This window comes from Pseudomonas sp. 57B-090624 (genome assembly GCF_003234055.1).
Classification (GTDB): Bacteria; Pseudomonadota; Gammaproteobacteria; order Pseudomonadales; family Pseudomonadaceae; genus Metapseudomonas; species Metapseudomonas tohonis.
Genome location: NZ_QKRU01000050.1, coordinates 1 through 54,439, shown reverse-complemented (window position 1 = coordinate 54,439; position 54,439 = coordinate 1). Strand labels below are relative to the sequence as shown.

The following is a 54,439-nucleotide window of genomic DNA, read 5'->3' as shown; positions in this document are numbered from 1 at the left end:
GGCGGTGATGGCGCGGCGCTCGGCCAGGGACGGGTCGGCGAAGGCGCTGGTGCCGGCCAGCAGGCAGGCGGCGAGGAGGGAAACGGAAAAGAGGCGTTTGGCAGCCATGAAAGTAACTCCTGGGATCTGGACTCCAGCCACGACGGCGACTGGCAGGCGCGCGGCCAAGGCATCCCTGCCACGCGCGCGAACAGCCTAAACCGGCCGGTCAGGGAATTCCGCCGACCGCCGCAAGTTTCAGCCAGCCCGCCGGGGCAGCAGCGCCAGGTTGGCCGGCGCGCTGCGCTGGGCCAGGTAACGGGTGCAGCTCACCCGCAGGAAGGAGGCGAAGTTCACCACCTCGCCGCGGTAGTCCATGACCTCCTCGTAGAGCTTGGTGATCAGCTGATTGGTGGTCATGCCGTCCACCTCGGCGATCTCCCGCAGGATGTCCCAGAACTGGTTCTCCAGGCGCAGCGTGGTCACCACGCCGCGGATGCGCAGTGAGCGCGAGCGGGACTCGTAGAGGATCGGGTCGGCCTTTACATAGAGTTCGCACATGGGGCGGGTTCCTTTCTCGGGTGTGCCCTGAAAACCTGCAGGGGTGGATTCATTTGAACTTGGTAAACCACATCCTTGGGACGTCGTCATGAGCCATCGGCTCTGCCTATGACGACTCGACAGGATGAACCCGTGCCGTAGGGTGTGCCGTGCGCACCTCCGCTCGGTGCTTCCGGCGAGCTCCAGGTGCGCGCAGCACACCCTACGTCCGGAGTGAGCGACCGCTGCATGCTCCGCAGTCTTATGGTTCCCACGCTCAAAGAGCCAAAAGCAAAGCCAGGTTCCAAGAGCGTGGATGTTCACTCACCAAGCGGTGCTCAGCGGCGCCATTGTGCATCGAACGCCCACATGGCACCGCACCTTACGGGATGGCACTTCGTAGGATGGTGTAGAGCGAAGCGAACCCCATCAAACGGCGCCACAGGCGGCCCCGGGAATCCACTGATCCCCGGAACGCAGGCTCGCCCTTACAGGGTGATGCGGGTGCCCAGCACTTCGAGGAACTTCGCCAGCCAGGCCGGATGCGCCGGCCAGGCGGGGGCGGTGACCAGGTTGCCGTCGACGTGGGCCTGGTCCACGGGGATGTCCACGTACTCGCCACCGGCCAGGGTCACTTCCGGGCCGCAGGCCGGGTAGGCGCTGCAGGCGCGGCCCTTGAGCACGCCGGCGGCCGCCAGCAGCTGGGCGCCGTGGCAGACGGCGGCGATGGGTTTGCCCGCAGCGTCGAAGGCCTTCACCAGTTCGATGACCCGGGCGTTCAGGCGCAGGTACTCGGGGGCGCGGCCGCCGGGGACCAGCAGGGCGTCGTAGTCCTCGGCACGGACCTTGTCGAAGTCGAAGTTCAGCGCGAAGTTGTGGCCCGGCTTCTCGCTGTAGGTCTGGTCGCCTTCGAAGTCGTGAATGGCCGTGCGCACGCTCTGGCCGGCGCGCTTGTCCGGGCACACCGCATGCACGGTGTGACCGACCATCGACAGGGCCTGGAAGGGCACCATGGTTTCGTAGTCTTCGGCGTAGTCGCCGACCAGCATCAGGATCTTCTTCGCCGCCATGGCGGGTTCCTCCGTGTGGGGCCTTCGAGGATTCAAAGGGTAGACGAAGTATCCGCCCGCCCTCCCCGCGCCGGGTAACAGGCGGCTACTACAAGTCGTCCAGCGGCTCGCCGGCGGAACCGAAGCGCTGCAGCGCGTGCACTTCGCGGGTGGCGGCGATCTCGCTGGCGCCCAGCTCGGCGCCCACCAGTTGCAGCGGGCCGTCGCCCTGGGGCGGCAGCTCGGCATTCTGCGGCGGCGGGTTCAGCTCGTCGTAGCGCAGGTAGTAAGTGGCGCCGGCAGCGGCGTCGAGGGCGAAGCTGGTGATCTCGGTGAAGTCCAGCGGGCCGCCGGCGAAGAAGGTCCAGTAGCTGCCCAGCAGCGGGCGGCGCATCTCCAGGCGGTAGCTGGCGGTCTCGAACTCCAGGGGCAGGTAGCCGTTGCTCGGCAACGCGCCGATCAGCTCGCCATTGATGAACAGGCCCGGCGCCTCCAGCTCCTGGTCGGCCCAGTCGCTGCGCGGACGATAGAGGTAGACCAGGGCATGGTCGGCATCGCTTGGCGTGCGCGCGACGAAAGCCGGCCCGTCGGTGGCGCCGAAGAAGGCCCCGGGCGTGGAGCAGCCGGAAAGCAGCAGGGCGAGGAGCGACAGGGCGGGCAGCGGACGGCGCATGGGCGCATCTCTTGTTGTGGTCGTGCGCGGGAGATTAGCCGGCGCGGGCCCGGCCGACACCCGACAAAGGTTCGGCTAGCGGCGGCGGTCCAGCAGGTTGACGGCGAGGCGGTCGAGCCAGCCCCAGAGCCGCTGGTAGAAGCGCTTGATCAACGGTCGCGCATGCCAGGCCTCGAGGGTGATCTCGCGGCTGTCGTCGAAGTCGCGGCTCAGGCTGGCGGCCACCTCGGCGGTGAAGTGCCGGTCCAGCGCCTCCAGGTTGGCTTCCAGGTTGAAGCGCAGGTTCCAGTGGTCGAAGTTGCAGGAGCCGATGCTCACCCAGTCGTCCACCAGCACCATCTTCAGGTGCAAAAAGCGCGGCTGGTACTCGAAGATGCGCAGCCCGGCGCGCAACAGGCGCGGGTAATAGCGCTGGCCGGCGAAGCGCACCGGCGGGTGGTCGGTGTTGCGGCTGGTCAGCAGCAGGCGCACGTCGACACCCCGTCGCGCGGCCTTGAGCAGTGCGCGGCGAACCTTCCAGCTGGGCAGGAAATACGGCGTGGCCAGCCAAATGCGGGTCTTGGCGTTGCGGATGCTGCGCACCAGCGACTGCACGATGTCCCAGTGCTGGCGGGCGTCGGCGTAGGCCACCCGGCCCATGCCGATGCCGGCGGACGGCAGCGGCGGCAGGCGCTCCAGGCCCGGGGCCTCGTCGGGGCGCCAGGGCCGGCGATGCAGGTTGGCCAGCCACTGGTAGTCGAAGATCAGCTTCCAGTGCACCACCAGCGGCCCCTCGATGGCGACCATCGCCTCGTGCCAGCGGCTCTCGGGCTGCTCGGGCTCCCAGAACTCGTCGGTGGAGCCGGTGCCGCCCACGTAGGCGACGCGGTCGTCCACCACCAGCACCTTGCGGTGGTCGCGGTAGAAGTTGCGCACCCCGCGCCGCCAGCGCACCGGGTTGTAGAACTGCAGCTGCACGCCGGCCAGGACCATGCGCTGGCGCAGGGCGCTGCCGAGCTTCTTGCTGCCGAAGCCGTCGAACAGGCAACGCACCTTCACCCCGCGTTGCGCCGCCAGGCACAGCGCCTCGACCAGCGCCTCGCTGCAGCGCCCGTCTTCCACCAGGTAGAGCTCCAGGGATACGTGGTGCTCGGCCCGGGCGATGTCGGTGAGCATCGCGGGGAAGAAGCTCGGCCCGTCGATCAGCAGCTCGAAGCGGTTGCCGGACTTCCAGGGGAAGATGTGGCCCATCAGCGCGCGGTGAAGATCAGCACGGCACCCACCGGCACCGAGAGGCTGATGGAGGACAGCCCGGCCATCTCGCGCAGCATCCCGAGGGACTCGGTGAGGCCGAAGTCCTCCACCTGCAGCACCAGGGGCGCCAGGGTCACCACCTGGAATCGGCGGTCGTCCAGGCGCGTGGCCAGCAGCTCGGCCATGTACTCGTGCTCGCGGCCGTGCAGCTTCACCTTCAGCGGCAGGCGCAGCTCCAGCTGGGCACCGGGGGCCAGGTCGGTGATGGGGCGCAGGTCGAGCTGGGCGAAGACCTCGGCCTCGGGGTTGCGCTCGATCTCGAAGAACAGGTCGCGCAGGCGCTGGTCCCGCAGCGGGATGCCGGTGCTCACCGATTCCAGTTCGACGCGCAGGTGCGCCTTGCCGCTGTCGGCGATGGTGCCGTGCAGGGTGAGGAAGCGGTGGACCTCGGAGAGGTTGCCGCCCTTGGTGGAGATGAAGGAGAGGCGCGAGGACTCGTTGTCCAGGTACCAGTCGGCCTGCACCGGCAGCGCAAGGGCGCCGAGCAGGGCGGGAATGAGGGGGAATAGCTTGGCCATGCGGGCTCCTGTCGCACAATCGCGCCACCTTAAACCGGCAGTCGGTGCGCCTGCAAACCACAGGCACGGGGCGGCGAACGCTCATGGGGTCGGCGCCCGCCCCGCGAGGAGGGAGGCGGCCGGGAGGGTCCCGGCCAGCCGATCAGAAGCTATAGACGTAGTTCAGGTAAAGGCGTTCCGCATTGTGGGTGATGATGCCGGCAGGCCCCCGCGAGGGGGTGAAGCGGGTCACCCCGTCGGCGCGCCCCTTGGTGTGGAACTCGTTGTGCAGCCAGGCCAGGCTCAGGCCGTCGAGCAGGCCGGCGAAGCGGTATTGCAGCACGCCCTGGAATTCCCGACGGGAGAAGCCGTCATAGCCGGCGGCATGGTCGGAGAAGGCGTAGTGGCCGTCCAGGCGCAACCCCGGCAGGCCCAGCGCCGCGAAATCGGTGCCGGCCACCAGCTTGAACATCGCCTCGTCCTCGGCACCGAACAGGTAGAACAGCTTGGCGCTGCTGTTCCAGGTGCCGTGGTCCTGGCTGAAGAAGAAGCGGTCGAAGTCATCGCCCCGCACCTGGTTCCAGGTCATGCCCAGGTAGTGATGCGGCCAGCGCATGCGCGCGGAGAGGTCCAGGTAGCGCGCCCGGTGCGACGAGGTGGCGTCGTAGAGGCCCGGCACACCGCCGTAGTCGAACAGCCGCCCGGCATCCTGCTGGGCACCGAGGGTGGCGTAGAGATCGAGCAAGCGCGCCCCGCCCAGCGCGAGGCTGCGCTCGAGCTTCGCCGAGCCGACCCGCAGGTAGTCCTCCGACTCGCCGTATTCCAGCTTCAGCGTGCCGACGCCGGGCAGTTCCAGGCCCAGGGCGAACAGGTGCAAAGCGTCGATCTTCCGACCGCGGAAGTTGGTCAGGTCGTCCGCCCAGCCCGACTCGTTGCGCGCGCTGAAGCCCTCGATGCGGCTGTAGCGCAGCTCCAGGCCGGGACGGCGGAAATCCACGTCCGCCCCCAGGGTGGAGGGCGGCAGGACGCGGCTGAAGGGGTCGTCGTAGTACTGGGCGTAGCGCCGGCTCTTCTTGCCCAGCCCCAGTTGCAGCTCGCCCGGCTCGCCGGCCAGGCGCGCGCGCAGGTAGACCTCCACCGGCTTGGCGATGCCATGGGGGGATCGCACCGAATGGCCCGCTTCCAGGTTGCTGATGCTGGTGGCGTCGCGGCCCACGCGCAGGTCGTCGGCCAGCCCGTAGGCGTAGTCGAACCCCAGCACCTCGCGGTACCAGCCGGAGTTGAAGCCGAGCAGCGTGGCCTGCACCCATTCGTCCCGCACGGGGCCGACCTCGCCGCCGTTGCTCTCCTTCCAGTAGTACTGGCTGTAACGCACGGCGAGCTTGCTGTCTTCGAGGAAGGTGCCGCCCTGGCACAGGCCGGCGAGCGTGAGGCAGGCGAGACCCGCCAGGCCCTTTTCGAGCATGTTCATCTCATGTCCTTCTTGTTGTTCTGGATGAGGTGGATGCCGTCCGGACGGGCAGGCTCCATTGTCGATCCGGGACCGGGAAGGGCAATCGAATTGGGTTCCGCCCCACGGAACGGGGCGGAGGGGGCCTCAGCCGAGGCTGTGCTGCAGGTCGTCGACAGTGCCGGCGAGGTCGTCCAGGTGCCGCCGGCTGACACGCTCGACGCTGTCCTGATCCCTCGGCCAGTGCAGGGCCACACTGCCCACCAGGCGGCCCTGGCGGTGCACCGGCAGGGCCACCGCGCGGATCAGGAAAGGCAGGCGCACCGAGTATTCCCAGGAGCCTTCGATGCGCTCGCCGAAACCCTGGTCATGCGTCTGCCGATGGGCGAGCCGCAGCGTCTCGTCCGGCAGCGCGTGGCGCCTGGCGAGGCGTTGCAGCTCCTCGTCACCGAGGGTGGCAAGGCAGGCGCGCCCCATGGCGGAATCGGCGAGGCTGGCCTTCAGCCCCACCACCAGGCGATTGGTGGGGTAGCGCCGACGCAACACCTCGGGCACCGCGCTCTCCACCACGTGCAGGTCGTCCCCGTCGAAGAACGACAGGTCGGCCACCAGGCCGGTGCGCTCGGCCAATGCCCTGAGCAGGGGCGAGGCCCGTTCCACCAGGTGACGGGCGAAGCGCTGGTCCGGGTCGCCGAACAGGCGCTGGGCGCTGAGCCGGTAACGCCGATCGCACAGCCCCCGGTAGAGCCAGCCTTGGTCCAGCAGCGTATGCAGCAGCCGCGAGACGGTGGCCTTGGGCAGGCCGGTCAGGTAGTGCAGCTCCTCCAGCCCCAGCGAATCGTGTTCCCCCAGCAACTCGACGATGGCCAGGGCACGCTCCACCGAGCGCACGGTGCCGCTTTCTTCTCTGCTGCGCATTTGCGCCTCCCCCTCGCCAACCGAGGTCACGCCCGACTCCTGCACGCAACGGGCCCGCCTCGGCGGGCCCCGCTCTGGCCCCACCCTGCAGCGCCGGTGGGCAGCACTGCAACCCTCGGGCCCGCCGATCGCGGGCGCGGGGTCGCCACCCGCAGCCTGCGCAACGCGCGCGGCCAGGGCACGCTCGCAACGGCTCATTCGACCAGTCTCCGTGTGGCGTGGGCCAGCAGCCGGCGACGCTCGCGACGCTCCAGCGCGGCCGGGGCCCCTTCGCGCAGGTTCCAGGCCGCGACCAGCCCGATGCCGGCGGCGAACAGGACGTAATAGGACGGGGCGACCGGGTCGTCGGCCACCTGCGTCAGCCAGGTGACGATGAAGGGCGCGAAGCCGCCGAAGAGCATCACCCCCAGGTTGTTCGACAGCGCCAGGCCGGTGGAGCGCACCTCGGTGGGAAACTGCTCCGCGCCGGCGGTGGGGCCCGGACCGTAGAGGGTGCCGATGGCGGCGCACAGCAGCAGTTGCATCACCAGCAGGCGCTCCAGGCTGGGCGCCGCTGCCACCCAGGCGAACAGCGGGTAGACCAGCACGAAGAAGGCGAAGGTCCCCGCCAGCAGCACCGGCCGCCGGCCGTAGCGATCGGAGAGTGCGCCGGCGATGGGGATCACCAGGGTCATCAGCGCCACCGCCGCCATCTGCACCATGAACACCTGGTCCAGCGGCAGGCCGAGCTGCCTGTGGGCGAAGGTCGGCATGTTCACCAGCACCACGTAGAAGGCCACGGTGCCGCTGATGGTATTGCCCAGGGTCACCAGCACGGCGCGCCGGTTGTCCCGCAGCATCCGCCCCAGGCTGAGGTTATCCACAGCCTGGCGGGCGCGGCTTTCGAGGAAGGCCTCGGTCTCCTCCATGTTGCGGCGCATCCACAACCCCAACGGGCCGATCAGCAGGCCGACGACGAAGGGCAGGCGCCAACCCCAGCTGTCCAGCGCCTCGGGCGGGAGCGTGTGGGTCACCAGCGCGCCCATGCCGGAGCCGGCGAACACCGCCAGGCACTGGCCGAACAACTGCCAGGAGCCATAGAGGCCACGGCGGTGGGCCGGCGCGCATTCCACCAGGAAGGCCGTGGCGCTGGCGTACTCGCCGCCGGTGGCGAAGCCCTGGATCATCCGCGCGACCACGATCAGCAGCGGCGCACCCAGGCCGATGGCGGCGTAATCCGGGGCGAAGGCGATCAGGGCGATGGAGAAGGTCATCAGCAGGATGATCAGCTGCATCGCCGCCTTGCGTCCCTTGCGGTCGGCGTAGAGGCCCAGCAGCACGCCGCCGACCGGGCGCATGAAGAAGCCGACGCCGAAGGTGGCCAGGGCCATCAGCAGCGAGGCGTATTCGTTGTCGGAAGGGAAGAACAACCTGGCGATGATGCTCGCCAGGAAGCCGTAGACGATGAAGTCGTACCACTCCAGGGCGTTGCCGATGACGGCAGCGGTCACCTGGCGGCCGCGCGAGGCGCCGCGGGTTGGCGTGTGCATGGTGAGCCTCCGGGGGCTTAGGCGTGGGCGGCGGTCGCGCGGCTGGGCAGGTCGCTGCGGGCGGCCTGCAGCCAGGCCTCCGCCAGGGCGGCCCAATAGGCCGCGCCGCGCACGAGGATGTCGTCGTTGAAGTCGTAACCGGGGTTGTGGACCATCGGCCCCTCGCCGTTGCCGATCATCAGGTAGCTGCCGGGGCAGCGCTGCAGCATCCAGCCGAAGTCTTCACTGCCCATCAGCGTTTGCGCCTCCTGCACCGCGCCCTCCCCCAGCAGCCCGGTGGCCACGTCACGGGCGAAGGCGGTCTCGGCCACATGGTTGACCGTCACCGGGTAGGCCGGGCGGTGCTCGATGGCCACGCGGCAACCGTGGCTCGCGGCATGCCCACGGATGATGGCCGTGACCCGCTGCAGCTGCAGTTCACGCACCTGCGGGTCCAGTGCCCGCAGGCTCAGGCGCAGCAAGGCGGTCTGCGGGACGACGTTGGCCGCCTCCCCCGCCTGCAGCGCGCCCACGGTGACCACGGCGGCACGTTGCGCATCGATGTTGCGCGCCACCACCGTCTGCAACGCCATGACGATATCGGCGGCGGCCACCAGCGGGTCGATGCACAGGTGCGGCATGGAGCCGTGGCCGCCGACGCCTTCCAGGGTCACCTCCAGCAGGTCCTGCGAGGCCATCACCGGCCCGGCGCGGAAGGCCATGCGCCCCGCCTCCAGCCCCGGCATGTTGTGCATGGCGAACAGCGCATCGCAGGGGAAGCGTTCCAGCAGGCCGTCGGCGAGCATCGCCTCGGCGCCGCCCTGCCCTTCCTCGGCGGGCTGGAAGATCAGGTTGAGGGTGCCGTCGAAGCGCCCGGCCTCGGCCAGGTAGCGTGCGGCCCCCAGCAGCATCGCGGTGTGGCCGTCATGGCCGCAGGCGTGCATGCAGCCGGCGTGGCGGCTGCTGTGGGCGACCCCGGTGGCTTCGCTGATGGGCAGCGCATCCATGTCGGCGCGCAGCCCCAGCCGCCGCGAGCCATCGCCACGGCGCAGCACGCCGACCACGCCGGTGCGGCCGATGCCCCGGTGCACCTGGTAGCCCCAGCCCTCCAGGGCACGGGCCACCAGAGCGGCGGTGCGGGTTTCCTCGAAGCCCAGTTCGGGATGGGCGTGGATGTCCTGGCGCAGGCGGCGCAACGCGTCGTCGATGCCATCGAGCCAGGCAGGGATATGCGCGTAACGGGTCATTGTTGTTGTTCTCCTCGTCATGGCCGCCCGGGAAGGCGGCCCGGCGCCAGTCAAGCGCCACGGGGCGAGGAGGACAATCGAAGACGGTTCCACAGGGTGGAACAGGGCACTGCCGCCTGGCCGCACACAGCCGCTGCCCGCTATAAGAAATGCCTCGGTCCGTCTTCAGAGGAGATTCGCCATGGAACGATTCACCGGTGGTTGCCTGTGCGGCGCGGTGCGCGTCGTCGCCTCCGGGCGCCCGTATCGGGTCGGCCTGTGCCACTGCCTGGACTGCCGCAAGCACCACGGCGCGCTGTTCCACGCCTCGGCGATCTTCCCCGTGGATGCGGTGGCGATCGAGGGCGAGGTGGGGGAGTACGCCGGGCGCTGCTTCTGCCCCCGCTGCGGCTCCTCGGTATTCGGACGCAGCGGCGACGAGATCGAGGTGAACCTCGGCGCCCTGGACGCCCCCGACCAGTTGCAACCGACCTACGAGCTGTGGACGGTGCGCCGCGAAGCCTGGCTACCGCCCTTCCCCCTCGCCCGGCACTACGAGCGCGACCGCGACGAAAGCAGCCGTTTCGAGGCGTGAAGCCAATGACACGGCCTGCGTGAGCGATCGTTACCTGAGAGGGCCTGCTCAGGAGCGTGCTTGCCAGGTCTCTCACGCCCCTGCCGCCTACGCATTGATGGGTTTCGCTTCGCTCTACCCATCCTACGAAATGGGCATGTCGCCGTCAGGGCAGGCTGTCCGCCTGCGGTAGCAGCTGGCAGCCCTGGCGCGGGCCGAGCCAGGCGGCGGTGGAGGTGGCGCCGAGGCCACGGGAGGTCACGCGCTTGGCGGCGGCATCATCGAGGAATGCGCTGGTGGGCACGTACTGCTTCACGTAGCCCACGCAATAGTCCGACGGGTTGTCCATGACGTAACGGCAGGAGCAGTACTCCTTGGCGGTGTAGGCGCTGATGATGCCGGGGAAGGCCCGGATGTGGACGCGGTTCTGCCAGGCGAGGCCGGCCAGCACCAGGAGCAGCAGGGCCAGGACGGCGAGGATCGGGTGGCGGCGGATCATGGCTGCACCTCCTGGGCGAAGGCGGCCTGGGCCAGTTTGAGGAACGTGTTGTGCTGGTAGCTGCCGTCGCGGTCATCGGCGTAGCGGACGATCACCAGTTTCTGCGCCGGCAGCACGTAGAGCGCCTGGCCCCAGTGGCCGAGGGCGGCGAAGGTGTCTTCGGGCGCGTCCGGCCAGGGCTTGGCGCTGCCGGCCACCACCGCGTTGAGCCACCAGTGCCCGCCGGGCACTGCATCGTCGGGGTGCTTGGGGTCGGTGCGGAATTCAGCGAAGGGCTTGCGGTTGAACGCCACCCATTCCCTGGGCAGCAGCTGGCGCTCGCCCCAGCGCCCGTCGCGCTGCATCAGCAGGCCGACGCGGGCGAGGTCACGGGCGCTCATGTAGGCGTAGGAGGAGCCGACGAAGGTGCCGGCGGCGTCGGTTTCCCACACCGCCGAGCGGATGCCCAGCGGGTCGAACAGCGCAGTCCAGGGGTAGTCCTTGTAGGCATCCCCGACCATGCCCCTGAGCGCGGCGGAGAGCACGTTGCTGTCGCCACTGGAGTAGCGGAAGCGCTTGCCGGGCACGGCATCCAGCGGGTGCGCGGCGGCGAAGGCGGCCATGTCGCCACGGCCACGGGTGTAGAGCATGGCCACCACCGAGGACTTCAGCGGCGCGTATTCGTAGTCTTCCTGCCAGGCGAGGCCCGAGGCCCAGTGCAGCAGGTGGTTCATCTGCACCGCAGCATGGCCGGCGAAGGCCGGGTAGTGGCGGGCGACCGGGTCGTCGAGCGTGAAGCGGCCTTCGCCATAGGCTACGCCCAGGGTGGCGGCGAGCAGGCTCTTGCTTACCGACCAGGTGAGGTGTGGCGTCTCGGCGCGGGTGGGGCCGGCATAGCGTTCGTAGATGAGTTCGCCATCGCGGATCACCACCACGGCATCGGTGCGCACGCCCTTGCGCTGGGCATCGTCACGGGCGGGGAAGGCATAGGCCTCGAAGGCGTCGAGGGCGGCGCCGGAGGGCCTGGCACCCTGTGCCCAGTCGGCACCGGGCCAGGTCTCGGCGTGGGCGAGCGTGGCGGCGCAGAAGCCGAGGGCCAGGCTCAGGGTTCGCAGCAGCGGGACGGGCATTGGTCAGCCTCTTGTTGTCAGCGGAGGCGGAACCGTAGCACGGGGAATATGACGCTAAAAAGCGCCGAACGTGCCGCTTGCGGGGACATTCGGCGCGAAAGGTCAGTGCTCAGCGGGGCAGCCGGTAATCGTCCGGGCCCATCAGGTCGAGGCCGCATTGCAGGTTCTCGATCCAGTAGAGGAAGGCACTGATCATCTCCTTGCCGACGAAGGGGCGGCCGTGCTGCGGCACGATCATCTCCACGTCCATCTCGCGGACCATGGCGGCCCACAGGCGACAGGCCTTGTTGCCGGCCATGTAGCGACGGTGGAAGCCCTCCATCTCCGGCACATGGTTGACGAAATCACGCACCGGGTTGGCGTCGTCGACCATGGATGCGCCCATGTCGCCGGAGAAGAGGATCTTGCTGATCGGGTCGTAGATCTGGAAGTTGCCCACCGAGTGCAGGAAGTGCGCCGGCACCGCCTTGAGGTTGCAACGCCCCAGCGGGATCGACTGGCCACGGTCGGGCAGCGCGATGATGCGGTCGTAGGTGGAGATGCCGTGGCTGATGGCCAGGTAGTTGGCCGTCAGGTGCGGCAGGAAGCGCGCCCAGAGCTTGGAGCAGATGACCTTGGCGCGGGTGTGCAGCAGCCACTTGTCCAGCGACGCGATGATGTCCGGGTCCTGGTGGGAGGCGAAGATGTAGGTCAGCTCCTGCAGCGGGATGTGCTTGGACAGCTCCAGCGACAGAGGGGTGTAGGTCAGGTCGCCGCCCGGGTCGAGCAGCAGGTATTGCTCATGATCGGTGATCAGGAACTGGTTGGACTGCACGCCATCACCACTGACCAGGTCGTCGAACATCAGGCATTGGTGGGCGCCGTTGTCGAACAGCACTATGGGTTCACGCCGCATGGAAACCTCGAATTGGTTGCGGCGGCCAGAATCGTGGTTGTGGATTTTTCCCGTACTGACCTGAATCAAGCGAACCCGGCGTCAAGGGCGAAAACGTCGCAGGGACGCGCGCCGTGTCGCGATGGGTGGGGGTGGATCGGGGCGCAGGGTGGAGGACGCTCTTTTCCTCCACCAGGCGAGGCCCGGCCGGGCCCCCGATGATGGGTTTCGCGTAGCGCTACCCATCCTACGAACCCGGCCCAACCTACGGAGCTCTGCAGTTCAGACCAGGCCGAGGCTGGCGCGGGCTTTTTCCAGGCGTTTGGCGCGGGGGCCGACGGCGAGGCTGAGCACGCCCTGGTCGCGCTGCCAGAGGCCGGCCCACTCCTGCGGGCCTTCGGCCAGCGCGGCTTCCAGCTCGGGGCGCAGGCCGTCGAACTGGGCGAACAGGCCGGCCAGCATCAGGTGCATCACCGGGCTGGTGGCGCACAGGCGCGAAACCTCGGCTGCGCTGCCCAGCAGCCCCAGCAGGCGCAGCTGCAGGGCTTCCGGCCAGCCGCTGTCACGGCCGATGCCGAGCAGCCAGCCACCGATGGCGGCGAGCACGTGCAGGTCCTCGATGCTGCGGAAGGGCTTCACGTAGGCATCCCAGCCATCGCCGGCCAGGCGCTCGCAATGGGCGCCGTCCAGGTGCAGGCGGGCGTGGGGGATATCCGGCATCAGCGGCAGCGACGGCAAGCGCTCGATGCGTACGCCCGGGTCGCCGTTGCGCACCACCACCAGGGCCAGGCGCGGCGGCTGGCCTTCGGCTTCCTCGCGGGCGGCCACCAGCAGCCAGTCGGCGGCGTCGGCGGCAGTGACGAAATCCTTGCGCCCGGACAGGCTCAGCCCGCTCAGGCGGGTCTGCATGTCCGCCGGGCGGGTGCTGCGGCTTTCGGTCACGCACAGGGCGCCGAGGCTCTGCGGTGCCGATGGCCAGAGCAGGCGCAGCGCGCCCTGGTAGCCCGCGAGGAAGGCCAGGCCCGGCGTCGCGGCGAGCCGCCCGCCGAGCACCGCCAGCTCGAAGGGCGAGGCTTCGCCCAGGCGCTCCAGCAGCGTGCCGTACCAGTCCTCCAGGGGGGCGGTGGGCAGGCGATCGTTGATATCCAGCAGGCGTTGCCAGGTCATGTCGGGCTCCTTGGGTCGCTGTCATTCAAGCATCACGGAAACGTCATGGTGGTGACACCGGGTCTCCCTAGCCTGACTTTGCACAACAAGATCGACCGGCTGCAACCGGGATCTAGCCGGCTAACGGAGGCTTCATTCATGACTCAGATCGCCATCACCCGCGACAACGCCGCCCGCGGCGAGAAAAGCCCACGCCGCCTGCAGGCCGAGCGCCTGACCGGCATCGCCGCGCTGCGTGAAGCCCAGGCCCTGCGCTACCAGGTGTTCAGCGCGGAGTTCGACGCCAAGCTCAAGGGCGCCGAGTTCGGCCTCGACATGGACGACTACGATCCGCATTGCATGCACATCGGCGTGCGCGACCTGGACAGCGACCGCCTGGTGGCCACCACCCGCCTGCTCGATCACCGCGCCGCCCACGACATCGGCCGCTTCTACAGCGAGGAGGAATTCCAGCTGGTAGGCCTGGGCGACCTGCAAGGCCCGGTGCTGGAGATCGGCCGCACCTGCGTCGACCCGGCCTACCGCAACGGCGGCACCATCGCCGTGCTCTGGAGCGAGCTGGCCGAGGTGCTCAACGAAGGCGGCTACCGCTACCTGATGGGCTGCGCCAGCATCCCCATGCAGGACGGCGGCATCCAGGCCCAGGCCATCATGCAGCGCCTGCGCGAGCGCTACCTGTGCACCGAACACCTGCGTGCCGAACCGCGCACCCCGCTGCCGGCACTGGAGTTGCCCGGCAACGTCATCGCCGAGATGCCGCCGCTGCTCAAGGCCTACATGCGCCTGGGCGCGAAGATCTGCGGCGAGCCCTGCTGGGACCAGGACTTCCAGGTCGCCGACGTGTTCATCCTGCTCAAGCGCGACGAGCTCTGCCCGCGCTACGCCCGCCACTTCAAGGCGGCGGTCTGAACGGAGGCACCGGCATGAGCAAGCTGCGCCTGTACCTGCGCATCGCCCGCCTGCTGGCGGTGGTCGGCCTCGGCCTGCTGCTGGCCTGCTGGGTCGGGATGCTGGAGCGCCTGTTCCGGGGCCGCGACCTGATGGTGCGGCGCCAGCGCCTGACCCGCTGGTTCCTCGCCCGCCTGAGCGCTGCCCTGCCCTTTCGCGTGAAGGTGACGGGGGCCGTACCGCGCCAGCCGATGCTATGGGTGTCCAACCACGTGTCCTGGACCGATATCCCGCTGCTGGGCATGCTCGCGCCGCTGTCGTTCCTGTCCAAGGCCGAAGTCCGTGCCTGGCCGGTCGCCGGCTGGCTGGCGCACAAGGCCGGGACGCTGTTCATCCGCCGTGGCGCGGGCGACAGCAACCTGGTGGGCCAGCAACTCGCCCGCCACCTGGGGCTGGGCCGCCAGCTGGCGATCTTCCCCGAAGGCACCACCACCGACGGCAGCCTGCTGCGCACCTTCCACAGCCGCCTGCTGACCAGCGCCTGCGAAACCGGCGTGCCGGTGCAACCGGTGGCGATCCGTTACCTGCGCGACGGCCAGCGTGACGGGATAGCACCCTTCATCGGCGACGACGATCTGCTCTCGCACCTGCTGCGCCTGCTGGGCAGCGAGGTGGCCGAGGTGGAGATCCACCTGCTGCCGCCCATCCCCACGCTCGACCAGAGCCGCACGGTGGTCAGCCGCCAGGCCCATGACGCGATCCGTACGCGGCTGTTCGGCGAGGAAGCCGCCGAGGAGCTGGCGGCCTGAACCTCAGTCCCGCCCCGGCGGGACCGCGAGGATGTCGCACTCGAATTCGCGCAGCGCCGCATCGGCGACGCTGCCGATCAGCACTCGCTTGATCCCGCCCATGCCCCGGGTGCCCAGCACCAGCAGGTCCGGTGGCGAGTCGGCCATGACCCGGCGCAGGACGGTCATCGGCAACCCTTCTTCCACCCGTTGCTCCCCCACCACGCCCAGCAGGCCCTGCTCTTCGAGGAAGCCGGCCAGGTTGAGCCGCGCATTGCGCTCTTCGCTGGAGAGGTGATCGTCGAGCATCGGGGTGGTGATGCCGGCGTTCATCAGCATCACCTTGGCGAAGGGCTCGAAGGCGTGCACCGCCCGGCAACGCGCGCCATCCATCAGCCCCAGCGCCTTGGCCGCCCGCACGGCACGGGCCGAGGTGGGCGAGAGGTCGAGGGCCAGCACCAGGTCACGGTAGGAGGACTCGGGCTCGCGGTTGACCACCAGCACCGGTTTCTCGCAGGTGCGCACCACGCGCTCGAGGGTGGTGCCGACGAAGACGTCGCGCAGGGCGTTGCGCCGGTGAACCCCCATCACCAGCAGGTCGATGTCGCCCCAGCGCGCGCATTCGGCGATGCGCGGCGCCGGGTCGCCGGCCTCCACCCAAATTTCCGGGGCGCGGCCGGCCCGTTCGGTGAATTCGCCGAGGCGCGCCTGGAGGTCGCGGCGGATCTGCTCGACCTCCAGCTCGACGCGCAGCTGCGGCTGGTCGCTGTCGACCACGTGAAGGATGAACCAGGGGCAATCGAACTGCCGCACCAGGCTTGCGGCGCGCAGCAGGGCGCGCTCGGAGCGCGAGGACAGGTCGGTCGCCAGCAGCAGGGATTTCATGGGGCACCTCCGTAACCCGTTAGCTACGGATATTGCACGCCGCTACGGGGCTATGGCGCTTGATGCAGGTCAAGCGCGGCGGGATGCCGCGGAGGCGAAGCCCTGCAGTTCGGGGTAGAAGCGACGGAAGGTATCGCTGAGCGGCTCGTACAGCCGCTCGATCTCCGCGAAGGCGCCGTCCAGCAGGCCGGGACGGGAGAAGCGCCGCGACATGCCGAGCAGCACCTGCTCGATGATCGCGAAGTCGCGGTAGCTGCCGAGCCAGTCCTGCGCGGCCATGCGCGGGGCGATGAAGGCCAGCCGCTCGGGCAGCGCCGGCTCCTCGGCCAGCACCCGGTAGACCTGGCCGGTGAAGGCCGGTAGCGGCACCTCGGCATAGCGCTGCCAGTCACGCGCCAGGCAGTGGTCGAAGAACAGGTCGAGCAGGATGCTGGCGACGCGGCGGCGCTCGGCCGGGAACAGCGCCCTGGCCTCGGCGGTCAGCGGGTGGGCATCGGTGAACACGTCGATGCGCCGATGCAGGCGGATGCCGGCCTCGATGTCCGCCGGCCAGCGCCCGTCCAGCGGCCCCTTGACGAAGTCGCCGTAGAGGCTGCCGAGCAGTTGGGCGGGCTGGTCGCCGCCGAGGTGCAGGTGGGCGAGGTAATTCATCGGCCAAGCTTACGCCCATGGCCGGGGGCGCTTCCATCAGCCGGCGTGATGAAGACTATCGGCACAAACGATCCCGTATCGCCTGGAGCCGATATATAGTTCGTCCATTCCCGATATGGCTTCACCCGGACCACTCGAATGACCACGCCCATCGACATCGACGAAATCATCAAGGCCCTCGCCCACCCGGTGCGGCGCGAGATGCTGCAGTGGCTGAAAGACCCGCACAAGCACTTCGTCGAGCAGGACCACCCGTTCGAGATCGGCGTCTGCGCCGGCAAGTTCGACCAGCGCACGGGGCTGTCGCAATCCACCGTCTCGGTGCACCTGGCGACCCTGCAGCGTGCCGGGCTGGTCACCAGCCGCAAGGTGGGGCAGTGGAACTTCTTCAAAAGAAATGAAGCCGTAATCAGTGAATTTCTTCGCCAGATGAGCGACGAGCTCTAGGCCTTCATACCTGCCACAACCCTCAACTCTCCAGGAGCAGGCCAATGCCGACTTCGCTTCTCGTCCTCGCTTTGTCCGCGTTTGCCATCGGCACCACGGAGTTCGTGATCATGGGGCTGCTGCCCGATGTGGCCGCCGACCTCGGCGTGTCGATTCCCGGTGCCGGCTGGCTGGTCACCGGCTACGCCCTGGGCGTGGCCGTGGGCGCCCCGTTCATGGCCATGGCCACGGCCCGCTTCCCACGCAAGGCCGCGCTGCTGGCGCTGATGGGCATCTTCATCCTCGGCAACCTGCTGTGCGCGGTGGCCGCCAACTACGAACTGCTGATGCTGGCGCGGGTGATCACCGCCCTCTGCCACGGTGCCTTCTTCGGCATCGGTTCGGTGGTCGCCGCCAGCCTGGTGCCGGAGAACCGCAAGGCCTCGGCCGTGGCGCTGATGTTCACCGGCCTGACCCTGGCCAACGTGCTCGGCGTGCCCCTGGGTACCGCGCTGGGCCAGGCCGCCGGCTGGCGCTCGACCTTCTGGGCCGTGACCCTGATCGGCGTCGCCGCACTGATCGGCCTGTGGCGCGTGCTGCCCAACCGGCATGACGAAGAGAAGGCCGACATGCGCAGTGAACTGGCCGCGCTCAACGGCGCGGGGCTGTGGCTGGCGCTGTCGACCACCGTGCTGTTCTCCGCTGCGGTGTTCTGCATCTTCACCTACGTGGCGCCGCTGCTGGGCGAGGTCACCGGCGTCTCGCCCCGGGGCGTGACCCTGAGCCTGCTGCTGATCGGCCTGGGCCTGACCCTGGGCAATGTCATCGGCGGCCGCCTGGCCGACTGGAAGCTGGCGCAGACCCTGATGGGCGTGTTCGCCGCCCTGGCCGTCGCCTCCACGGCGCTGAGCTGGACCAGCGTGGCGCTGATTCCCACCGAGATCACCCTGTTCCTCTGGGCCACGGCCGCCTTCGCCGCCGTGCCCGCCCTGCAAGTCAACGTGGTGGCCTTCGGCGCTGGTGCGCCGAACCTGGTCTCCACCCTCAACATCGGCGCCTTCAACGTGGGCAACGCCCTCGGCGCCTGGGTCGGCGGCCTGGTCATCGACCAGGGCCTGGGCCTGACCCGTGTCCCACTGGCCGCAGCCGTGCTGGCGATCCTCGCCCTGGTCGCGACCGTCCTGACCTTCAGTCAACGCAAACCCGAGCTGGAAACCGCTCTCGACTAATCCGAGGTGTATCCCATGGCAACGCTTTTCGATCCCATCAAGATCGGCGAACTGGAACTCGCCAACCGCATCATCATGGCCCCGCTGACCCGCTGCCGCGCCGACGAGGGCCGTGTGCCCAACGCGCTGATGGCCGAGTACTACACCCAGCGCGCGTCCGCCGGCCTGATCATCAGCGAGGCCACCTCCGTGACCCCGCTGGGCGTCGGCTACCCCGACACCCCCGGCATCTGGAGCGACGAGCAGGTCAAGGGCTGGAGCAACATCACCAAGGCGGTGCACGCCAACGGCGGCAAGATCGTCCTGCAGCTGTGGCACGTGGGCCGCATCTCCGACCCCAGCTACCTGGGCGGCGAAACCCCGGTCGCACCCAGCGCCATCGCCGCCAAGGGCCACGTCAGCCTGCTGCGCCCGCTGCGTGACTACCCGGTGCCCCGTGCCCTGGAAACCGAAGAGATCGGCGACATCATCGAGGCCTACCGCGTGGGCGCCGAGAACGCCCAGGCCGCCGGCTTCGACGGCGTGGAGCTGCATGCCGCCAACGGTTACCTGATCGACCAGTTCCTGCAGGACAGCACCAACAAGCGCACCGACCTCTACGGTGGCTCCCTGGAGAACCGCGCACGCCTGCTGCTGGAGGTGACCGACGCGCTGATCAAGGTGTGGGGCGCCGGCCGCGTGGGCGTGCACCTGGCGCCGCGCGCCGACTCCCACGACATGGGCGACTCCAACCGCGCCGAGACCTTCGGCTACGTCGCCCGTGAGCTGGGCAAGCGAGGCGTGGCCTTCATCTGCGCCCGCGAGAAGGCCGCCGACGACAGCCTGACCCCGAGCCTGAAGGAAGCCTTCGGCGGCGTGTTCATCGCCAACGAACGCTTCACCAAGGAACAGGCCAACGCCTGGCTGGCCGAAGGCAAGGCCGACGCCGTGGCCTTCGGCATCCCCTTCATCGCCAACCCCGACCTGCCGGCACGCCTGGCCCAGGACGCACCGCTGAACGAGCCGCACCCGGAAACCTTCTACGGCAAGGGCCCGGTCGGCTACATCGACTACCCGCGCCTGTAAGCGGCAACGCTGGCGATACAGCAAAGCCCCGGCCCGCAAGGCCGGGGCTTTTTCGTGGCTGTGGATAAGTGCGGGCAACGGAAGCGCCGCCGGCCAACACGCGGCCGTAGGATGGCGTAGAGCGCAGCGAAACCCATCACTATTGTGCCGGTGACAACGGAGCGCGATTGCATGCAGAACGGGCGAATGAATTCGCCCCAACAGGGTGCCCCCGGCAACATCGCGATCCGTCCGGGCATGAAAAAGCCCCGGTCCTTGCGGAGCGGGGCTTTTCATGGCGGCAGCGTCAGCGGGCGTTGATCTGCTGCTGCAGGTTCTGCACCTGGCTCTGCAGGGTGCTGATGTTGCGGGTCATCTGCGCGCGGAAGGCGTCGAACTCGGCGGTGTTGCCGCCCACGTTCTGGGCCGGTGCCGGGCGGTTGTCCAGTTCGCTGCGCAGCACCAGCAGGTCCTGTTCCAGGCTCTTGATCGCCTGGTTCGGGTTGCCCTGCTTCTTCAGCGCGTCGAGTTCAGCGGAGAGGGCCTTCAGGCGCTCGTCGACCCTGGACGAATCGCCCTGGGCGGCCTTGAGCTTGCCCTGCTCGTCCGCCAGGCCCTTGATGCGGCCGTCGAGCTGGCCGGCGGTGCCTTCCTGGGCCTTGAGGTCGGCGGCGATCTGGTCGACACGCTTGCCCTGGCCGCCGATCTGGGTGTTGAGGCTCTGCTGCTGCTTGACCAGTTCGGCGACCTTGGCCTGCAGCTGCTTGAGCTCGAGCTTCAGCGACTCGCTGCCGCTGGTGACGTTGGATTCGGTGGCGACCACCTTGCCGCTGATGTCCTGGATGCGACCGGCGGCTTCCTCGCTGATGCGGGCGAAGCTCTCCTGGGTGGCGACCAGTTGCTGCTCCATCAGCGAGATCTGCTGGAAGCTCCACCAGCCGAGGCCGCAGAAGGCGATCAGCAGCGCGCCGATCAACGCCCACAGCGGACCGGTGCTGGGCACCTTGACCGCCGCTGCATGGCCGTGGCCCGCATGGCCGGGCTGGGCATGGGCGGCGTGGCCAGGGTGGCCGTACACGTCGCGATCCCGGGAATCGGTGGTCAGGCTGGGAACATCGTCCAGTTCATCGAGAGCATCGTTACGCATGGTTGACCTTCGGAAGAGAGCGCTAAGGGCCGCGGCTGGCCACAAGTGCGCCAGTATACCGTTTCGCTCGGGCGGCATCAGCGTCGCGCCAAGCTGGTGCGATTTCGCACCGCCACGGGGCGACGCACGGTCGATCGACCCGCTGCAGGCCCCAGGGTTCCTGAATACGTGAACTGGTACGCACCTTGCTAATCACCCCATAGGGCGTCTTGGGGGCGCCTCAGCCTGGCGGGCCCGTGCAGTGGGGGCCCGACGCGCTCCGCCGGTCCGGGAAGAGACGGACGGAGCTCTCTTCTGATCATGGGGGGATTACGCGTGGAACTGACCAAAGCCGTACTGGACTGCATGCAAACCCTGCGTCGGCAGATTCGCGAGGAGCAGGCGCTGGACATCCGTCTCAGCCAGCCCGACGCCATCCAGTCGATGCTCAAGGCCTGCGCCGAGTCGCGACAGGACAGCATCATCAGCCTGGGCGAGCGGCTCAGCGAACTCACCGGCATCCGCGTGAAGAAGGAGCTGAGCGAGGAAGAGCTGATCCGCAAGTACACCCAGTACGCCGGCCCGCTGCGCGGCTGAGCCGCCTCAGGGCTGCCGGGCCTTCCACCAGGTGCAGAACTCGTCCAGCGCCGACCAGACGCTGGCCGTGGGGTCGTACTCCAGGTAGTGCTGCGCACGGCTGATGTCGAGGGAGAAATCCCGCGCCATCACCGCCACGCCGAGGCGGAACAGCGAAGGTTCCGGGCGCCCCGGCAGCAGCCTGCAGACCGTCTCGTTGAGGGTGGCCGCGCCATAGGCCAGGCCGAAGGGCATGTGCCGGGTCACCGGTGGCAGGTCGAGGCGGCGCAGCACGTAGTTGACCACGTCCCACAGCGGCATCGGCTGGCCGTTGCTGATGTTGTACACCTTGCCCAGTGCCGGCCCCGCCGCCAGCAGGCCGCTCAACAGCACCTCGTTGAGGTTGTGCACGCTGGTGAAGTCCACCTTGTTCAGGCCGTTGCCGATGATCGCCAGGCGACCCTTGCGCTGCATCTCGATCAGCCGCGGGAAGATGCTGGTGTCGCCGGCCCCGGTGACGAAGCGCGGGCGGAAGGCGATCACTTCCAGGCCGAACTCCTCGGCGGCGAACACCTTCTGCTCGGCCAGGTACTTGGTGGCGCCGTAGTGGTCGGAAAAGCGCTTGGGCACCTGCTCCTCGCGGATGCCGACGTGGGAGCGACCGTCGAAATAGATGGAGGGCGAGGACAGGTGCACCAGGCGCCGCACCTTCCGCTTCAGGCAGGCTTCGACCATGTTCTCGGTGACTTCGACGTTGGCCTGGTAGAAATGCGGGTAGCTGCCCCAGACCCCCACCGCGCCGGCGCAGTGCACCACGGCCTCGACGTCGTCGCAGAGGGCCAGCGCCAGTTCCGGGTCGGCCAGGTCGCCCTGGACGAATTCAGCGCCGCGCCGCACCAGGTGCTCCACCGCTTCGGGACGACGGCCATTGATCCGCACCGCCAGGCCCTGCTCCAGCGCGAAGCGGGCGAAGCGCCCGCCGATGAAGCCGCTCGCCCCCGTTACCAGAATCTTCATTGCTCATCCCCCGGTGTTCTCGTCATGCCTGCGACTCTAGCAGCGCGGGCCCGGCGGCGCCGTGGCGTCGCGAGCCAGCGGCCCGACCTTGAAAGCCAAGACGCCCATCCTAGGTCCGGCATCACGTGGCGAAGAGACGGCTAGTCTTGTCGACCACGTCAACGAGGAGATACGGCATGGGCGATTCAACCTGGATGATCTACGGCGCCAACGGCTACACCGGCCGGCTGGTAGCCGCCGAAGCGGTGCGCCAGGGACTGGCGCCCATACTGGCCGGGCGCAACGCGCAAGAGGTGGAGCGCATCGCCGCCGAGCTGTCGCTGCCCGCCCGCACCTTCGACCTGGCCGACCCGTTGGCCAGCCGTGCGGCGCTCGCCGGGGTCACGGTGGTGGCCCACTGCGCCGGCCCCTTCTCCGCCACCAGCGCGCCGATGATCGAGGCCTGCCTGGCCAGCGCCAGTCACTACGTCGACATCACCGGCGAGATCGCCGTGTTCGAGCAGGCCCGCGCCTATGACCTGCTGGCCAGGGAAGCGGCCCTGGTGATCTGCCCGGGCGTCGGCTTCGACGTCATTCCCACCGATTGCGTGGCGGCCTGCCTGAAGCAGGCGCTGCCGGATGCCAGCCACCTGGCGCTGGGCTTCGACACCGGCAGCGGCCTGTCGCCGGGCACCGCCAAGACCTCGGTGGAGGGGCTGCGCCTGGGCGGGCAGGTACGCCGGGATGGCGAGCGGGTCAGGGTGCCTCTGGGCTATCGCCAGCGACGCATCGACTTCGGCCGTGGCGAGAAGAATGCCGTGACCATCCCCTGGGGCGATGTGGCCACGGCCTATTACTCCACGGGCATCCCCAATATCGAGGTCTACCTGCCGGCACCTCCGGCGGCGGCCCTGGGCATGCGCCTGATCGACCCGCTGCGCGGCCTGCTGGGCGGCGCGGGGGCGCAGAAGTGGCTGAAGGGCCAGGTGGACAAGCGCGTGCGCGGCCCCGACCAGGCCACCCGTGAACGCCTGCGTACCTGGGTCTGGGGCGAGGTGCGCAACGCCGCCGGGGAAACCCGCACCGCGCACCTGGAAACCGCCAACGGCTACGAGGTCACCGTGCACGGCGTGCTGCTCGCCGTGCGCCACCTGCTCGCCTACAACGGGCCCGGGGGCTACCGCACGCCGTCGCTGCTGTTCGGCGAGCGCTGCGTGGAGCAGTTGCCGGGCAGCGGGCGCATCCGCATCGCCTGAATCAGGCCTGCACCAGCCAGCGGGCACCGGCGTGGGCCAGGTGCTCGGTGAGCTGGGCGAGCAGCTCGCCGCCATGGCGCCAGTGGTGCCAGTAAAGCGGCACGTCGATGGGGCGCCCGGGAATCAGCTCGCGCAGCTCCCCCCGTGCCAGCTGGCCTTCCACCTGGTGCTCGGGCACCAGCCCCCAGCCCAGGCCGCCTTCGGTGAGGCGCACGAAGCCCTCGGACGACGGGCAGAGGTGATGGGGGAAGCTGCCGACGACGCCCAGTGATTCCATGTAGCGGTGCTGGAGCAGGTCGTCGGGCCCATAGACGATGGAGGGCGATCGGGCCAGCGCCGCCGGGGTGACGCCCTCGGCGAAGTGCCGGGCGATGAAGGCCGGGCTGGCCAGAGCGCGGTAGCGCATGGCGCCCAGGGAAATGCTGCGCGCCCCTGCCACCGGCCGCTCGGCACCGCACACGCAACCCGCCACCTCGCCAGCACGCATGCGCTTGAGGCCGACGTCCTGGTCTTCCACCACCAGGTCCATCAGCACCTCGTGTCGCGAGCAGAAATCCGCCACCGCCCGCGCCCACCAGGTGGCCAGGGTGTCGGCGTTGATGGCGATGCGCAGGCGCTCGCGGGGGCCACCTTCGTCCAGGGCCGGCACCTGGGACTGCAGGTCGCGCTCCAGCAGGCGCACCTGCTGCACGTGGTTGAGAAGGCGGGTGCCGATCTCGGTCGAGGTGGGCGGCGTGGCGCGCACCAGCACCGGCTGGCCGACCCGCGCCTCCAGCAGCTTGATGCGCTGGGACACCGCCGACTGCGACAGGCCGAGTACCTGCGCCGCACGCTCGAAGCCGCCCTGCTCCACCACCGCCGCCAGGGCGGCAAGCAACTTGTAGTCGAACAAATCGATTTTCCTAATAGGGGATCAGCATGATTTGTTTTTCTTATACACGCCTCCTCCGCAGAATCGCCACATCTCCCCTTCGAACAGGACCCCCTCCATGGCCGGCGAAACCTCCCTCGCACTGCTGATCCGCAGCATGTCCCCGCATCTGAACGAGGGCGACTACGTGTTCTGCACCCTCACCGACACCCGCGCGCTGCAGGGCTGCGAGGCCGTCGGCAGCTTCCGCGAGCGCGAGGGACTGACCGTGATCCTGGCCCGCGAGGACGCCGATCGCCTGGGCCTGGCCTACGACTACGTAGCCGCCTGGATCACCCTGGAGGTGCATTCCTCCCTGGCCGCCGTCGGCCTGACCGCCGCCTTCGCCGGCGCCCTCGCCCAGGCCGGCGTCAGCTGCAACGTCATCGCCGGCTATTACCACGACCACCTCTTCGTCGCCCGCCGCGATGCCGAGCGTGCCCTCTCCACCCTGCGGGCGCTGGCCGCCAGCGCCGGGGAGGCCTGAGCCATGTGGCAGAGCTACGTCAACGGGATGCTGGTGGCGGCGGGGCTGATCATCGCCATCGGCGCGCAGAACGCCTTCGTCCTGGCCCAGAGCCTGCGCCGCGAGCACCACTTGCCGGTGGCCGCGCTCTGCGTGCTGTGCGATGCGGTGCTGGTCTGCGCCGGCGTCTTCGGCCTGGCCACGCTGCTGGCCCAGAACCCCACGCTGCTGGCCGTCGCGCGCTGGGGCGGCATCGCCTTCCTCAGTTGGTACGGCGCCAAGGCACTGCTCCGGGCGCTCAACCCGCAGACCCTGGACCAGGCGGCAAACGCCGGCCCGCGCTCACGCAAGGCGGTACTGCTGGCAGCCCTGGCGGTGACCCTGCTCAACCCCCACGTGTACCTGGACACGGTGCTGCTGATCGGCTCCCTGGGCGCCCAGCAGCCGGTGCCCGGTGCCTACGCCCTGGGCGCCGCCAGCGCCTCGCTGATCTGGTTCTTCGCCCTGGCCCTGGGCGCCGCCTGGCTGGCACCCTGGCTGGCCAGGCCGGCCACCTGGCGCCTGCTCGACTTCGGCGTGGCGCTGATGATGTTCGCCATGGCCGCACAATTGCTGAACGGTCTCTGAGCACGCCTTGTCGAACCCCTCAGGCACGATGCAAAGGCCCTGGCGCCGCGATTTCCACACGTTTGCTGCGTGGTTATGCCGCAGGGCCGATGCTATGATCCGGGCTTCGCGGCAAAAAAGAGTACAAACTCGCAGCCGCCTACCGGCCGCCCGTGAACGGCCCCGCGCCTCGCGCACAAATCCAGACCTGATGAAGGAGATAGACATGGCTTTCGAATTGCCGCCGCTGCCGTACGAGAAGAATGCCCTCGAGCCGCACATTTCCGCCGAGACCCTGGAATTCCACCACGACAAGCACCACAACACCTATGTCGTGAACCTGAACAACCTGGTTCCGGGCACCGAGTTCGAAGGCAAGAGCCTGGAAGAGATCGTCAAGACCTCGTCGGGCGGCATCTTCAACAACGCCGCCCAGGTGTGGAACCACACCTTCTACTGGAACTGCCTGAGCCCCAACGGCGGTGGCCAGCCCACCGGCGCCCTGGCTGACGCCATCAACGCCGCCTTCGGTTCCTTCGACAAGTTCAAGGAAGAGTTCAGCAAGACCTCCATCGGCACCTTCGGCTCCGGCTGGGGCTGGCTGGTGAAGAAGGCCGACGGCTCCCTGGCCCTGGCCAGCACCATCGGTGCCGGCTGCCCGCTGACCAGCGGCGACACCCCGCTGCTGACCTGCGACGTCTGGGAACACGCCTACTACATCGACTACCGCAACCTGCGTCCGAAGTACGTCGAGGCATTCTGGAACCTGGTCAACTGGGACTTCGTAGCCAAGAACTACGCTGCCTGAGACCCGCTCCAGCTTCACGAGAAGACCCGGCCCTGGTGCCGGGTCTTTTCATTTGCGCGCCCGGTGCGGACGCGCCCCGGTGCGAAGCTTGCAGGGCCATGGCGCTCGACGGCGCGCAGCCGGGCAAGCGGGCCTCGCCGTCCGCCGGATCGCCAAGGCATTCGCCCAGGCTGTGCCAGAATAAATCCGTCGAACGGCATTCAAGTAGGGAGGATGTGCACCGACACAGTGCGGGATGGGACAAGGTTCGTCCGCCCATGCGCCGGTAGAGGACCGGGCAAGGTGAAAATACCCGCATTTGCGTAATGGCCCTTTGACGGCTATCTCGTGTTTGCCAATACTCAAGCGGTCTGACGCCTACCGGCATCGAACAAGGAATCCCTACTTGAAGCTGGATCTCAAACACAGCTTGTCGCTGAAGTTGCTCCGCGTGGTGCTGATGTCCGCGCTGGTGGTCGGTGTGGTGCTGAGCTGCGCGCAGATTGTGTTCGACGTCTACAAGACACGGCAGGCGGTGGCCAACGACGCCCATCGCATCCTCGGCATGTTCCGCGATCCCTCGACCCAGGCCGTCTACAGCCTCGACCGGGAGATGGGCATGCAGGTCATCGAGGGCCTGTTCCAGCACGAGTCGGTCCGCTTCGCCGCCATCGGCCACCCCAACGAGCCGATGCTCGCCGAAAAATCGCGCCCGCTGATGGAGCTGCCGACGCGCTGGCTCACCGACGCGATCCTCGGCAAGGAACAGAACTTCACCACCCAGCTGGTGGGTCGCGGCCCTTACAGCGAGTACTACGGCGACCTCAACATCACCCTGGACACCGCGCCCTACGGCGAGGACTTCGTCATCAGCTCGGTGATCATCTTCATCTCCGGCGTGTTGCGCGCCCTGGCCATGGGCCTGGTGCTCTATTCGGTCTACCACTGGCTGCTGACCAAGCCGCTGTCGAAGATCATCGAGCACCTCACCAACATCAACCCGGACCGCCCCAGCGAACACAAGCTGCCCATGCTCAAGGGCAACGAGAAGAACGAACTGGGGCTGTGGATAAACACCGCCAACGAGCTGCTGGCCTCCATCGAGCGCAACACCCACCTGCGCCGGGAAGCGGAAAACAGCTTGCTGCGCATGGCCCAGTACGACTTCCTCACCGGCCTGCCCAACCGCCAGCAGCTGCAGCAGCAGCTGGACCAGATCCTCGATGATGCCGGCCGCCTGCAGCGCCGCGTCGCCGTGCTCTGCGTGGGGCTGGACGACTTCAAGGGCGTCAACGAGCAGTTCAGCTACCAGACCGGCGACCAGTTGCTGATCGCCCTCGCCGACCGCCTGCGCGGCCACAGCGGCCGGCTCGGCGCGCTGGCCCGCCTGGGCGGCGACCAGTTCGCCCTGGTCCAGGCCGATATCGAGCAACCCTATGAAGCAGCCGAACTGGCCCAGAGCGTGCTCGACGACCTCGAGGCGCCCTTCGCCCTGGAACAGCAGGAAGTGCGCCTGCGCGCCACCATCGGCATCACCCTGTTCCCGGAAGACGGCGACAGCACCGAGAAGCTGCTGCAGAAAGCCGAACAGACCATGACCCTGGCCAAGAGCCGCTCGCGCAACCGCTACCAGTTCTACATCGCCAGCGTCGACAGCGAGATGCGTCGCCGCCGCGAGCTGGAGAAGGACCTGCGCGAAGCCCTCAACCGCAACGAGCTGCACCTGGTCTACCAACCCCAGGTCGACTACCGCGACCACCGCGTGGTCGGCGTGGAGGCGCTGCTGCGCTGGCAGCACCCGCAGCATGGCTTCGTGCCGCCGGACCTGTTCATCCCCCTGGCCGAGCAGAACGGCTCCATCATCCCCATCGGCGAGTGGGTGCTCGACCAGGCCTGCCGCCAGTTGCGCGAATGGCACGACCAGGGCTTCAGCGAACTGCGCATGGCGATCAACCTCTCCACCGTGCAGTTGCACCACGCCGAGCTGCCGCGTGTGGTCAACAACCTGCTGCAGGTCTACCGCCTGCCGCCGCGCAGCCTGGAAGTGGAAGTCACCGAGACCGGCCTGATGGAGGACATCTCCACCGCCGCCCAGCACCTGCTGAGCCTGCGCCGCTCCGGCGCGCTGATCGCGATCGACGACTTCGGGACCGGCTACTCCTCGCTGAGCTACCTGAAGAGCCTGCCGCTGGACAAGATCAAGATCGACAAGAGCTTCGTCCAGGACGTGCTCGAGGACGAGGACGACGCCACCATCGTGCGTGCCATCATCCAGCTCGCCCGCAGCCTGGGCATGCAGGTGATCGCCGAAGGCGTGGAGACCCAGGAACAGGAGGCGTACATCATCTCCCAGGGTTGCAACGAGGGTCAGGGCTACCTGTACAGCAAGCCCCTGCCCGCCCGCGAACTCACCGGCTACCTCAAGCAGGCGCGCCGCCTGACCAACGCCGCCTCCAACCCCGCGACGCTCTGAATCCCGGCCATGAAAAAGCCCGCCTCGATGGCGGGCTTTTTCATGGCTGTCGCGCGAGTCCTTGCGGGTCCGTGAGCGCCCTTCCCGGGCTGAAGCCCGGGCTACTGAACGACAGGGCACGGTGCCCTAGGTTGGCGCCGAGCGCAGCGAGGCCCAACGTGCAGGCCCAGGCAGAGGCTCACATCAGCCCCGTCACCTGCAGCAGGTACACAGTGGCCACCGCGCCGATGATGCACACGACAGCCCCGCCCAGGGCCTGCCAGTAGAAGGAGCGTGCCAGCACGTCCTCGCCATGGCTGGAGAGCAGGAAGGGTCGCGACTCGCCCGGCTTGCGCAGGTGGTTGACCGCCGGCGCGGCGCTGGTGGAACGGTGGCGGTCCTCGGCTTCCAGCTGGGCGGCAAGGCGTACGCGGTTCCACTCGGCCTCGTCCAGCTGGCCGTCGCCGTTGCTGTCGAAACGCTTCAGCAGCCCGGTGAAGTCGCTCTTCCATTCACGGATCACCGCGCCCTGCGCCGCCGTGCCATCGAAGCCCTGATGGCCGGCACCGGCGGTATGGAAATCGCCGATGGCGTAGAGCGGGCCGCCGACGTGCAGACGTTCCTCGGTGTAGCGGTACTCACCGCCCCCCAGCAACATGCCAAAGAAGCCGGCGTGCGCCGCTCCGTTGCGAGGGTGGCGCTGGTTGCCCTTCCACACCTCGCGGGTGGACGGGCGCACTTCGGCGCCGCGTGGGTCGATCAGGCAATCGCCGGTGCCATCGCCCAGCTGCAGCCACTGGTCGCTGGTGCCGCTCTCGATCACCCGCCAGCTCTTGTTCTTGCCGCTCTCCTGGTACTCCTCGATACGGAAGCGCCACCACAGGCAGGGCTTGCCGGTGAGCGGCGCCTGCAGCTGGCCGAGGGTGGATTCCTGGAGGACGCCATAGAGCTCGACATAGCCCTGGGCGGCGGAGCGGATCTTCGAGGTCGGCGTATCCAGCAGGAACCGCGCCTCGGACAGGCGCTTGAGGCACCACCAGCCGCCGCCGAAGAAGGCGCCGAGGCTGAAGGCCAGGCTCATCGCGAGCCCGGCGGCATCGCCACTGACCATCAGTTGAACAGCGACTTGAGGTCGACGTCGGCTTTCTCGGCCTCGCTGAACACCAGCAGCTCGGCGGGCTTGAAGCCGAACATGCGAGCCAGCAGCACGTCGGGGAACTGCTCGATGCGCACGTTATTGAGGTTCACCGCCTCGTTGTACAGCTCACGGCGGTCGGCGATGCCGTTCTCCAGCCCGCTGATGCGCTGCTGGAGGAACTGGAAGCTCTCGTTAGCCTTGAGCTGCGGGTAGTTCTCCGCCAGGGCGAAGAGTTGGCCGAGGCCCGCGCGCAGGCCGCTTTCGGCCTGGCCCAGGGCGCCGACGTCGCCACGCTCGCGGGCGCTGGCCACGGCGTTGCGGGCGGCGATGACGTTCTCCAGGGTGGTGCGCTCGTGCTGCATGTACTGCTTGCAGGTCTCCACCAGCTTGGGCAGCTCGTCGTGGCGCTGCTTGAGCAGCACCTCGATGTTCGACCAGGCCTTGGTCACCCCGTGCTTGAGGCGCACCAGGGCGTTGTAGAGCGTCACCGCGTAAGCGGCGACCAGCAGGGCAGCGACGATCAGGGCAACACTGGTCAGGGACATGCGGGCGGCTCCTTGGCTTCGATGGAACGTGACTGCTGGCATTCTAACGTCAGCCCGGCTGGCGCATAGAGACGGCGGGCACATCCCGCATCCAGGGGACGGTGCATCGGGCCTTTTCAAAAATGCAAATCTTTCGCATTATGTCGCGGTTTCTCGGGCGCAATTGCGCCACGTCCCCCACAACACGCAAAGGAATTCGCCATGAGTCGTATGCCCCTGGCTACTGCCAGCCTGCTTGCCATCGCCATCACCCTCGCCGGTTGCGGCGACGACAAGGACAAGGCCGCAGCACCGCAAGCCGCCGCTCCCGCAGCCGCCAGCAGCACCCCAGCCGCGACCGTAGCGAAAGTCGACGAAGCCGCCGCCAAGGCCGTGGTCAAGCACTACGCCGACCTGGCCCTGGCCGTCTTCAGCGACGCCCACAGCACCGCCGTCGACCTGCAGAAAGCCGTCGACGCCTTCATCGCCAAGCCCGGCGACGACACCCTGAAAGCCGCCCGTGAAGCCTGGCTGGCCGCCCGCACCCCGTACATGCAGAGCGAAGTCTTCCGCTTCGGCAACGCCGTCGTCGACGACTGGGAAGGCGGCCTCAACGCCTGGCCGCTGGACGAAGGCCTGATCGACTACGTCGCCAAGGACTACCAGCACGCGCTGGGCAACCCGGGCGCCACCGCCAACATCATCGCCAACAAGGAAATCCAGGTCGGCGAAGACAAGATCGACGTCACCGAGATCACCGGCGAGAAACTCTCCAGCCTGAACGAACTGGGCGGCTCCGAAGCCAACGTCGCCACCGGCTACCACGCCATCGAATTCCTCCTCTGGGGCCAGGACCTCAACGGCACCGGCCCGGGCGCCGGCAACCGCCCGGCCACCGACTACGCCCAGGGCAAGGACTGCACCGGCGGCAACTGCGACCGCCGCGCCGCCTACCTGAAGGCCGCCACCGACCTGCTGGTCAGCGACCTGGAATACATGGTCGGCCAGTGGAAAGCCGGCGTCGCCGACAACTACCGCGCCAAGCTGGAAGCCGAGCCTGCCGAGTCCGGCCTGCGCAAGATGCTCTTCGGCATGGGCAGCCTGTCCCTGGGCGAACTGGCCGGCGAGCGCATGAAGGTCGCCCTGGAAGCCAACTCGCCCGAGGACGAGCACGACTGCTTCAGCGACAACACCCACAATTCGCACTTCTACAACGGCAAGGGCATCCGCAACGTGTACCTGGGCGAGTACAAGAAGGTCGACGGCACCACCCTGACCGGCCCGAGCCTGTCCTCCCTGGTGGCCAAGATCGACGCTGCGACCGACGCCACCCTGAAGGCCGACCTGGAAGCCACCGAAGCCAAGCTGCAGGTGCTGGTGGACAGCGCCGACAAGGGCGTGCACTTCGACCAGCTGATCGCCCCGGACAACGCCGAAGGCAACCAGATCGTCCGTGACGCCATCGCCGCCCTGGTCAAGCAGACCGGTGCCATCGAGCAGGCCGCCGGCAAGCTGGGCATCAGCGACCTGAAACCGGACAACGCCGACCACGAGTTCTGATCGACTCGTCCACGCGTCCCGTAAAGCGGATGCGGCCCATCGCCGCATCCGCTTTTTTCATGCCCGGAAATCCGTCTCTCGTCTCGCTGCAAGGCACGTCACACCTGGGTTCCACCCGCCCCGCAGCTGCCAGCCGGACCCGCTATCACAAACGCAAATCCCTCTTATTTAATAGCCGTTCGCCTGCTAACATTGCCCGCCTGTTTTCCCCAGCCGGACCCGCCAATGCCCGTATCGTCGGCCCTCCGCCACCTGTCGCCGCTGTTGCTGGCCGTTGCCCTGGCCGGTTGCGACAAGCCTCCCCGCTTCACCCAGGCCGAACCCGGCGAGCAGCTTTCAGGCGGTGCCGCGACCATCAACCTGCATGACCGCAACGCCTTCTCCCAGGCCTCCGGCAACCTCACGCCGAGCCGTCGGCTGGACTTCAACGTCGGCAACAGCTTCTTCCGCAACCCCTGGGTGATCGCCCCCTCCTCCACCACTGCGAGGGATGGCCTGGGCCCGCTGTTCAACACCAACGCCTGCCAGAATTGCCACGTGAAGGACGGCCGCGGTCATCCGCCGGGCGTTCGCGGTGACAACGCCGTGTCGATGCTGGTGCGCCTGTCCATCCCCGCCGAAGCCAAGGCCGAGCACCAGCAGATGCTGGAGCGCCTGGGCGTGGTGCCCGAGCCGGTGTACGGCGGCCAGCTGCAGGACGTCGCCATCCCCGGCGTCGCGCCGGAAGGCAAGGTGCGCATGCGCTACGAAACCGTCCCGGTGACCCTCGCCGACGGCACCCGCGTGGAACTGCAGAAACCGATCCTGGACATCACCCAGCTCGGCTACGGCCCCATGCACCCGCAGACGATGTTCTCCGCGCGGGTCGCCCCGCCGATGATCGGCCTGGGCCTGCTGGAGGCCATTCCCGAGGAGGCCATCCTGGCCAATGCCGGCCCGTCCGAGGCCAAGGGCCCTGGCATCGTCGGCCGCCCCAACCGGGTCTGGGACGACGCCGCCGGCAAGACCGTGCTCGGCCGCTTCGGCTGGAAGGCCGGCCAGCCCAGCCTCAACCAGCAGAACGCCCACGCCTTCTCCGGCGACATGGGCCTGACCACCAGCCTGTTGCCCCACGACGACTGCACGCCCGCCCAGGTGGACTGCCTGAATGCCGTGAACGGCGGCGAGCCCGAGGTCAGCGACAACATCCTGCGCCTGGTGCTGTTCTACAGCCGCAACCTCGCCGTGCCCTCGCGGCGCGGGGTCAACGACCCGCAGGTGCTGGACGGCAAGGGCCTGTTCCACCAGGCCGGCTGCCAGGGCTGCCACACCCCGAGCTTCACCACCGGCAGCGATGCCGCCGAGCCGGAGCTGGCCAACCAGGTGATCCGCCCCTACAGCGACCTGCTGCTGCACGACATGGGCGAGGGGCTGGCCGACGGCCGCCCCGAGTTCCAGGCCAGCGGCCGCGACTGGCGCACCGCGCCCCTCTGGGGCATCGGCCTGACCCAGGCGGTCAACGGCCACACCCGTTTCCTCCACGATGGGCGCGCCCGCAACCTGCTCGAGGCCATCCTCTGGCACGGCGGCGAGGCCGAGGCGGCGAAACAGACCGTCATGCGCTATGACGCTGGACAGCGAGCCGCGCTGCTGGCATTCCTGAATTCCCTTTAAGGAGCCCTGCATGTTCAGACCCAAACTGCTCTTCACCAGCCTCGCCGCCCTGGCCCTGGGCGCCTGCGCCCCGCAGGACCCGCAGGCCCAGGCCACCGCCGCGCTGGCCAAGCAGGTGATCCTGCCCACCTACAGCCGCTGGGTGGAAGCCGACCGCGCCCTGGCCGCCAGCGCGCTGGCGTTCTGTTCCGGGAAGCAAGACCTGGCCAAGGCCCGTGCCGACTTCCTCGCGGCGCAGAAGGCCTGGGCCGAGCTGCAACCGCTGATGGTCGGCCCCCTGGCCGAGGGCAACCGCGCCTGGCAGGTGCAGTTCTGGCCGGACAAGAAGAATCTGGTGGGTCGCCAGGTCGAGCAACTGGTCAAGGCCAAGCCCGACATCGACGCCGCCGGCCTGGCCAAGTCCAGCGTCGTGGTCCAGGGCCTCTCCGCCTACGAATACATCCTCTTCGACAGCAACCTGGACCTCGCCGACCCGGAGCAGAAGGCGCGCTACTGCCCGCTGCTGGAAGCCATCGGCCAGCGCCAGCAGAGCCTCGCCGAGGAGATCCTCGCCTCCTGGAACAGCAAGGACGGCATGCTCGAGCAACTGAGCAAGTTCCCCAACCCGCGCTACGCCGACTCCCACGAAGCGATCTCCGAGCTGCTGCGTGTCCAGGTCACCGCCCTGGACACCCTGAAGAAGAAGCTCGGCACGCCCATGGGCCGCCAGACCAAGAGCCAGCCGCAGCCCTACCAGGCCGATGGCTGGCGCAGCGACACCTCCCTGGCCAGCCTGGGCGCCAGCCTGCTCAGCGCCGAGCAGCTGTGGAACGGTGCCGACGGCAAGGGCATCCGCAGCCTGCTGGGTGACGACCAGAAGGCCCTGGCCGACAAGATCGACGGCGCCTACGCCGACGCCCGCGCCAAGCTGGAGGCCCTGCAGCCACCGCTGAGCACGCTGCTGCAGAGCGAGGAAGGCCTCAAGCAACTGAACGGCTTCTACGACAGCCTCGACGTGGTGCACCGCCTGCACTCCAACGAGCTGGCCCGCGTCCTCAACGTGCAACTGGGCTTCAACGCCAACGATGGTGACTGATATGTTCCGCCGCCAGGTACTCGCCCTCGGCAGCCTCCTGCTCGGCGCCGTGACGCTGGGCGGCTGGACCCTGAGCCGCCAGGGTCGCGACCCGCTGCTGCTCTCCGCCCGTGACGATGCCGATGGCGGCCACTACGCCGTCGGCTACCGCCTCGACGGCACCCAGGTGTTCGCCACCCGCGTGGCGCAGCGCTGCCACGACATCGTCGAACACCCCAGCGAGCCGGTGGCCCTGTTCGTCGCCCGCCGCCCCGGCACCGAGAGCTACCTGATCGACCTCACCGACGGCAGCCTGCTGCAGACGGTGCGCTCGCAGCCGGACCGCCACTTCTACGGGCACGGCGTGTTCCACAAGAGCGGCGAGTGGCTCTACACCACCGACAACGACACCACCGATCCCGGTCGCGGCCTGCTCGGCGTGTATGCCTACGCCGACCGCCGGCTGAGCTTCCAGGGCGAGCTGTCCACCCACGGCCTGGGCCCGCACCAGGTGTCCTGGATGCCGGACGGCGAGACCTTCGTGGTCGCCAACGGCGGCATCCGCACCGAGGCCGAGAGCCGCGTGGAAATGAACCTCCATGCCATGGAGCCCAGCCTGGTGCTGATGCGCCGCGACGGCAGCCTGATCAGCCGCGAGACCCTGCCCCAGCAGATGAACAGCGTGCGCCACCTGGCCATCGCGAGCGACGGCACCATAGTCGCCGGACAGCAGTACATGGGCGATGCCGGCGACCATGCCGACCTGCTGGCGATCAAGCGCCCGGGCCAGCGCTTCCAGCCCTTCCCCCTGGCCGACGAGCAACGCCTGTCGATGGCCCAGTACACCGCCAGCGTCGCCATCCACGACGGACTGCGCCTGGTGGCCCTGACCGCCCCGCGCGGCAACCGTTTCTTCATCTGGGACCTGGACAGCGGCGCCGTGCGCCTCGACGCCCCGCTGCCCGACTGCGCCGGCGTCGGTGCGGTGAAGGACGGTTTCGTGGTCACCTCCGGCCAGGGCCGCTGCCGCTTCTACGACTGCCGTAAGGCGACGATCGCCGCCGCCCCCCTGCAGCTGCCCGCCGGGCTCTGGGACAACCACCTGCACCTCGCCTGACACCTGCATTTCGTCGCCGCGACCTCAACGAACGGTCACGGCGGCCGACCTATACTTCACCAGCCAACCCCTCCCTCCCACGTCCCTGAGGCGTAACTACATGTCCCTGCAAAACTCCCTGCGAGGCCAGCTCCTCGCGCTGTTGGGCGGCAGCCTGCTGCTGATCCTGGTCATCGCCCTGACCTGCTTCAACTTTCTATCTGGAGGGATCCAGTCCTACCGCAACCTGGTAGGCGGTACGCTGGAGGCATCCAGCCTCGTCGACAGCGCCAACGTCGAATTCAAGGGCCAGGTGCAGGAATGGAAGAACGTCCTGCTGCGCGGTAAGGACCCGGCCGCCCTGAGCAAGTACTGGGGCCAGTTCGAGGACCAGGAACGCAAGGTCCAGGATATCCTCGGCAAGCTGGTCAACGAGGCCCGCGAGCAGGGCGACAGCGGCCTGCAAAGCCAGGTGGAGCGCCTGCGCAGCGAGCACCAGAGCCTGGGGGCCGCCTACCGCAAGGGCCGCGAGGCCTTCCTCGCCGCCGGCGCCGAACCGACCGCAGGCGACAAGGCGGTACAGGGCATCGACCGCGCCGCCAGCGAGCAGATGACCGCCCTGGTCACCCAGCTGCATGACCGCGGCACCCAGCAATCCGCCGAGATCAGCGCCAGCGCCGCCAGCACAGTGACCACCGGCCTGGTGGTGATGCTGGTGTCCAGCGTGCTGGTGGGCCTGCTGGCGATCTGGCTGATCAACCGCCGCCTGATCGACCCGATCCGCACCCTGATCGACCACATCGGCCGCCTCAGCCAGGGCAACTTCGGCGAGCGCGTCGACAGCAGCCGCCGCGACGAACTGGGGCGCCTGGCCAACTCGGCGAACATCCTGCGGGACTTCCTCGCCGACACCTTCAACCGCCTCAAGCACAGCACCGCCGAGCTGGACAGCGCCAGCGGCGAGCTCAACGCCATCGCCACGCTCATGGCCGGCGGCACCCGCGAGCAGTTCTCGCGCACCGACCAGGTGGCCACGGCGATGCACGAGATGTCCGCCACCGCCCAGGAGGTGGCCCGCCATGCCGCCGATGCCGCACGCGCCGCCGACGACGCGGACAGCTCGGCCCAGCAGGGCGAGCGGGTGATGCAGGCGACCATCCAGAGCATCACCGGCATGCGCGGCGAGATCGACTCCACCGCCGAGGTGATCCGCCGCCTGGAGAACGACAGCGGCCGCATCAGCAAGGTGCTGGAAGTGATCCGCGGCATCGCCGAGCAGACCAACCTGCTGGCGCTCAACGCCGCCATCGAGGCCGCCCGCGCCGGCGAACAGGGCCGGGGCTTCGCGGTGGTCGCCGACGAGGTCCGCACCCTCGCCCAGCGCACCGCCGAATCCACCGCCGAGATCCACCAGATCATCGACACGGTACAGACCGGCGCGGTGAACGCGGTGCGCGCCATCGAAAGCGGACAGAGCCGCAGCGAGCAGAGCGTCACCCAGGTGACCGAGGCCGGCGCGATGCTGCAACGCATCACCGGCGCGGTGGAAGCCATCCGCGACATGAACCGGCAGATCGCCACGGCGGCGGAGGAGCAGACCTCGGTGGCCGAGGACATCTCGCGCAACCTCACCGAAATCACCGCCATCGCCGTCACCAACGACGAGAACGTACAACGCACCGAGGCCGCCAGCGGTCGCCTGCACGAACTCTCCGGCGAGCTGAGCGAGGTCACCCGCCGCTTCAGCGCCTGACCCCTGCTTTCACCCGGCACAGGGATGTGCCGCTCCAGTCGCAGCCCGGTGGCACCCTCGCCGCCCCATGGGTTCGCGAGAGTTGCACCCGCCCCCTTCGAGGGCACCGCTGCGCTGTCTATTGCGCTTCACCGGCCTCCCCGCCCAGGCGCCGTTCTCGCCAACTGAAATGCGCCGATCCGTAGCGATCTCCGGCGATCTGCAAGGCACTGAACAGGCATCGTGCCAGCATGTAAACTTTTGCAATTCCGCGCCTTTGACTTGCCCCCGCCAGTGGTAATAAGGTGCACCCCTCGCCTATTCCCAGGCCCTCAATCTGCCTTGCCAAGGAACCGGAATATGTTGCTCCGCCGCATGCTCATCATGCTCGGCGTGGTCATCCTCGTGGTGGCCGCGCTTGCCGCGTACAAGTTCTTCTCCATCAAACAGCAGATCGCGATGTTCACGGCGCCCAAGCCTGCCATCAGCGTCTCGGCCGCCAAGGCGGTGGAAGTACCCTGGCAGGAGCGCCTGCCGGCCATCGGTTCGCTCAAGGCCTTCCAGGGCGTGGACCTGACCGTGGAAGTAGGCGGCACCGTGCAGGAGGTGCAGTTCCTTTCCGGCGAGAAGGTCAAGCTCGGCCAGCCGCTGATCCAGATGGACAGCGACGTCGAACAGGCCAGCCTGGCGACCGCGGAAGCCTCCCTGGCCCTGGCACGTGTCGAATTCGAACGCGGCCGCAGCCTGGTGAACCGGCAGAACATTTCCAAGAGCGAATTCGACCGCCTCTCCTCGGAGCTGCAGAAGTCGACCGCCAGCGTTGCCCAGTTGAAGGCCATGCTGGCGAAGAAGCGCATCGTCGCGCCCTTCGCCGGCACCATCGGCATCCGCCAGGTGGATGTGGGTGACTTCCTCTCCTCGGGCACCACCATCGCCACCCTGCAGGACCTCAGCACCCTGTTCCTCGACTTCTACCTGCCCGAGCAGGCAGTGCCCAAGCTCGCCATCGGCCAGCACGTGCGGATCAGCGTCGCCGCCTACCCGGGCGAGTTCTTCGACGGCGCCATCGCCGCGATCAACCCCAAGGTCGAGGACAGCACCCGCAACCTGCAGGTGCGTGCGCTGCTGCAGAACCCCGACAGCAAACTGCTGCCGGGCATGTTCGCCAACCTGGAAGTGCTGCTCCCGGGCGACAACCTGCGCATCGTGGTGCCGGAAACCGCCATCACCTACACCCTCTATGGCAACTCGGTCTACGTGATCGATGCCAAGAAGGGCGAGGACGTCCAGGCAGTGAAGGACGACAAGGGCCAGCCGGTCCTGGTGGTCGAACGCCGCTTCGTCGAGACCGGCCAGCGCCGCGACGGCAAGGTCGTGGTGCTCAAGGGCCTGAAGGCCGGTGAGCAGGTGGTGACCGCTGGCCAGCTGAAGCTGGACAACGGCTCCAACGTCGCCATCGCCGATGACCAGGCCCAGCAACCGAAAACGGACAAACAAGCCAGCGCCGAGCAGTAGGCTCGACGCCAAGGAATACCGATATGGCTTTCACAGATCCCTTCATCCGTCGCCCGGTACTGGCGACCGTGGTCAGCCTGCTGATCGTGCTGCTGGGCTTCCAGGCCTTCAGCAAGCTGGTGATCCGCCAGTACCCGCAGATGGAAAACGCCCTGATCACGGTGACCACCGCCTACCCCGGGGCCAACGCCGAGACCATCCAGGGCTACATCACCCAGCCGCTGCAGCAGAGCCTGGCGAGCGCCGAAGGCATCGACTACATGACGTCGTCGAGCCAGCAGAACCTGTCGATCATCTCGATCTACGCGCGCATCGGCTCCAACTCGGACCGCCTCTTCACCGAACTGCTGGCCAAGGCCAACGAGGTGAAGAACCAGCTGCCGCAGGACGCCGAAGACCCGGTGCTGTCCAAGGAAGCGGCGGACGCCTCGGCGCTGATGTACATCAGCTTCTACAGCGACGAGCTGTCCAACCCGCAGATCACCGACTACCTGTCGCGGGTCATCCAGCCCAAGCTGGCGACCCTGCCGGGCATGGCCGAAGCGGAGATCCTCGGCAACCAGGTCTTCGCCATGCGCCTGTGGCTGGACCCGGTGAAGATGGCCGCCTACGGCGTCACCGCCGGCGACCTCAGCGACGCCGTGCGCAAGTACAACTACCTGTCCGCCGCCGGCCAGGTGAAGGGCGAGTACGTGGTGACCAGCATCAACGCCACCACCGACCTCAAGTCCCCCGAAGCCTTCGCCGCCATCCCGGTGAAGACACAGGGCGACCGCCGCGTGCTGGTACGTGACATCGCCCGCGTCGAGATGGGCGCCGAGAACTACGACTCCATCAGCTCCTTCGACGGCATCCCCTCGGTCTACATCGGCATCAAGGGCACCCCCAGCGCCAACCCGCTGGACGTGATCAAGCACGTGCGCGCGATCATGCCCGAGCTGGAAGCCCAGCTGCCGCCGAACCTCAAGGTGTCCATCGCCTACGACGCCACGCGCTTCATCCAGGCGTCCATCGACGAGGTGGTGAAGACCCTGGGCGAGGCGGTGCTGATCGTCATCGTGGTCGTGTTCCTGTTCCTCGGCGCCTTCCGCTCGGTGCTGATCCCGGTCATCACCATCCCGCTGTCGATGATCGGCGTGCTGTTCTTCATGCAGCTGATGGGCTACTCGATCAATCTGCTGACGCTGCTGGCCATGGTGCTCGCCATCGGCCTGGTGGTGGACGACGCCATCGTGGTGGTGGAGAACATCCACCGGCACATCGAGGAGGGCAAGACGCCCTTCGATGCCGCCATCGAGGGCGCCCGCGAGATCGCCGTGCCGGTCATTTCCATGACCATCACCCTGGCGGCTGTGTATGCCCCCATCGGCTTCCTCGAAGGCCTCACCGGTGCGTTGTTCCGCGAGTTCGCCCTGACCCTGGCGGGCGCGGTGATCATCTCCGGCGTGGTCGCCCTGACCCTCTCGCCGATGATGTGCTCCAAGCTGCTGCGCCACGAGGAGAACCCGAGCGGCCTGGCCCACAAGCTGGACATGATCTTCGAGCGGCTCAAGCGTCGGTACCAGAGCGCGCTGCACGGCACCCTCAACACCCGCCCGGTGGTGGTGGTGTTCGCGCTCATCGTGATGGCGCTGATCCCGGTGCTGCTGATGATGACCAAGAGCGAACTGGCCCCCGACGAGGACCAGGGCATCGTCTTCCTCATGGCCAAGGCGCCGCAGCCGACCAACCTGGACTACCTGAACGCCTACACCGACGAGTTCGTGGAGATCTTCAAGTCCTTCCCCGAGTACTACTCGTCGTTCCAGATCAACGGCTTCGATGGTGTGCAGGCCGGTATCGGCGGCTTCCTGCTCAAGCCCTGGGACGAGCGCGAGCGCACCCAGATGGAGCTGCTGCAGGAGGTACAGGGCAAGCTCGACCGCATTCCCGGCCTGCAGATCTTCGGCTTCAACCTGCCGTCGCTGCCGGGCACCGGCGAAGGCCTGCCCTTCCAGTTCGTGGTCAACACCCCGAACGACTACGAGTCCCTGCTGCAGGTGACCGAACGCATCAAGCAGCGCGCGGAAGCCTCGGGCAAGTTCGCCTTCCTCAACGTCGACCTGGCGTTCGACAAGCCGGAAGTGGTGGTCGACATCGACCGCCAGAAGGCCGCGCAGATGGGCGTCTCCATGGAAGACCTCGGCTCCACCCTGGCGCTGCTGCTGGGCGAGGGCGAGATCAACCGCTTCACCATCGACGGTCGCAGCTACAAGGTGATCGCCCAGGTGGAACGCCCCTACCGCGACAACCCGGACTGGCTGAACAACTACTACGTGAAGAGCGAGAGCGGCGCGATGGTGCCCCTGTCGACCCTGATCACCGTGCACGACACCGCGCGACCGACCAAGCTCAAGCAGTTCCAGCAGCTGAACTCGGCGATCATCGAGGGCTTCCCGGTGGTGAGCATGGGCGATGCGGTGGAGACCGTAGCGCAGATCGCCCGCGAGGAAGCCCCGCGCGGCTTCGCCTTCGACTACGCCGGCGCCTCGCGCCAGTACGTCCAGGAAGGCAGCGCGCTGTACGTCACCTTCGGCCTGGCCCTGGCGATCATCTTCCTGGTGCTGGCCGCGCAGTTCGAGAGCTTCCGCGACCCGCTGGTGATCCTGGTGACGGTGCCGCTGTCGATCTGCGGCGCGTTGATCCCGCTGTTCCTGGGGATCTCCAGCATGAACATCTACACCCAGGTGGGCCTGGTGACGCTGATCGGCCTGATCAGCAAGCACGGCATCCTGATCGTGGAATTCGCCAACCAGCTGCGTCGTGACAAGGGCCTGAGTGCACGCGAAGCGGTGGAGGAAGCCGCCTCCATCCGCCTGCGCCCGGTACTGATGACCACCGCCGCGATGGTGTTCGGCATGGTGCCGCTGATCCTCGCCACCGGCGCGGGTGCGGTGAGCCGCTTCGATATCGGCACGGTGATCGCCACCGGCATGTCCATCGGCACGCTGTTCACCCTGTTCGTGCTGCCCTGCGTCTATACCCTGCTGGCCAAGCCGGACCCACGACCGGCTGCCCAGCCCGAGGCAGAGCCCGTCGCGGGCCACTGAGCCACGTTGAACGAGAAGGCCCCGCATCTGCGGGGCCTTCTTCATTCCAGGGTTCTCAGAGCCGGTGCAGCGCCTCCACGCGGCTGCCGAAGGCATGCTCGTAGGCCGCCAGCAGGTAGGCCCAGTCCTCGTCGCGGATGGCCGAATGGCGCCTGATCTGGCCGACATCGTTGCGCGCCGCCCGGGCATGGGCGAAGCGACGGCGGCTCTTCTCCAGATCGATCAGGGCGATTTCCACCGATTCGGCGCCCTCCCCTTCCCCGAGGCGGATGAACACATGCTTGGGATAGAGGCAGCCGTGCTGCCAACCGCCCCGGTGCAACCGCGCCAGCACCTGCGCCATCTGGCCGAGCACCCGCTCGCGCTGGCCCTTGGCGTCGGCGCGTTCGTCCAAGGAGGCGTACCAGCGCTCGAAATCGATGAAGCCCTCCAGGGCCTCCGTCACCAGCAGCGCCTGCCAGGCGCCCTCGCCACCGCGCCGCGCGCCGCAGTACACCAGCCGCGGCACCCTCACGCCGAGGCGTTCGAAGGCGCGGATGGCATCCCGTTCGCGGAGCACCGTCGGGCGTCCGAAGGGGTGCAGCACGCTGCGATAGAGGTGGCCACACTGGCGCTTGCTATACAGCAGGACCCCGTCGTCCCGGCGCACCCGCTCCACCCCGCTCTCGCCGCCCCGTCGCAGGTTCGGCGCTTCTACCCACTCACCACGCCAGCCCCAGAAGCGCTCGAACGGGTCGTCCACATCGCTCGCCAACGCAATCACAGCTGTCTCCATCAGACCTTCCCCTCCGTTTATCGCCTGGTCGGTCTCAGTCTCCGTCGAGATCCAGACCACCCAGGGGGGCGAATGACTCACGCCCTTTTTGATGTCGCTTGCGGTAACAGGAACGTGCACTCGGTAACCCTGTGCACGGCGGCAAGCCCGGACCCACGTCACCCCATGGGGCAACGATGCCTCTATTCCGGGCGATGAACCCCGGCAACCCTACTACCGCCAGCGGGTGAGCAGCAGGTTTGCAAGGTCCATACCGTTGCAGGCAGTCGGCGCTGGAGGGACGAGAAAAGGTGCGTGGCGATCACGGAATGACGGCGGCGGCGCAAATGAAAAGCCCCGCATGCGCGGGGCCTGGATGTCTACGGGACGGTATTCAGCCTTGCGGCCCCATGCCCTGGGAAAGCCCGAACATCAGCAGCAGCAACTGCCTGTCGGGCACCGCGTCGGCCTTGTGCCGGGCATTGGGAGGCAGGGGACAATAGCCGAGGCCATTGACGCTGACGACCGAAGGTGACGGCTCATGCCAAGCCGCCGCGGCGATGGACGCGACGCCCAGGGCTCCTACGAGGAACAAAGCTCGCGTTATTTCTAACTTCATGATCGCAACCCCTTGATAGCGCTGCCAAACGCTGTGTCTTCACACTAGATCAATAGTTCACAGTCCGCTTTTTCGAAGTGACGAATGGCATGTCGCTCTCGCCTGGTCATCCCTCCGCGGCTCTTGTCCCTAAGGAGCAGCGCACTCTCAACCGCCTGTTTGCCGCATCACGCGGCGCCGTCGGCCTCGGCACCGTCGGTTGGCAGACGGGCGAGGCTAGCGGTGATTCATTGCAAATCCGTGTCAGTACATCGTCCGGGCCCGGCCACCGCCCGCAGGTCGAGCCCGGCGCCGCCGTCCAGGTAACAGGAATCACCCCGGAGTAACCCCATTGCCCACGTGCAAGGCCCCGGTGGGACCGCGCGCAAAGCGCCAGGTTCCCTGAAAGCCCCATGCTGCCTTGCGCTCGCCCTCCCCCCGGGCGTGGCGAGTGTTACCTCGGCGCGATGGGAGCCGAACACTGCAAGGTCCGTTCCCTCCATGGCCCATCGGGTCCCTGGATACGATCAGCTTCCACCGCCAGCCGTCATCCCGGCGTCAAGCCGATGTGAAAAATCTGTCAGGCGGCGCCATCCAGGTCGACGCGGAAGTGACAACCGCCAGAGCCGGACGGCGACAGGCGAACCACCCAGCCCTGGCTTTCGCAGATGCGCTTGACCAGCGACAGGCCGAGCCCGAGACCATCTCCGCGTTGCTCGATGCCCCGCACGAAGGGCAGGAACATCGCCTCGCGCTGCTCTTCCGGGATACCGACCCCGCTGTCCTCGACGCTGAATCCGCGCTCGTCCAGACGCAGCTCGATATGGCCCGACTCGGTGTAGTGCAGGGCGTTGCGCAACAGGTTGCCCAGTACCGAGCGGAGCAAGGCCGCGTTGTAGAGAACCTCCGAGGTGACGCCGGGGTGGTAGTCGAAGCGCAACCCCTTGCCCTCGATGGGGTCGCGCCAGAGGCCGGCCAGCTCGTCGGCCAGGCTGCCGAGCCGGGATTGCGGCACCATCTCGCCACCGTTGCGCTGGGCGCGGGCAAGCATGAGGAAGGTCTGCACCAGGTCGCGCATCTCCTCGCTGGCCCGACCGATGCGGAGCACCTGCTGGCGCGAGCGGTCGTCGAGGTGGTCGTTTTCCATCAGCAGTTCGCAGGAGGTGGCGATCACCATCAGGGGCGTGCGCAGTTCATGGCTCACATCGCTGGTGAACAGGCGCTCGCGGGTCAGGGCATCGCGCAACCGGCCGAGGGTGTCGTCGAAAGCCTGGGCCAGCTGGCCCACTTCGTCGGAGGTGTAGTCCGGCGCCAGCGGCGGCGCCAGGCCGAGCAACTGGTCGCGATGGCGGACCTGCCCGGCCAGGCGTACCACCGGCGCGATGACCTTGCGCGCCAGCAGCCAGCCGAGCAGCGCCGAGAGCAGCACGCTCAGGATGAAGCCCACCAGCACCACGCCATAGAGCGCCTGCTCGCGGTCCTCGAAATCACTCTGGTCCTGCAGCAGTACGTAGCGGTGGCCGTCGATGTCCCGCACCAGGGCGTGGAACGAGAGCTGGCCTTCGAAGAGTTCATGGAAACCCGGCGCCAGCTTGGCGTATTCGACGGGCAGGGCGTAGGGGCCGGTGCCCTCGCCGAAGTAGAAACGGGTATCGCTGTCCAGGCTCGGTGCGCGGCCCTTGGCGAGGTTCTCGTAGAGGATGCGCTCCAGCTCGTTGTTCAGGTCGCGGGAGATCAGCTGTTCCTCGATCAGGTGCACCACTTCGATGATGCCCAGCGAGAAGGTCCCCCCAACCAGCGCCGTCATCAGGGTGAAGGCGATGACGATGCGCCGCGCGAGGCTCTGCCTAAACTCCATCGGCCGACTCCGCCAGGCGATAGCCGAGGCCGTGCAGGGTGTGCAACAGGGGGCTGCCGAAGGGCTTGTCGATCACCTGGCGCAGCTGGTGGATGTGGCTGCGCAGGCTGTCGCTGTCCGGGCAGTCGTCGCCCCATAGCGCCTCCTCGAGGGCTTCCCGGCGCACCAGGTGGGGGCTTTTCTGCATCAGCACGGCCAGCAGCTTGAGGCCGATGGGGTTGAGCTTGAGCGGCTTGCCGGCACGGCTGACCGCCAGGGTGTCGAGGTCGTAGCTCAAATCGCCCACCTGCAGGCTGCGCTTGCCACCGCCCTGGGAGCGCCGCAGCACGGCCTCGATGCGCGCCGACAGCTCGGAGAGCGCGAAGGGCTTGAGCAGGTAGTCGTCGGCCCCGGACTTGAACCCCTGCAGCCGGTCGTCGAGTGCATCGCGCGCGGTGAGCATGATCACCGGCGTGTCGCGTCGCGCCTCCTCGCGCAGGCGCCGGCAGAGGGCGTAGCCGTCCAGGCCGGGAAGCATGATGTCGAGCACGATCAGGTCGAAGTGTTCGGTGGCCGCCAGGTGCAGGCCGGACAGGCCGTCCTGGGCGCAGTCCACGCTATAGCCCTTGAGCTCCAGGTAATCGGCCATGTTGGCCAGGATGTCGCGATTGTCTTCCACCAGCAAAATCCGCATCTGCAGTTCCCCCGCCTCATCGATGCCCTTCCGGGCCCGGGCGTCTTTGACAGTTTTTTCACCCGCGGTTCACGGTGCCACCACGGCGGCCACGGCAGATTACGCCCATTCCCTCGCCTGACAATCCCCCCGCATGCAATCCGGAGACACCCCATGCCCCCTACCCACTCCTGCCGCCCGATCGCCTATGGCTGGGCGCTCGGCCTGCCCCTGGCGATCATCCTCGCCCTGCTGGTGATCGAGCCGACGCGCCTCGACTTCGCCCTGGCCGATCTGTTCTACCGGCCGGGAGAAGGCTTCATCGGCGCCCACAGCTTCTTCCTCGAGGACGTGATGCATGACCGCGCCAAGCAGGCGGTGATCGCAGTGGCGCTGCTGGCCCTGGCCGGGCTCGTCGCCAGTTGCCTGTATCGCCCCTGGTACGGCCTGCGCAGGCGTCTCGGCTACCTGGTCCTGGCGATGGGCCTGTCCACCGCGATCGTGACGCCCCTGAAGGCGCTGACCGCCGTGCACTGCCCCTGGGACCTGACCCGCTATGGCGGCGTGGAGACCTACACCCCGCTGCTGGCCGAACGCGCGCCCACTGCCAAGCCCGGGCGTTGCTGGCCGGGCGGCCACGCCAGCAGCGGCTTCACCTTCTTCGCGCTGTACTTCCTCCTGCGCGACCGCAATCGCCGCCTCGCACGCCTCGCCCTGGTCGGTGCCCTGGCCCTGGGCGGGCTGTTCTCGGTCGGGCGAATGATGCAGGGCGCGCACTTTCTCTCCCACAACCTGTGGACGGCGCTGCTGGACTGGCTGATCTGCCTCGGCTGCTACCGCTTCATGCTCTACGCACCCCAGGCCGACGAGGCGCCCCAAGGCGCCACGGAACTGGCGCCCTAGCAGGTAGCGGGCACACGGATGGGCCCGGCCCGCCGCTTTTCCACAGGCAAAAGAAAGCCCCGCACGAGGCGGGGCTTCTTTCAGACCGGATGGACTGGGTGGCTTACATCATGCCGCCCATGCCGCCCATGCCGCCCATGTCCGGCATGGCCGGAGCAGCCTTGTCTTCCGGCAGCTCGGCGACGATCGCCTCGGTGGTGATCATCAGGCCGGCGATGGAAGCAGCGGCTTGCAGCGCGGTACGGGTGACCTTGGCCGGGTCGATGATGCCGAACTCGATCATGTCGCCGTACTGGCCGGTGGCAGCGTCGTAGCCGTAGTTGCCCGAACCCTGCTTGACCTTGTCCAGGACCACGGAGGCCTCGTCACCGGCGTTGGCGACGATCTGGCGCAGCGGAGCTTCGACAGCGCGACGCAGGATGTTGATACCCGCGTTCTGCTCTTCGTTGGCACCGGTCAGGTCCTTGATGGCAGCCAGGGCACGAACCAGGGCTACGCCACCGCCAGGAACCACGCCTTCTTCCACTGCAGCGCGGGTCGCGTGCAGGGCGTCTTCAACGCGGGCCTTCTTCTCTTTCATCTCGACTTCGGTGGCAGCGCCAACCTTGATCACGGCAACACCGCCAGCCAGCTTGGCCAGGCGCTCCTGCAGTTTTTCCTTGTCGTAGTCGGAAGAGGTTTCTTCGACCTGCTTGCGGATCTGGGCAACACGCGCCTCGATGTCGACCTGCTGGCCGGCGCCATCGATGATGGTGGTGTTTTCCTTGCTCAGGACCACGCGCTTGGCGTTGCCCAGGTGCTCCAGGGTGGCGCTTTCCAGGCTCAGGCCGACTTCTTCGGAGATGACGGTACCGCCGGTGAGGATGGCGATGTCCTGCAGCATGGCCTTGCGGCGGTCGCCGAAGCCCGGGGCCTTGACGGCAGCCACTTTGACGATGCCGCGCATGTTGTTGACCACCAGGGTGGCCAGGGCTTCGCCTTCGACGTCTTCAGCCACGATCAGCAGCGGACGGCCGGACTTGGCAACGGCTTCCAGAACCGGCAGCAGTTCGCGGATGTTGGAGATCTTCTTGTCGACCAGCAGCAGCAGCGGGCCGTCGAGCTCGGCCACCATGGTGTCCGGCTTGTTGATGAAGTAGGGGGACAGGTAGCCGCGGTCGAACTGCATGCCTTCCACGACGGACAGTTCGTTTTCCAGGCCCGAGCCTTCCTCGACGGTGATCACGCCTTCTTTACCGACCTTCTCCATGGCTTCGGCAATGATGTTGCCGATGGAGTCGTCGGAGTTGGCGGAGATGGTGCCGACCTGGGCGATGGCCTTGGTGTCGGTGCACGGCTTGGACAGGTTCTTCAGCTCGGCGACGACGGCGGCGGTGGCCTTGTCGATGCCGCGCTTGAGGTCCATCGGGTTGAGGCCGGCAGCGACCGACTTCAGACCTTCGGTAACGATGGCCTGGGCCAGCACGGTAGCGGTGGTGGTGCCGTCACCGGCAGCGTCGTTGGCCTTGGAGGCAACGTCTTTCACCAGCTGGGCGCCGATGTTCTCGATGCGGTCCTTCAGCTCGATTTCCTTGGCGACGGAAACGCCGTCCTTGGTGATCAGCGGGGCACCGAAGCTGCGCTCCAGAACCACGTTACGGCCTTTCGGGCCGAGGGTGGCTTTCACGGCATCAGCCAGGGTGTTAACGCCAACGAGCAGTTTCTTGCGAGCGGCATCGCCGAATTTTACGTCTTTAGCAGCCATGTTCTTTTTCCTCGAATTCTAAGGGGGAAAGGGGGGGTGGTTCAGGCTTCGATGACAGCGAGGATTTCGTTCTCGCTCATCACCAGCAGCTCTTCACCATCGACCTTGATGGCGTTGCTGCCGGAGTAGGGGCCGAATACCACCTGGTCACCCACTTTCACTGCCAGGGCACGGACTTCGCCGTTGTCCAGAACGCGACCGGTACCGACGGCGACCACTTCACCGCGGTTCGGCTTCTCGGCAGCCGAGCCCGGCAGCACGATGCCGCCAGCGGTCTTGGTTTCTTCTTCGCTGCGACGGATTACGACGCGGTCATTCAGGGGACGAAGCTTCATTGTCTAACTCTCCCAATCAGTGTTTTCCGGCGCCGGTACGAACGACCGGCGGGTTAGCGAAATCCGGCGTGGCCGGCTGCGGGGTGCAGGGCACTCCGCTGAAGTCTGACCTTGCCGGCGAGGGCAAGGAACCTTGCGGTGACCGATACATAGGGGCGTTCGTGGGCATTTCAAGGGCAGCGGCTGAAAAATTTGCAGGAAGTTCAGCGCCGCCGACCGGAGGCTCAGTTGTCCCGGCGCTCGTACTCGCCTTCGATCACGTTCGGGCGGGTCTGCCCGCTGCGGGCGGCGAGGTCGTCGGCGAAGGCACGCTGGCGCAGGGCCTGCTCCTGGGCGCGCTTGAGCAGGCGACCGATCAGCAGGCGGCGAGTGAAGGGAATCAGGCACAGCACACCGAAGATGTCGCTGATGAAGCCGGGCAGCAGCAGCAGGCCGCCACCGACGGCGATCAGCAGGCCTTCGAGCATTTCCTGCTCGGGCATCTCGCCACGGGCGAGTTTCTCCCGCGCGCGCCAGGCCGTGGCGACCCCGGCGACCCGCAACAGGATGCTGCCGAGTACGCCGGTGCCAATGACCAGCAGCAGGGTCGGCAGGACGCCGATGGCGCTGCCGACCTGGATCAGCACGGCCAGTTCGATGATCGGGAAAAGCAGGAAGAGGAACAGAAAGACACGCATCGAGGGATCCTTGACGGAAGAACGGCTTCCGATGGCAATTTAGATGAAGCCGCCCTCCCTCGAATTCAAGCGTCGGGTTCGGCGACGGACGGCCAGGCCTCAGCGCGCGCCAGCGCCACCAGGGCCTGACGGACCGCGCCCGGGTTGTTACAGGATGTTGGGAAGGGCAGCCAATGTACTACCTGCCCGGTGCGCAGGTGGAAGCCCTCCGCGTCGATGCCGACCATCTCCGCCGTCTCCCCGGGCAGCCCGCGCAATGCCAGGTAGTGGGCGATGGCCGACTGGTGGTCGGCGTTCATGTGCTCGATCATGCTGCGCTCGGCCTCGCCGGCGAAGGGGTTGCCCTGCACCACCTGGTCGATCCAGTGGATGGCGCCGAAGCCGCCGATGAAGCGGGCACGCACGGGCTCCAGCACCCAGAAGTCGAAGTCGTGGGTCTGATGGTAGTCACGCGACTGCGGAAAATAGCGGTAGTAGCGCTCGCTGGCGGCCGCGATCTCGGCCGCGTCGGTGAGCTGCCGCGCCTCGGCGAGCAGGGTCAGGCGGCCGACGGCCTGGATGTCATCGGCGCCCCGCTCCCCCACCAGCAGCGAGCACTTGGGATCCTTCTGCAGGTTGTGGGTGTGCTGGGCGATGCGGCTGATGAGGATCAGCGGTCGGCCGGCGGCGTCCAGGCAATAGGGCGCCACCGATCCGAAAGGGAAGCCCGGCATGGCCTTGGACTGGGTCGAGAGGACGCCGCGGTATTCCTTGAGCAGCAATTCTCGGGCATTCTTTGCGGCTTTCACGCTCACCTTCTGACTCCTTGCAGAGAATCCGTCGAAAACGGACGGGCGGCCAGAATAACGGTTCCAGGCCGCCAGCGGGGATAGCGCCACTCAATTCGACTTCGAGGGGAAAAGCATGCAGCTCAAAGACAAGGTCATCATCATCACCGGCGGCTGCCAGGGCCTCGGCCGCGCCATGGGCGAGTACCTCGCCGGCAAGGGCGCCAAGCTGGCGCTGGTGGACCTGAACCAGGAGAAACTGGACGACGCCGTGGCCGCCTGCAAGGCCGCCGGCGGCGATGCCCGTGCCTACCTGTGCAACGTGGCCAACGAAGAGCAGGTGACCCACATGGTCGCCCAGGTGGCCGAGGACTTCGGCGCCATCAACGGCCTGGTGAACAACGCCGGCATCCTGCGTGACGGCCTGACCATCAAGGTCAAGGACGGCGAGATGACCAAGATGAGCCTGGCCCAGTGGCAGGCAGTGATCGACGTGAACCTGACCGGCGTGTTCCTGTGCACCCGCGAAGTGGCGGCGAAGATGATCGAGCTGAAGAACGAAGGGGCGATCATCAACATCTCCTCCATCTCCCGCGCCGGAAACATGGGCCAGGCCAACTACTCCGCCGCCAAGGCCGGCGTCGCCGCCGACACCGTGGTCTGGGCGAAGGAGCTGGCACGCTACGGCATCCGCGTGGCGGGCGTGGCTCCCGGTTTCATCGAGACCGACATGGTCGCCAGCATGAAGCCCGAAGCCCTGGAGAAGATGACCTCCGGCATTCCGCTCAAGCGCCTGGGCAAGCCCCTGGAGATCGCCCACTCGGTGGCCTACATCCTGGAGAACGACTACTACACCGGTCGCGTCCTGGAACTCGATGGCGGCCTGCGCCTGTAAGGCCGAACCGCCATGAAAAAGCCCCGCATCAGCGGGGCTTTTTCTTGGCTGGGTGTTTAGCCGTCGGGCCTGCCTTAGCCCGGGCTTCAGCCCGGGGGAGCCGGCGGGAGGCTTACCAGCCCACACCGAAGCCGACGGTGTAGCGGGTCTCGTCGATCTCGCCTTCGGAGCCGCTGACCATATCCTTCTCGGCCTTCAGGTTGAGCGAGGCCCAGTCGGTGACCTTGTAGCGCAGGCCCACTTCGGCATCCAGGGAGTAGTCGGCGGCATTGCCCAGCGGGCGGCCGACTTCGCCGACGGTGAAGAGCTCGACCGTCTTGCCCACCAGGTAGCGGTTGTAGTCCCACTTCACGCTGAGCGCGTAGAAGTTGTCCTTCTCGCCATTGGTGTATTCGTAGTCGGTGCGGTTGACCAGGGACGCCAGGGAGAATGCGCCCAGCTCGTCGTCCCAGAACTGGTAGCCGGGACCGGTACCGAGGGTGCGCTGGCGCTCCAGGTCCTCGATCTTGTCGCGCTTGTATTCGGCGCGGCCCTGCCAGAAGAACTTGTCGGTGATGAACCGGTCCAGGGCGTACTCGAGCTCCCAGTTCTCGGTGGTTTTCACGTCGTCCTGGAACTCGCGGTTGTACTCGCCCGTGGCGTTGTGGCGCCAGCGGCCGTGGCGGGCCTTGGTCTTGAAGTCGACGTCGTAGTCGTCGGTGTCCTTCTCGGCGCGCTTGTAGTCCAGGGCCAGGTCGACGTTGCCGGACCAGGTCAGGTCCTCGACGAAGGGCTTGGGCTTCATGATCTGCTCGATGCTGGCCAGCTCGACGGTCCTGGGCGCCTCGCCGTTGGCCAGGATCACCTTGCCGGGCTCGGCCGGGCGCAGGGTCTTGGCGCGCTCGCCGGTGACATCGTCCTGCTTGATCATCAGCTCCTGCTCGCTTTCCAGGGTGGCGATCTTCTTCCAGTCCAGCGGAATGGAGCCGCCGTAATCGGTTTCGAGCATGAGTTTGCCACCATCGAAGACCCTGATCTTGCCGGACAGGCGATCGCCGTTCTTCATCCACACGGTGTCGGCGAGGGTGGGGGTCGAGGCAGCCGCAATGGCTAGGCACAACAGGGTTCTGGACAACATAGGCGGATACACGGGCTCAAGTTCGCGAAAAACCGGGCATTATCCGCAAGCCCGGCGGCTGAGCAAGGACTGACCGACGGACAAGCCTCAAGTTCCACAAAAAGAGGCTGCCGCAATGCGGTTGTAGCCCCCTGGCCGCCGCCCTATTCTGGCGATCACCCCCCGCACTGGACACCCGCCCGCCATGGCGACCCGCAAGCCACGCCCCGATGTGAACGTCCCGGCCGACCTGCCCAAGGCCAGCGCCGAGGTGCGCCGCGAAGCGCTGTACCTGACCCTGGCCCAGGTGCCGCCAGGCAAGGTGGTGAGCTACGGTCAGCTCGGCGAAATGGCCGGCCTGGGGCGCGCGGCGCGCTGGGTCGGGCGCACCCTGAGCCAGTTGCCCCACGGCACGCGCCTGCCCTGGCACCGGGTGATCGCCGCCGGTGGACGCCTCAGCCTGCCGGCCGGAAGCCCCTCCGGGGACGAGCAGCGGGCACGTTTGCGGGCCGAGGGGGTCTTCATCCATAACGAACGGGTGGATATGCGTCGGCATGGCTGGCTTCCCATGCCACCCAAGGGTTAGAGTGCGCGCTTTGTCGCGGTTCCGTCGCGTGCACCTCGTCATGGACCGCCCCGTGATTTCTGGATTACACGCCTGATGCCCCACCGTACCTGGCGCGCCGCCCTGGCCGCCTACGCCAGCCCGGCCACCCTCGCGCTGCTCCTGCTGGGCTTCGCCGCCGGCCTGCCGTACATGCTGGTGTTCTCTACCCTCTCCGTCTGGCTGCGCGAGGCGGGCGTCTCCCGCGAGACCATCGGCTTCGCCAGCCTCATCGGCCTCGCCTATGCCTTCAAGTGGATCTGGTCGCCGCTGCTGGACCAGTTCCGCCTGCCGCTGCTCGGTCGCCTCGGTCGCCGTCGCTCCTGGCTGGTGCTGTCCCAGGTCCTGGTGGCGCTGGGCCTGGTGGGCATGGCCCTGTGCGACCCGCAACAGCACCTGACCTGGCTGATCGCGATCGCCGTGGTGGTGGCCTTCGCCTCCGCCACCCAGGACATCGCCGTCGACGCCTACCGCCTGGAGATCGCCGAGGACAGCCGCCAGGCCGCACTGGCCGCCAGCTACATGCTCGGCTACCGGGTCTCGGCGCTGCTGGCCACCGCCGGCGCGCTGTACTTCGCCGAATGGTTCGGCTCCACCTCGTTGAGCTATGAGTACGGGGCCTGGGCCGGCACCTACCTGCTGTTCGCCCTCCTCATGCTGCCCGGCCTGGTCACCAGCCTGTGGATGCGCGAGCCACGCATCGACGCACAGGTCCAGACCAGCACCTCGCGCTTCAAGCTCAAGGACCAGTTGGCCTCGGTGCTGATCCTGCTGGTGATGCTGATCTCCCTGCCGGCGATGATCACCGGCATGCTCGACCGCGCCTGGCCGCGCGCCCTGCTCTACTTCCTCTTCCTGGTGGCCTGCCTGTCGCCCTGGGGCCGGCGCCAGATCGCCCCGGTGCGCGAGCTGCTCAGCCAGCAGCGCCGCCAGTTGCTGGTGGCCGCGCGGGGCAGGGTGATCCCCAACTTCGACTTCGTCCACCAGGCGGTGTCGATGATCGTGCTGATCGTCATCCTGGTGACCACCGCGGCGGCCATCAAGGCCTATGCCTCGGGCGCCTGGCCGCGCGGCACGCTGTTCGTGCTGATCGCCCTCGCCTGCTTCTCCGCCCCGGGCCGCCTGCTGATGGCGCCGGTGGTCACGCCCATCAGCGAGTTCGTCCAGCGCTACCGCTGGCAGGCGCTGCTGCTGCTGGGGCTGATCGCCACCTACCGCATGTCGGACACGGTGATGGGCGTGATGGCCAACGTCTTCTACATCGACCAGGGCTTCAGCAAGGAGCAGATCGCCAGCGTCAGCAAGCTCTTCGGCCTGATCATGACCCTGCTCGGCGCGGGCGCCGGCGGCCTGCTGATCGTGCGCTTCGGCATCCTGCCGATCCTCTTCATCGGCGGCGCGTCGTCAGCGGCGACCAACCTGATGTTCGTGGTGCTCAGCGACATGGGCCCGCACCTGGACATGCTGATCCTCACCATCTCCTGCGATAACTTCAGCGCGGGGCTCGCCACCTCGGCCTTCGTCGCCTACCTGTCGAGCCTCACCAACCTGAAGTTCTCCGCCACCCAGTACGCGCTGCTCAGCTCGATCATGCTGCTGCTGCCGAGGCTGATCGGCGGCTACTCGGGCGTGATGGTCGAATCCCTCGGCTACCACCAGTTCTTCCAGCTCACCGCGCTGCTCGGCGTGCCGACGCTGATCCTCATCGCCGTGCAGTGGGGCCAGGAGCGCCGGCAGCCCGACAGCAGCACCC

The 54,439-nt window shown here is 67.7% G+C and carries 52 protein-coding genes and 1 pseudogene; 24 read left to right on the top strand and 29 right to left on the bottom strand.

The genetic code is table 11. The features are described 5' to 3' along the window. Nucleotides 1-237: 237 nt before the first annotated feature. The 9 genes from DMX10_RS22085 to DMX10_RS22045 form a co-directional block, all read right to left on the bottom strand. The gene (locus DMX10_RS22085) at nt 238-540 is read right to left on the bottom strand and encodes a ribbon-helix-helix domain-containing protein (RefSeq protein ID WP_111263089.1); all 303 of its coding nucleotides are present in this window, start codon (nt 538-540) and stop codon (nt 238-240) included. Between the two features lie 467 nt (nt 541-1,007). Next, a complete protein-coding gene (locus DMX10_RS22080; RefSeq protein ID WP_111263088.1) occupies nt 1,008-1,589 on the bottom strand; it encodes a DJ-1/PfpI family protein in 582 nt (193 codons plus the stop codon). An 88-nt stretch (nt 1,590-1,677) separates the two neighbouring features. Further along, entirely contained in the window at nt 1,678-2,241 is a 564-nt protein-coding gene (locus DMX10_RS22075) for a DUF2846 domain-containing protein (protein WP_111263087.1), read from the bottom strand. Nucleotides 2,242-2,316: 75 nt separating this feature from the next. Beyond that, nucleotides 2,317-3,474 (bottom strand): phosphatidylserine/phosphatidylglycerophosphate/cardiolipin synthase family protein, encoded by a 1,158-nt coding sequence (locus DMX10_RS22070; RefSeq protein WP_111263091.1) that lies wholly within the window; start codon nt 3,472-3,474, stop codon nt 2,317-2,319. Continuing rightward, nucleotides 3,471-4,052 (bottom strand): YceI family protein, encoded by a 582-nt coding sequence (locus tag DMX10_RS22065; protein ID WP_111263086.1) that lies wholly within the window; start codon nt 4,050-4,052, stop codon nt 3,471-3,473. Before DMX10_RS22065 ends, DMX10_RS22070 begins: the two co-directional genes overlap by 4 nt. A 142-nt stretch (nt 4,053-4,194) precedes the next feature. Then, nucleotides 4,195-5,502 carry an OprD family outer membrane porin gene (locus DMX10_RS22060; RefSeq protein ID WP_111263085.1) on the bottom strand — a complete coding sequence of 436 codons (1,308 nt, stop codon included), beginning with the start codon at nt 5,500-5,502 and terminating at the stop codon, nt 4,195-4,197. A gap of 126 nt (nt 5,503-5,628) precedes the next feature. Continuing rightward, on the bottom strand, nt 5,629-6,399 hold the full coding sequence (locus DMX10_RS22055) for an IclR family transcriptional regulator (protein ID WP_111263084.1): 771 nt from the start codon (nt 6,397-6,399) through the stop codon (nt 5,629-5,631). 194 nt (nt 6,400-6,593) lie between these two features. Beyond that, nucleotides 6,594-7,928: a citrate-proton symporter gene (locus DMX10_RS22050; protein WP_111263083.1), complete on the bottom strand. Its 1,335-nt coding sequence runs from the start codon at nt 7,926-7,928 to the stop codon at nt 6,594-6,596. A gap of 17 nt (nt 7,929-7,945) precedes the next feature. Further along, entirely contained in the window at nt 7,946-9,154 is a 1,209-nt protein-coding gene (locus DMX10_RS22045; RefSeq protein WP_111263082.1) for a M20 aminoacylase family protein, read from the bottom strand. Between the two features lie 181 nt (nt 9,155-9,335). Between DMX10_RS22045 and DMX10_RS22040 the strand changes: the two genes are divergently transcribed. Then, nucleotides 9,336-9,728, top strand: coding sequence for a GFA family protein (locus DMX10_RS22040; RefSeq protein WP_111263081.1), 393 nt, complete (start codon nt 9,336-9,338; stop codon nt 9,726-9,728). Between the two features lie 145 nt (nt 9,729-9,873). On the opposite strand, the gene DMX10_RS22035 is transcribed toward DMX10_RS22040, so the two are convergent. The 4 genes from DMX10_RS22035 to DMX10_RS22020 all read right to left on the bottom strand — a co-directional run bounded on the left by DMX10_RS22035 (nt 9,874) and on the right by DMX10_RS22020 (nt 13,356). After that, nucleotides 9,874-10,206 carry an amidase gene (locus DMX10_RS22035; RefSeq protein WP_111263080.1) on the bottom strand — a complete coding sequence of 111 codons (333 nt, stop codon included), beginning with the start codon at nt 10,204-10,206 and terminating at the stop codon, nt 9,874-9,876. Beyond that, on the bottom strand, nt 10,203-11,315 hold the full coding sequence (locus DMX10_RS22030) for a serine hydrolase (RefSeq protein ID WP_111263079.1): 1,113 nt from the start codon (nt 11,313-11,315) through the stop codon (nt 10,203-10,205). Before DMX10_RS22030 ends, DMX10_RS22035 begins: the two co-directional genes overlap by 4 nt. Before the next feature lie 109 nt (nt 11,316-11,424). Then, complete coding sequence (locus DMX10_RS22025; protein WP_111263078.1) at nt 11,425-12,210, bottom strand: MBL fold metallo-hydrolase; 786 nt, start codon at nt 12,208-12,210, stop codon at nt 11,425-11,427. 261 nt (nt 12,211-12,471) lie between these two features. Next, nucleotides 12,472-13,356 carry an acyl-CoA dehydrogenase family protein gene (locus DMX10_RS22020; protein ID WP_111263077.1) on the bottom strand — a complete coding sequence of 295 codons (885 nt, stop codon included), beginning with the start codon at nt 13,354-13,356 and terminating at the stop codon, nt 12,472-12,474. 138 nt (nt 13,357-13,494) lie between these two features. Between DMX10_RS22020 and olsB the strand changes: the two genes are divergently transcribed. Next, the gene (gene olsB / locus DMX10_RS22015; protein ID WP_111263076.1) at nt 13,495-14,265 is read left to right on the top strand and encodes an L-ornithine N(alpha)-acyltransferase; all 771 of its coding nucleotides are present in this window, start codon (nt 13,495-13,497) and stop codon (nt 14,263-14,265) included. 14 nt (nt 14,266-14,279) lie between these two features. Next, nucleotides 14,280-15,053, top strand: coding sequence for a 1-acyl-sn-glycerol-3-phosphate acyltransferase (locus DMX10_RS22010; RefSeq protein WP_111263075.1), 774 nt, complete (start codon nt 14,280-14,282; stop codon nt 15,051-15,053). A 3-nt stretch (nt 15,054-15,056) separates the two neighbouring features. On the opposite strand, the gene DMX10_RS22005 is transcribed toward DMX10_RS22010, so the two are convergent. Both DMX10_RS22005 and DMX10_RS22000 read right to left on the bottom strand, forming a co-directional pair. Then, nucleotides 15,057-15,917: a universal stress protein gene (locus tag DMX10_RS22005; protein ID WP_111263074.1), complete on the bottom strand. Its 861-nt coding sequence runs from the start codon at nt 15,915-15,917 to the stop codon at nt 15,057-15,059. Nucleotides 15,918-15,986: 69 nt separating this feature from the next. Continuing rightward, nucleotides 15,987-16,568, bottom strand: coding sequence for an ACP phosphodiesterase (locus DMX10_RS22000; RefSeq protein WP_111263073.1), 582 nt, complete (start codon nt 16,566-16,568; stop codon nt 15,987-15,989). A gap of 138 nt (nt 16,569-16,706) precedes the next feature. On the opposite strand from DMX10_RS22000, the gene DMX10_RS21995 reads away from it, so the two are divergent. Genes DMX10_RS21995 through DMX10_RS21985 form a run of 3 tightly spaced genes read left to right on the top strand, consistent with a single transcriptional unit; the run spans nt 16,707 to nt 19,288 of the window. Beyond that, nucleotides 16,707-17,015 carry a helix-turn-helix transcriptional regulator gene (locus DMX10_RS21995; RefSeq protein WP_111263072.1) on the top strand — a complete coding sequence of 103 codons (309 nt, stop codon included), beginning with the start codon at nt 16,707-16,709 and terminating at the stop codon, nt 17,013-17,015. 44 nt (nt 17,016-17,059) lie between these two features. Then, nucleotides 17,060-18,223, top strand: a complete 1,164-nt coding sequence (locus DMX10_RS21990; protein WP_111263071.1) for an MFS transporter — start codon at nt 17,060-17,062, stop codon at nt 18,221-18,223. Nucleotides 18,224-18,238: 15 nt separating this feature from the next. Beyond that, on the top strand, nt 18,239-19,288 hold the full coding sequence (locus DMX10_RS21985; protein WP_111263070.1) for an alkene reductase: 1,050 nt from the start codon (nt 18,239-18,241) through the stop codon (nt 19,286-19,288). Between the two features lie 286 nt (nt 19,289-19,574). On the opposite strand, the gene DMX10_RS21980 is transcribed toward DMX10_RS21985, so the two are convergent. After that, entirely contained in the window at nt 19,575-20,414 is an 840-nt protein-coding gene (locus tag DMX10_RS21980) for an ATPase (RefSeq protein WP_111263069.1), read from the bottom strand. A 315-nt stretch (nt 20,415-20,729) separates the two neighbouring features. Here DMX10_RS21980 and DMX10_RS21975 point away from each other — a divergent pair, with 315 nt between their 5' ends. Next, the gene (locus DMX10_RS21975) at nt 20,730-20,990 is read left to right on the top strand and encodes a hypothetical protein (protein ID WP_111263068.1); all 261 of its coding nucleotides are present in this window, start codon (nt 20,730-20,732) and stop codon (nt 20,988-20,990) included. Nucleotides 20,991-20,996: 6 nt separating this feature from the next. Here DMX10_RS21975 and DMX10_RS21970 read toward each other — a convergent pair whose 3' ends face one another. Then, entirely contained in the window at nt 20,997-21,986 is a 990-nt protein-coding gene (locus DMX10_RS21970; RefSeq protein ID WP_111263067.1) for an NAD(P)-dependent oxidoreductase, read from the bottom strand. Between the two features lie 176 nt (nt 21,987-22,162). Between DMX10_RS21970 and DMX10_RS21965 the strand changes: the two genes are divergently transcribed. Further along, nucleotides 22,163-23,221 (top strand): trans-acting enoyl reductase family protein, encoded by a 1,059-nt coding sequence (locus tag DMX10_RS21965; RefSeq protein ID WP_111263066.1) that lies wholly within the window; start codon nt 22,163-22,165, stop codon nt 23,219-23,221. 1 nt (nt 23,222) lies between these two features. Here the strand turns inward: DMX10_RS21965 and DMX10_RS21960 are convergent, their stop codons facing one another. Beyond that, nucleotides 23,223-24,119 carry a LysR family transcriptional regulator ArgP gene (locus DMX10_RS21960; RefSeq protein WP_178082994.1) on the bottom strand — a complete coding sequence of 299 codons (897 nt, stop codon included), beginning with the start codon at nt 24,117-24,119 and terminating at the stop codon, nt 23,223-23,225. 91 nt (nt 24,120-24,210) lie between these two features. Here DMX10_RS21960 and DMX10_RS21955 point away from each other — a divergent pair, with 91 nt between their 5' ends. The 4 genes from DMX10_RS21955 to DMX10_RS21940 all read left to right on the top strand — a co-directional run bounded on the left by DMX10_RS21955 (nt 24,211) and on the right by DMX10_RS21940 (nt 28,463). After that, nucleotides 24,211-24,618: an ACT domain-containing protein gene (locus DMX10_RS21955; protein WP_111263064.1), complete on the top strand. Its 408-nt coding sequence runs from the start codon at nt 24,211-24,213 to the stop codon at nt 24,616-24,618. Between the two features lie 3 nt (nt 24,619-24,621). Continuing rightward, nucleotides 24,622-25,224, top strand: a complete 603-nt coding sequence (locus tag DMX10_RS21950) for a LysE/ArgO family amino acid transporter (protein ID WP_111263063.1) — start codon at nt 24,622-24,624, stop codon at nt 25,222-25,224. A 205-nt stretch (nt 25,225-25,429) separates the two neighbouring features. Continuing rightward, nucleotides 25,430-26,011: a superoxide dismutase [Fe] gene (gene sodB / locus DMX10_RS21945; RefSeq protein ID WP_111263062.1), complete on the top strand. Its 582-nt coding sequence runs from the start codon at nt 25,430-25,432 to the stop codon at nt 26,009-26,011. 385 nt (nt 26,012-26,396) lie between these two features. Further along, on the top strand, nt 26,397-28,463 hold the full coding sequence (locus DMX10_RS21940) for a bifunctional diguanylate cyclase/phosphodiesterase (RefSeq protein ID WP_111263061.1): 2,067 nt from the start codon (nt 26,397-26,399) through the stop codon (nt 28,461-28,463). A 178-nt stretch (nt 28,464-28,641) separates the two neighbouring features. Here DMX10_RS21940 and DMX10_RS21935 read toward each other — a convergent pair whose 3' ends face one another. Both DMX10_RS21935 and DMX10_RS21930 read right to left on the bottom strand, forming a co-directional pair. Beyond that, the gene (locus DMX10_RS21935; RefSeq protein WP_111263060.1) at nt 28,642-29,553 is read right to left on the bottom strand and encodes a GIDE domain-containing protein; all 912 of its coding nucleotides are present in this window, start codon (nt 29,551-29,553) and stop codon (nt 28,642-28,644) included. Continuing rightward, nucleotides 29,553-30,125, bottom strand: a complete 573-nt coding sequence (locus DMX10_RS21930; RefSeq protein WP_111263059.1) for a LemA family protein — start codon at nt 30,123-30,125, stop codon at nt 29,553-29,555. Before DMX10_RS21930 ends, DMX10_RS21935 begins: the two co-directional genes overlap by 1 nt. A gap of 201 nt (nt 30,126-30,326) precedes the next feature. Here DMX10_RS21930 and DMX10_RS21925 point away from each other — a divergent pair, with 201 nt between their 5' ends. From DMX10_RS21925 to DMX10_RS21895, 8 genes and pseudogenes are all read left to right on the top strand, one after another. Continuing rightward, the gene (locus DMX10_RS21925; RefSeq protein ID WP_111263058.1) at nt 30,327-31,664 is read left to right on the top strand and encodes an imelysin family protein; all 1,338 of its coding nucleotides are present in this window, start codon (nt 30,327-30,329) and stop codon (nt 31,662-31,664) included. Nucleotides 31,665-31,889: 225 nt separating this feature from the next. Further along, entirely contained in the window at nt 31,890-33,317 is a 1,428-nt protein-coding gene (locus tag DMX10_RS21920; RefSeq protein WP_111263057.1) for a di-heme oxidoredictase family protein, read from the top strand. Nucleotides 33,318-33,327: 10 nt separating this feature from the next. Continuing rightward, nucleotides 33,328-34,392 carry an imelysin family protein gene (locus DMX10_RS21915; RefSeq protein WP_111263056.1) on the top strand — a complete coding sequence of 355 codons (1,065 nt, stop codon included), beginning with the start codon at nt 33,328-33,330 and terminating at the stop codon, nt 34,390-34,392. Nucleotide 34,393: 1 nt separating this feature from the next. Then, nucleotides 34,394-35,488 (top strand): DUF1513 domain-containing protein, encoded by a 1,095-nt coding sequence (locus DMX10_RS21910; RefSeq protein WP_111263055.1) that lies wholly within the window; start codon nt 34,394-34,396, stop codon nt 35,486-35,488. 100 nt (nt 35,489-35,588) lie between these two features. Continuing rightward, nucleotides 35,589-36,287 (top strand): annotated as a pseudogene (locus tag DMX10_RS33700) (methyl-accepting chemotaxis protein); the annotation flags it as partial. 165 nt (nt 36,288-36,452) lie between these two features. Beyond that, the gene (locus DMX10_RS33695) at nt 36,453-37,220 is read left to right on the top strand and encodes a methyl-accepting chemotaxis protein (protein ID WP_371921719.1); all 768 of its coding nucleotides are present in this window, start codon (nt 36,453-36,455) and stop codon (nt 37,218-37,220) included. Nucleotides 37,221-37,559: 339 nt separating this feature from the next. Continuing rightward, a complete protein-coding gene (locus DMX10_RS21900) occupies nt 37,560-38,714 on the top strand; it encodes an efflux RND transporter periplasmic adaptor subunit (RefSeq protein ID WP_111263053.1) in 1,155 nt (384 codons plus the stop codon). A 23-nt stretch (nt 38,715-38,737) separates the two neighbouring features. Next, the gene (locus DMX10_RS21895; RefSeq protein WP_111263052.1) at nt 38,738-41,803 is read left to right on the top strand and encodes a multidrug efflux RND transporter permease subunit; all 3,066 of its coding nucleotides are present in this window, start codon (nt 38,738-38,740) and stop codon (nt 41,801-41,803) included. 55 nt (nt 41,804-41,858) lie between these two features. Here the strand turns inward: DMX10_RS21895 and DMX10_RS21890 are convergent, their stop codons facing one another. From DMX10_RS21890 to DMX10_RS21875, 4 genes are all read right to left on the bottom strand, one after another. Further along, a complete protein-coding gene (locus DMX10_RS21890; RefSeq protein WP_111263090.1) occupies nt 41,859-42,563 on the bottom strand; it encodes a lipopolysaccharide kinase InaA family protein in 705 nt (234 codons plus the stop codon). A 388-nt stretch (nt 42,564-42,951) separates the two neighbouring features. Next, nucleotides 42,952-43,176 (bottom strand): hypothetical protein, encoded by a 225-nt coding sequence (locus DMX10_RS21885; protein ID WP_111263051.1) that lies wholly within the window; start codon nt 43,174-43,176, stop codon nt 42,952-42,954. A 559-nt stretch (nt 43,177-43,735) separates the two neighbouring features. Then, the gene (locus tag DMX10_RS21880) at nt 43,736-45,013 is read right to left on the bottom strand and encodes a HAMP domain-containing sensor histidine kinase (protein WP_111263050.1); all 1,278 of its coding nucleotides are present in this window, start codon (nt 45,011-45,013) and stop codon (nt 43,736-43,738) included. Then, nucleotides 45,003-45,686 (bottom strand): response regulator transcription factor, encoded by a 684-nt coding sequence (locus DMX10_RS21875; protein ID WP_111263049.1) that lies wholly within the window; start codon nt 45,684-45,686, stop codon nt 45,003-45,005. Before DMX10_RS21875 ends, DMX10_RS21880 begins: the two co-directional genes overlap by 11 nt. 153 nt (nt 45,687-45,839) lie before the next feature. Here DMX10_RS21875 and DMX10_RS21870 point away from each other — a divergent pair, with 153 nt between their 5' ends. After that, complete coding sequence (locus DMX10_RS21870; RefSeq protein WP_111263048.1) at nt 45,840-46,568, top strand: phosphatase PAP2 family protein; 729 nt, start codon at nt 45,840-45,842, stop codon at nt 46,566-46,568. A 103-nt stretch (nt 46,569-46,671) separates the two neighbouring features. Here DMX10_RS21870 and groL read toward each other — a convergent pair whose 3' ends face one another. The 4 genes from groL to DMX10_RS21850 all read right to left on the bottom strand — a co-directional run bounded on the left by groL (nt 46,672) and on the right by DMX10_RS21850 (nt 50,118). Further along, nucleotides 46,672-48,312 carry a chaperonin GroEL gene (gene groL / locus DMX10_RS21865; RefSeq protein ID WP_111263047.1) on the bottom strand — a complete coding sequence of 547 codons (1,641 nt, stop codon included), beginning with the start codon at nt 48,310-48,312 and terminating at the stop codon, nt 46,672-46,674. A 41-nt stretch (nt 48,313-48,353) separates the two neighbouring features. After that, the gene (locus DMX10_RS21860; RefSeq protein ID WP_111263046.1) at nt 48,354-48,647 is read right to left on the bottom strand and encodes a co-chaperone GroES; all 294 of its coding nucleotides are present in this window, start codon (nt 48,645-48,647) and stop codon (nt 48,354-48,356) included. 224 nt (nt 48,648-48,871) lie between these two features. Further along, nucleotides 48,872-49,324: an FxsA family protein gene (locus DMX10_RS21855; RefSeq protein ID WP_111263045.1), complete on the bottom strand. Its 453-nt coding sequence runs from the start codon at nt 49,322-49,324 to the stop codon at nt 48,872-48,874. 65 nt (nt 49,325-49,389) lie between these two features. Then, nucleotides 49,390-50,118, bottom strand: coding sequence for a HugZ family protein (locus DMX10_RS21850; RefSeq protein ID WP_111263044.1), 729 nt, complete (start codon nt 50,116-50,118; stop codon nt 49,390-49,392). A gap of 109 nt (nt 50,119-50,227) precedes the next feature. On the opposite strand from DMX10_RS21850, the gene DMX10_RS21845 reads away from it, so the two are divergent. Next, nucleotides 50,228-50,986 (top strand): SDR family oxidoreductase, encoded by a 759-nt coding sequence (locus tag DMX10_RS21845; RefSeq protein WP_111263043.1) that lies wholly within the window; start codon nt 50,228-50,230, stop codon nt 50,984-50,986. A 112-nt stretch (nt 50,987-51,098) separates the two neighbouring features. Here the strand turns inward: DMX10_RS21845 and DMX10_RS21840 are convergent, their stop codons facing one another. Next, complete coding sequence (locus DMX10_RS21840) at nt 51,099-52,103, bottom strand: DUF481 domain-containing protein (protein WP_111263042.1); 1,005 nt, start codon at nt 52,101-52,103, stop codon at nt 51,099-51,101. A gap of 184 nt (nt 52,104-52,287) precedes the next feature. On the opposite strand from DMX10_RS21840, the gene DMX10_RS21835 reads away from it, so the two are divergent. Next, complete coding sequence (locus DMX10_RS21835; RefSeq protein WP_111263041.1) at nt 52,288-52,668, top strand: MGMT family protein; 381 nt, start codon at nt 52,288-52,290, stop codon at nt 52,666-52,668. A 75-nt stretch (nt 52,669-52,743) separates the two neighbouring features. After that, nucleotides 52,744-54,439: AmpG family muropeptide MFS transporter (locus DMX10_RS21830; RefSeq protein WP_111263040.1), on the top strand; the 1,696-nt coding region annotated here is incomplete at its 3' end.

Coding starts and splice junctions, on each gene's coding strand:
- DMX10_RS22005 (WP_111263074.1), bottom strand. CDS start 15,917: ATGAAATCCCTGCTGCTGGCGACCGACCTGTCCTCGCGCTCCGAGCGC.
- DMX10_RS21870 (WP_111263048.1), top strand. CDS start 45,840: ATGCCCCCTACCCACTCCTGCCGCCCGATCGCCTATGGCTGGGCGCTC.
- groL (WP_111263047.1), bottom strand. CDS start 48,312: ATGGCTGCTAAAGACGTAAAATTCGGCGATGCCGCTCGCAAGAAACTG.
- DMX10_RS21935 (WP_111263060.1), bottom strand. CDS start 29,553: ATGGTCAGTGGCGATGCCGCCGGGCTCGCGATGAGCCTGGCCTTCAGC.
- DMX10_RS21875 (WP_111263049.1), bottom strand. CDS start 45,686: ATGCGGATTTTGCTGGTGGAAGACAATCGCGACATCCTGGCCAACATG.
- DMX10_RS22055 (WP_111263084.1), bottom strand. CDS start 6,399: ATGCGCAGCAGAGAAGAAAGCGGCACCGTGCGCTCGGTGGAGCGTGCC.
- sodB (WP_111263062.1), top strand. CDS start 25,430: ATGGCTTTCGAATTGCCGCCGCTGCCGTACGAGAAGAATGCCCTCGAG.
- DMX10_RS21845 (WP_111263043.1), top strand. CDS start 50,228: ATGCAGCTCAAAGACAAGGTCATCATCATCACCGGCGGCTGCCAGGGC.
- DMX10_RS21840 (WP_111263042.1), bottom strand. CDS start 52,103: ATGTTGTCCAGAACCCTGTTGTGCCTAGCCATTGCGGCTGCCTCGACC.
- DMX10_RS22065 (WP_111263086.1), bottom strand. CDS start 4,052: ATGGCCAAGCTATTCCCCCTCATTCCCGCCCTGCTCGGCGCCCTTGCG.
- DMX10_RS22045 (WP_111263082.1), bottom strand. CDS start 9,154: ATGACCCGTTACGCGCATATCCCTGCCTGGCTCGATGGCATCGACGAC.
- DMX10_RS22075 (WP_111263087.1), bottom strand. CDS start 2,241: ATGCGCCGTCCGCTGCCCGCCCTGTCGCTCCTCGCCCTGCTGCTTTCC.
- DMX10_RS21965 (WP_111263066.1), top strand. CDS start 22,163: ATGGGCGATTCAACCTGGATGATCTACGGCGCCAACGGCTACACCGGC.
- DMX10_RS21835 (WP_111263041.1), top strand. CDS start 52,288: ATGGCGACCCGCAAGCCACGCCCCGATGTGAACGTCCCGGCCGACCTG.
- DMX10_RS21900 (WP_111263053.1), top strand. CDS start 37,560: ATGTTGCTCCGCCGCATGCTCATCATGCTCGGCGTGGTCATCCTCGTG.
- DMX10_RS21950 (WP_111263063.1), top strand. CDS start 24,622: ATGTGGCAGAGCTACGTCAACGGGATGCTGGTGGCGGCGGGGCTGATC.
- DMX10_RS21955 (WP_111263064.1), top strand. CDS start 24,211: ATGGCCGGCGAAACCTCCCTCGCACTGCTGATCCGCAGCATGTCCCCG.
- DMX10_RS21895 (WP_111263052.1), top strand. CDS start 38,738: ATGGCTTTCACAGATCCCTTCATCCGTCGCCCGGTACTGGCGACCGTG.
- DMX10_RS22035 (WP_111263080.1), bottom strand. CDS start 10,206: ATGATCCGCCGCCACCCGATCCTCGCCGTCCTGGCCCTGCTGCTCCTG.
- DMX10_RS21920 (WP_111263057.1), top strand. CDS start 31,890: ATGCCCGTATCGTCGGCCCTCCGCCACCTGTCGCCGCTGTTGCTGGCC.
- DMX10_RS22010 (WP_111263075.1), top strand. CDS start 14,280: ATGAGCAAGCTGCGCCTGTACCTGCGCATCGCCCGCCTGCTGGCGGTG.
- DMX10_RS21915 (WP_111263056.1), top strand. CDS start 33,328: ATGTTCAGACCCAAACTGCTCTTCACCAGCCTCGCCGCCCTGGCCCTG.
- DMX10_RS21990 (WP_111263071.1), top strand. CDS start 17,060: ATGCCGACTTCGCTTCTCGTCCTCGCTTTGTCCGCGTTTGCCATCGGC.
- DMX10_RS22000 (WP_111263073.1), bottom strand. CDS start 16,568: ATGAATTACCTCGCCCACCTGCACCTCGGCGGCGACCAGCCCGCCCAA.
- DMX10_RS21880 (WP_111263050.1), bottom strand. CDS start 45,013: ATGGAGTTTAGGCAGAGCCTCGCGCGGCGCATCGTCATCGCCTTCACC.
- DMX10_RS21930 (WP_111263059.1), bottom strand. CDS start 30,125: ATGTCCCTGACCAGTGTTGCCCTGATCGTCGCTGCCCTGCTGGTCGCC.
- DMX10_RS22080 (WP_111263088.1), bottom strand. CDS start 1,589: ATGGCGGCGAAGAAGATCCTGATGCTGGTCGGCGACTACGCCGAAGAC.
- DMX10_RS22050 (WP_111263083.1), bottom strand. CDS start 7,928: ATGCACACGCCAACCCGCGGCGCCTCGCGCGGCCGCCAGGTGACCGCT.
- DMX10_RS22020 (WP_111263077.1), bottom strand. CDS start 13,356: ATGACCTGGCAACGCCTGCTGGATATCAACGATCGCCTGCCCACCGCC.
- DMX10_RS22025 (WP_111263078.1), bottom strand. CDS start 12,210: ATGCGGCGTGAACCCATAGTGCTGTTCGACAACGGCGCCCACCAATGC.
- olsB (WP_111263076.1), top strand. CDS start 13,495: ATGACTCAGATCGCCATCACCCGCGACAACGCCGCCCGCGGCGAGAAA.
- DMX10_RS22085 (WP_111263089.1), bottom strand. CDS start 540: ATGTGCGAACTCTATGTAAAGGCCGACCCGATCCTCTACGAGTCCCGC.
- DMX10_RS21885 (WP_111263051.1), bottom strand. CDS start 43,176: ATGAAGTTAGAAATAACGCGAGCTTTGTTCCTCGTAGGAGCCCTGGGC.
- DMX10_RS22060 (WP_111263085.1), bottom strand. CDS start 5,502: ATGAACATGCTCGAAAAGGGCCTGGCGGGTCTCGCCTGCCTCACGCTC.
- DMX10_RS21855 (WP_111263045.1), bottom strand. CDS start 49,324: ATGCGTGTCTTTCTGTTCCTCTTCCTGCTTTTCCCGATCATCGAACTG.
- DMX10_RS21925 (WP_111263058.1), top strand. CDS start 30,327: ATGAGTCGTATGCCCCTGGCTACTGCCAGCCTGCTTGCCATCGCCATC.
- DMX10_RS33695 (WP_371921719.1), top strand. CDS start 36,453: ATGGCCGGCGGCACCCGCGAGCAGTTCTCGCGCACCGACCAGGTGGCC.
- DMX10_RS21995 (WP_111263072.1), top strand. CDS start 16,707: ATGACCACGCCCATCGACATCGACGAAATCATCAAGGCCCTCGCCCAC.
- DMX10_RS21985 (WP_111263070.1), top strand. CDS start 18,239: ATGGCAACGCTTTTCGATCCCATCAAGATCGGCGAACTGGAACTCGCC.
- DMX10_RS22030 (WP_111263079.1), bottom strand. CDS start 11,315: ATGCCCGTCCCGCTGCTGCGAACCCTGAGCCTGGCCCTCGGCTTCTGC.
- DMX10_RS22040 (WP_111263081.1), top strand. CDS start 9,336: ATGGAACGATTCACCGGTGGTTGCCTGTGCGGCGCGGTGCGCGTCGTC.
- DMX10_RS21980 (WP_111263069.1), bottom strand. CDS start 20,414: ATGCGTAACGATGCTCTCGATGAACTGGACGATGTTCCCAGCCTGACC.
- DMX10_RS21910 (WP_111263055.1), top strand. CDS start 34,394: ATGTTCCGCCGCCAGGTACTCGCCCTCGGCAGCCTCCTGCTCGGCGCC.
- DMX10_RS21860 (WP_111263046.1), bottom strand. CDS start 48,647: ATGAAGCTTCGTCCCCTGAATGACCGCGTCGTAATCCGTCGCAGCGAA.
- DMX10_RS21970 (WP_111263067.1), bottom strand. CDS start 21,986: ATGAAGATTCTGGTAACGGGGGCGAGCGGCTTCATCGGCGGGCGCTTC.